The sequence below is a fragment of the Microbispora hainanensis genome, from assembly GCF_036186745.1.
Classification (GTDB): domain Bacteria; phylum Actinomycetota; class Actinomycetes; order Streptosporangiales; family Streptosporangiaceae; genus Microbispora.
The window spans coordinates 5343497-5398431 of record NZ_CP108086.1 but is presented as its reverse complement, the minus strand read 5'-3'; the positions used below and the strand labels follow the sequence as shown (position 1 = coordinate 5398431).

General features: G+C 72.0%; 56 protein-coding genes and 2 pseudogenes (1 of these 58 cut by a window edge). 30 read left to right on the top strand and 28 right to left on the bottom strand.

The annotated features are described in order from the left end of the window. Nucleotides 1-1079 carry the 5' end (the start) of an ATP-binding protein gene (locus tag OHB01_RS25220; RefSeq protein ID WP_328854052.1) on the bottom strand. 1378 nt of this gene lie to the left of the window's left edge, so 1079 of the gene's 2457 nt are visible here — the first part of the coding sequence; it begins with the start codon at nucleotides 1077-1079; its stop codon lies off the left edge, out of view. Nucleotides 1080-1225: 146 nt separating this feature from the next. Then, nucleotides 1226-1402: pseudogene (locus tag OHB01_RS39945) on the bottom strand (AfsR/SARP family transcriptional regulator); the annotation flags it as partial. A gap of 149 nt (nucleotides 1403-1551) precedes the next feature. Between OHB01_RS39945 and OHB01_RS25210 the strand changes: the two are divergent. Both OHB01_RS25210 and OHB01_RS25205 read left to right on the top strand, forming a co-directional pair. Next, the gene (locus OHB01_RS25210) at nucleotides 1552-2004 is read left to right on the top strand and encodes a carboxymuconolactone decarboxylase family protein (RefSeq protein WP_142645184.1); all 453 of its coding nucleotides are present in this window, start codon (nucleotides 1552-1554) and stop codon (nucleotides 2002-2004) included. 30 nt (nucleotides 2005-2034) lie between these two features. Further along, nucleotides 2035-2325 carry a hypothetical protein gene (locus OHB01_RS25205; protein ID WP_142645183.1) on the top strand — a complete coding sequence of 97 codons (291 nt, stop codon included), beginning with the start codon at nucleotides 2035-2037 and terminating at the stop codon, nucleotides 2323-2325. Nucleotides 2326-2419: 94 nt separating this feature from the next. Here OHB01_RS25205 and OHB01_RS25200 read toward each other — a convergent pair whose 3' ends face one another. Continuing rightward, nucleotides 2420-2719, bottom strand: coding sequence for a MarR family transcriptional regulator (locus OHB01_RS25200; RefSeq protein WP_222709374.1), 300 nt, complete (start codon nucleotides 2717-2719; stop codon nucleotides 2420-2422). Between the two features lie 384 nt (nucleotides 2720-3103). Here OHB01_RS25200 and OHB01_RS25195 point away from each other — a divergent pair, with 384 nt between their 5' ends. Then, nucleotides 3104-3583 (top strand): cupin domain-containing protein, encoded by a 480-nt coding sequence (locus OHB01_RS25195; protein WP_147942129.1) that lies wholly within the window; start codon nucleotides 3104-3106, stop codon nucleotides 3581-3583. 796 nt (nucleotides 3584-4379) lie between these two features. Continuing rightward, nucleotides 4380-5627 carry an IS256 family transposase gene (locus tag OHB01_RS25190; protein ID WP_405393456.1) on the top strand — a complete coding sequence of 416 codons (1248 nt, stop codon included), beginning with the start codon at nucleotides 4380-4382 and terminating at the stop codon, nucleotides 5625-5627. Between the two features lie 97 nt (nucleotides 5628-5724). Here OHB01_RS25190 and OHB01_RS25185 read toward each other — a convergent pair whose 3' ends face one another. From OHB01_RS25185 to OHB01_RS25165, 5 genes are all read right to left on the bottom strand, one after another. After that, entirely contained in the window at nucleotides 5725-6117 is a 393-nt protein-coding gene (locus tag OHB01_RS25185) for a hypothetical protein (protein ID WP_142645180.1), read from the bottom strand. Nucleotides 6118-6253: 136 nt separating this feature from the next. Then, entirely contained in the window at nucleotides 6254-7477 is a 1224-nt protein-coding gene (locus OHB01_RS25180; RefSeq protein ID WP_328854050.1) for an RNA polymerase sigma factor, read from the bottom strand. Further along, nucleotides 7477-7875, bottom strand: coding sequence for a YciI family protein (locus OHB01_RS25175; RefSeq protein WP_328854049.1), 399 nt, complete (start codon nucleotides 7873-7875; stop codon nucleotides 7477-7479). Before OHB01_RS25175 ends, OHB01_RS25180 begins: the two co-directional genes overlap by 1 nt. 196 nt (nucleotides 7876-8071) lie before the next feature. Then, on the bottom strand, nucleotides 8072-8326 hold the full coding sequence (locus OHB01_RS25170; RefSeq protein WP_030509549.1) for a Smr/MutS family protein: 255 nt from the start codon (nucleotides 8324-8326) through the stop codon (nucleotides 8072-8074). A 126-nt stretch (nucleotides 8327-8452) separates the two neighbouring features. Next, nucleotides 8453-8881 carry a CBS domain-containing protein gene (locus OHB01_RS25165; protein ID WP_142645177.1) on the bottom strand — a complete coding sequence of 143 codons (429 nt, stop codon included), beginning with the start codon at nucleotides 8879-8881 and terminating at the stop codon, nucleotides 8453-8455. A gap of 166 nt (nucleotides 8882-9047) precedes the next feature. On the opposite strand from OHB01_RS25165, the gene OHB01_RS25160 reads away from it, so the two are divergent. Next, nucleotides 9048-10442 (top strand): aminopeptidase P family protein, encoded by a 1395-nt coding sequence (locus OHB01_RS25160; RefSeq protein ID WP_142645176.1) that lies wholly within the window; start codon nucleotides 9048-9050, stop codon nucleotides 10440-10442. A 720-nt stretch (nucleotides 10443-11162) separates the two neighbouring features. Further along, the gene (locus OHB01_RS25155; protein ID WP_142645175.1) at nucleotides 11163-11810 is read left to right on the top strand and encodes a 4'-phosphopantetheinyl transferase family protein; all 648 of its coding nucleotides are present in this window, start codon (nucleotides 11163-11165) and stop codon (nucleotides 11808-11810) included. Here the strand turns inward: OHB01_RS25155 and OHB01_RS25150 are convergent. Next, nucleotides 11790-12731: a cation diffusion facilitator family transporter gene (locus OHB01_RS25150; protein WP_142645174.1), complete on the bottom strand. Its 942-nt coding sequence runs from the start codon at nucleotides 12729-12731 to the stop codon at nucleotides 11790-11792. The two genes, OHB01_RS25155 and OHB01_RS25150, sit on opposite strands and share 21 nt — an antisense overlap. Before the next feature lie 38 nt (nucleotides 12732-12769). On the opposite strand from OHB01_RS25150, the gene OHB01_RS25145 reads away from it, so the two are divergent. From OHB01_RS25145 to OHB01_RS25135, 3 genes are all read left to right on the top strand, one after another. Further along, nucleotides 12770-13237 (top strand): MarR family winged helix-turn-helix transcriptional regulator, encoded by a 468-nt coding sequence (locus tag OHB01_RS25145; RefSeq protein WP_142645173.1) that lies wholly within the window; start codon nucleotides 12770-12772, stop codon nucleotides 13235-13237. Nucleotides 13238-13352: 115 nt separating this feature from the next. Continuing rightward, complete coding sequence (locus tag OHB01_RS25140; protein ID WP_142645172.1) at nucleotides 13353-14000, top strand: LppX_LprAFG lipoprotein; 648 nt, start codon at nucleotides 13353-13355, stop codon at nucleotides 13998-14000. A gap of 113 nt (nucleotides 14001-14113) precedes the next feature. Beyond that, nucleotides 14114-15634 (top strand): MFS transporter, encoded by a 1521-nt coding sequence (locus OHB01_RS25135; protein WP_260617045.1) that lies wholly within the window; start codon nucleotides 14114-14116, stop codon nucleotides 15632-15634. Between the two features lie 108 nt (nucleotides 15635-15742). Here the strand turns inward: OHB01_RS25135 and OHB01_RS25130 are convergent, their stop codons facing one another. Continuing rightward, a complete protein-coding gene (locus tag OHB01_RS25130; protein ID WP_221889848.1) occupies nucleotides 15743-16210 on the bottom strand; it encodes a MarR family winged helix-turn-helix transcriptional regulator in 468 nt (155 codons plus the stop codon). Nucleotides 16211-16271: 61 nt separating this feature from the next. Here OHB01_RS25130 and OHB01_RS25125 point away from each other — a divergent pair, with 61 nt between their 5' ends. After that, nucleotides 16272-16649 (top strand): cupin domain-containing protein, encoded by a 378-nt coding sequence (locus OHB01_RS25125; RefSeq protein WP_142645169.1) that lies wholly within the window; start codon nucleotides 16272-16274, stop codon nucleotides 16647-16649. A 155-nt stretch (nucleotides 16650-16804) separates the two neighbouring features. After that, a complete protein-coding gene (locus tag OHB01_RS25120; RefSeq protein ID WP_142645168.1) occupies nucleotides 16805-17221 on the top strand; it encodes a cupin domain-containing protein in 417 nt (138 codons plus the stop codon). A gap of 182 nt (nucleotides 17222-17403) precedes the next feature. On the opposite strand, the gene OHB01_RS25115 is transcribed toward OHB01_RS25120, so the two are convergent. The 4 genes from OHB01_RS25115 to OHB01_RS25100 form a co-directional block, all read right to left on the bottom strand. After that, a complete protein-coding gene (locus tag OHB01_RS25115; protein WP_328709714.1) occupies nucleotides 17404-18051 on the bottom strand; it encodes a response regulator transcription factor in 648 nt (215 codons plus the stop codon). Beyond that, the gene (locus OHB01_RS25110) at nucleotides 18042-19289 is read right to left on the bottom strand and encodes a sensor histidine kinase (protein ID WP_142645166.1); all 1248 of its coding nucleotides are present in this window, start codon (nucleotides 19287-19289) and stop codon (nucleotides 18042-18044) included. Before OHB01_RS25110 ends, OHB01_RS25115 begins: the two co-directional genes overlap by 10 nt. 71 nt (nucleotides 19290-19360) lie before the next feature. Further along, on the bottom strand, nucleotides 19361-20038 hold the full coding sequence (locus OHB01_RS25105; RefSeq protein WP_328854048.1) for an alpha/beta fold hydrolase: 678 nt from the start codon (nucleotides 20036-20038) through the stop codon (nucleotides 19361-19363). Nucleotides 20039-20062: 24 nt separating this feature from the next. Beyond that, nucleotides 20063-21319: a YbfB/YjiJ family MFS transporter gene (locus OHB01_RS25100; protein ID WP_328854047.1), complete on the bottom strand. Its 1257-nt coding sequence runs from the start codon at nucleotides 21317-21319 to the stop codon at nucleotides 20063-20065. 79 nt (nucleotides 21320-21398) lie between these two features. Between OHB01_RS25100 and OHB01_RS25095 the strand changes: the two genes are divergently transcribed. Continuing rightward, the gene (locus OHB01_RS25095) at nucleotides 21399-22148 is read left to right on the top strand and encodes a TetR/AcrR family transcriptional regulator (protein ID WP_328709711.1); all 750 of its coding nucleotides are present in this window, start codon (nucleotides 21399-21401) and stop codon (nucleotides 22146-22148) included. 140 nt (nucleotides 22149-22288) lie between these two features. On the opposite strand, the gene der is transcribed toward OHB01_RS25095, so the two are convergent. Further along, the gene (gene der, locus OHB01_RS25090) at nucleotides 22289-23707 is read right to left on the bottom strand and encodes a ribosome biogenesis GTPase Der (protein ID WP_205829761.1); all 1419 of its coding nucleotides are present in this window, start codon (nucleotides 23705-23707) and stop codon (nucleotides 22289-22291) included. Nucleotides 23708-23870: 163 nt separating this feature from the next. Next, nucleotides 23871-24518 carry a (d)CMP kinase gene (gene cmk, locus OHB01_RS25085; protein ID WP_328855867.1) on the bottom strand — a complete coding sequence of 216 codons (648 nt, stop codon included), beginning with the start codon at nucleotides 24516-24518 and terminating at the stop codon, nucleotides 23871-23873. A 209-nt stretch (nucleotides 24519-24727) separates the two neighbouring features. Between cmk and OHB01_RS25080 the strand changes: the two are divergent. The 4 genes and pseudogenes from OHB01_RS25080 to OHB01_RS25065 all read left to right on the top strand — a co-directional run. After that, nucleotides 24728-24952 (top strand): annotated as a pseudogene (locus OHB01_RS25080) (MerR family DNA-binding transcriptional regulator); the annotation flags it as partial. 29 nt (nucleotides 24953-24981) lie between these two features. Further along, entirely contained in the window at nucleotides 24982-25923 is a 942-nt protein-coding gene (locus OHB01_RS25075) for a PP2C family protein-serine/threonine phosphatase (protein WP_205829685.1), read from the top strand. Continuing rightward, entirely contained in the window at nucleotides 25920-27683 is a 1764-nt protein-coding gene (locus OHB01_RS25070; protein ID WP_328854046.1) for an MFS transporter, read from the top strand. Before OHB01_RS25075 ends, OHB01_RS25070 begins: the two co-directional genes overlap by 4 nt. Nucleotides 27684-27793: 110 nt before the next feature. Next, nucleotides 27794-28813 (top strand): TIGR03617 family F420-dependent LLM class oxidoreductase, encoded by a 1020-nt coding sequence (locus OHB01_RS25065; protein ID WP_328709708.1) that lies wholly within the window; start codon nucleotides 27794-27796, stop codon nucleotides 28811-28813. Nucleotides 28814-29061: 248 nt separating this feature from the next. Here the strand turns inward: OHB01_RS25065 and OHB01_RS25060 are convergent, their stop codons facing one another. The 5 genes from OHB01_RS25060 to OHB01_RS25040 are packed head-to-tail and all read right to left on the bottom strand — an operon-like array spanning nucleotide 29062 to nucleotide 33568. Further along, nucleotides 29062-30672, bottom strand: coding sequence for a PQQ-binding-like beta-propeller repeat protein (locus OHB01_RS25060; protein WP_328854045.1), 1611 nt, complete (start codon nucleotides 30670-30672; stop codon nucleotides 29062-29064). After that, nucleotides 30672-31181 carry an ester cyclase gene (locus OHB01_RS25055; protein WP_205829684.1) on the bottom strand — a complete coding sequence of 170 codons (510 nt, stop codon included), beginning with the start codon at nucleotides 31179-31181 and terminating at the stop codon, nucleotides 30672-30674. The genes OHB01_RS25060 and OHB01_RS25055 overlap by 1 nt, the downstream gene beginning before the upstream one ends. 29 nt (nucleotides 31182-31210) lie before the next feature. Then, a complete protein-coding gene (gene fabG / locus OHB01_RS25050; protein WP_142645160.1) occupies nucleotides 31211-31915 on the bottom strand; it encodes a 3-oxoacyl-ACP reductase FabG in 705 nt (234 codons plus the stop codon). After that, the gene (locus tag OHB01_RS25045) at nucleotides 31912-32562 is read right to left on the bottom strand and encodes an HAD family hydrolase (RefSeq protein ID WP_142645159.1); all 651 of its coding nucleotides are present in this window, start codon (nucleotides 32560-32562) and stop codon (nucleotides 31912-31914) included. The genes fabG and OHB01_RS25045 overlap by 4 nt, the downstream gene beginning before the upstream one ends. Continuing rightward, nucleotides 32555-33568 carry an AfsA-related hotdog domain-containing protein gene (locus tag OHB01_RS25040; protein ID WP_328854044.1) on the bottom strand — a complete coding sequence of 338 codons (1014 nt, stop codon included), beginning with the start codon at nucleotides 33566-33568 and terminating at the stop codon, nucleotides 32555-32557. Before OHB01_RS25040 ends, OHB01_RS25045 begins: the two co-directional genes overlap by 8 nt. A gap of 179 nt (nucleotides 33569-33747) precedes the next feature. Between OHB01_RS25040 and OHB01_RS25035 the strand changes: the two genes are divergently transcribed. The 5 genes from OHB01_RS25035 to OHB01_RS25015 are packed head-to-tail and all read left to right on the top strand — an operon-like array spanning nucleotide 33748 to nucleotide 37195. Beyond that, complete coding sequence (locus tag OHB01_RS25035; RefSeq protein WP_142645157.1) at nucleotides 33748-33996, top strand: acyl carrier protein; 249 nt, start codon at nucleotides 33748-33750, stop codon at nucleotides 33994-33996. Further along, on the top strand, nucleotides 33989-35206 hold the full coding sequence (locus OHB01_RS25030; protein ID WP_328854043.1) for a beta-ketoacyl-[acyl-carrier-protein] synthase family protein: 1218 nt from the start codon (nucleotides 33989-33991) through the stop codon (nucleotides 35204-35206). Before OHB01_RS25035 ends, OHB01_RS25030 begins: the two co-directional genes overlap by 8 nt. Continuing rightward, nucleotides 35203-36309 carry a beta-ketoacyl synthase N-terminal-like domain-containing protein gene (locus OHB01_RS25025; RefSeq protein ID WP_168065561.1) on the top strand — a complete coding sequence of 369 codons (1107 nt, stop codon included), beginning with the start codon at nucleotides 35203-35205 and terminating at the stop codon, nucleotides 36307-36309. The genes OHB01_RS25030 and OHB01_RS25025 overlap by 4 nt, the downstream gene beginning before the upstream one ends. Beyond that, complete coding sequence (locus OHB01_RS25020) at nucleotides 36300-36758, top strand: FAS1-like dehydratase domain-containing protein (RefSeq protein ID WP_328854042.1); 459 nt, start codon at nucleotides 36300-36302, stop codon at nucleotides 36756-36758. Before OHB01_RS25025 ends, OHB01_RS25020 begins: the two co-directional genes overlap by 10 nt. Next, nucleotides 36755-37195 carry a MaoC/PaaZ C-terminal domain-containing protein gene (locus OHB01_RS25015; protein WP_328854041.1) on the top strand — a complete coding sequence of 147 codons (441 nt, stop codon included), beginning with the start codon at nucleotides 36755-36757 and terminating at the stop codon, nucleotides 37193-37195. The genes OHB01_RS25020 and OHB01_RS25015 overlap by 4 nt, the downstream gene beginning before the upstream one ends. Nucleotides 37196-37205: 10 nt before the next feature. Here OHB01_RS25015 and OHB01_RS25010 read toward each other — a convergent pair whose 3' ends face one another. Continuing rightward, nucleotides 37206-37964 (bottom strand): AfsR/SARP family transcriptional regulator, encoded by a 759-nt coding sequence (locus tag OHB01_RS25010; RefSeq protein WP_328854040.1) that lies wholly within the window; start codon nucleotides 37962-37964, stop codon nucleotides 37206-37208. 194 nt (nucleotides 37965-38158) lie between these two features. On the opposite strand from OHB01_RS25010, the gene OHB01_RS25005 reads away from it, so the two are divergent. Continuing rightward, complete coding sequence (locus OHB01_RS25005; protein ID WP_142645152.1) at nucleotides 38159-38563, top strand: FAS1-like dehydratase domain-containing protein; 405 nt, start codon at nucleotides 38159-38161, stop codon at nucleotides 38561-38563. After that, a complete protein-coding gene (locus OHB01_RS25000) occupies nucleotides 38556-38978 on the top strand; it encodes a MaoC/PaaZ C-terminal domain-containing protein (protein WP_328709704.1) in 423 nt (140 codons plus the stop codon). The genes OHB01_RS25005 and OHB01_RS25000 overlap by 8 nt, the downstream gene beginning before the upstream one ends. Before the next feature lie 37 nt (nucleotides 38979-39015). Here OHB01_RS25000 and OHB01_RS24995 read toward each other — a convergent pair whose 3' ends face one another. Beyond that, nucleotides 39016-39672 carry a MerR family transcriptional regulator gene (locus OHB01_RS24995; protein ID WP_142645150.1) on the bottom strand — a complete coding sequence of 219 codons (657 nt, stop codon included), beginning with the start codon at nucleotides 39670-39672 and terminating at the stop codon, nucleotides 39016-39018. A 59-nt stretch (nucleotides 39673-39731) separates the two neighbouring features. Then, entirely contained in the window at nucleotides 39732-41150 is a 1419-nt protein-coding gene (locus OHB01_RS24990) for an MFS transporter (RefSeq protein WP_142645149.1), read from the bottom strand. 156 nt (nucleotides 41151-41306) lie between these two features. Here OHB01_RS24990 and OHB01_RS24985 point away from each other — a divergent pair, with 156 nt between their 5' ends. After that, nucleotides 41307-43403 (top strand): MMPL family transporter, encoded by a 2097-nt coding sequence (locus tag OHB01_RS24985; protein WP_222709377.1) that lies wholly within the window; start codon nucleotides 41307-41309, stop codon nucleotides 43401-43403. 107 nt (nucleotides 43404-43510) lie between these two features. Beyond that, complete coding sequence (locus OHB01_RS24980) at nucleotides 43511-44464, top strand: hypothetical protein (protein WP_328854039.1); 954 nt, start codon at nucleotides 43511-43513, stop codon at nucleotides 44462-44464. A 125-nt stretch (nucleotides 44465-44589) separates the two neighbouring features. Here the strand turns inward: OHB01_RS24980 and OHB01_RS24975 are convergent, their stop codons facing one another. The 3 genes from OHB01_RS24975 to OHB01_RS24965 all read right to left on the bottom strand — a co-directional run bounded on the left by OHB01_RS24975 (nucleotide 44590) and on the right by OHB01_RS24965 (nucleotide 48209). Further along, nucleotides 44590-46341, bottom strand: a complete 1752-nt coding sequence (locus tag OHB01_RS24975) for a biotin carboxylase N-terminal domain-containing protein (RefSeq protein ID WP_328854038.1) — start codon at nucleotides 46339-46341, stop codon at nucleotides 44590-44592. 93 nt (nucleotides 46342-46434) lie between these two features. After that, a complete protein-coding gene (locus OHB01_RS24970) occupies nucleotides 46435-46617 on the bottom strand; it encodes an acyl-CoA carboxylase epsilon subunit (protein ID WP_328854037.1) in 183 nt (60 codons plus the stop codon). Beyond that, nucleotides 46614-48209 carry an acyl-CoA carboxylase subunit beta gene (locus tag OHB01_RS24965; RefSeq protein WP_405393292.1) on the bottom strand — a complete coding sequence of 532 codons (1596 nt, stop codon included), beginning with the start codon at nucleotides 48207-48209 and terminating at the stop codon, nucleotides 46614-46616. Before OHB01_RS24965 ends, OHB01_RS24970 begins: the two co-directional genes overlap by 4 nt. A gap of 609 nt (nucleotides 48210-48818) precedes the next feature. On the opposite strand from OHB01_RS24965, the gene OHB01_RS24960 reads away from it, so the two are divergent. From OHB01_RS24960 to OHB01_RS24940, 5 genes are all read left to right on the top strand, one after another. After that, nucleotides 48819-49901 (top strand): lactonase family protein, encoded by a 1083-nt coding sequence (locus tag OHB01_RS24960; RefSeq protein WP_328710869.1) that lies wholly within the window; start codon nucleotides 48819-48821, stop codon nucleotides 49899-49901. Nucleotides 49902-50192: 291 nt separating this feature from the next. After that, nucleotides 50193-51221, top strand: a complete 1029-nt coding sequence (locus tag OHB01_RS24955) for an aldo/keto reductase (protein WP_142645142.1) — start codon at nucleotides 50193-50195, stop codon at nucleotides 51219-51221. 250 nt (nucleotides 51222-51471) lie between these two features. Continuing rightward, the gene (locus OHB01_RS24950) at nucleotides 51472-52467 is read left to right on the top strand and encodes a sensor histidine kinase (protein WP_328854036.1); all 996 of its coding nucleotides are present in this window, start codon (nucleotides 51472-51474) and stop codon (nucleotides 52465-52467) included. Beyond that, nucleotides 52467-53195 (top strand): response regulator, encoded by a 729-nt coding sequence (locus OHB01_RS24945; protein ID WP_142645140.1) that lies wholly within the window; start codon nucleotides 52467-52469, stop codon nucleotides 53193-53195. The genes OHB01_RS24950 and OHB01_RS24945 overlap by 1 nt, the downstream gene beginning before the upstream one ends. A 23-nt stretch (nucleotides 53196-53218) precedes the next feature. Next, the gene (locus OHB01_RS24940; RefSeq protein WP_328709700.1) at nucleotides 53219-53737 is read left to right on the top strand and encodes an ABA4-like family protein; all 519 of its coding nucleotides are present in this window, start codon (nucleotides 53219-53221) and stop codon (nucleotides 53735-53737) included. Between the two features lie 11 nt (nucleotides 53738-53748). On the opposite strand, the gene OHB01_RS24935 is transcribed toward OHB01_RS24940, so the two are convergent. Beyond that, nucleotides 53749-54843, bottom strand: a complete 1095-nt coding sequence (locus OHB01_RS24935; RefSeq protein ID WP_142645138.1) for a prephenate dehydrogenase — start codon at nucleotides 54841-54843, stop codon at nucleotides 53749-53751. Nucleotides 54844-54935: the final 92 nt, after the last annotated feature.

Here is a 54935-nt window from a genome sequence, read left to right as displayed (position 1 = left end):
CGATGGTCCCGCAGCCGCCCGGCCAGATAGGACACGGTCCAGCGCGGGCGATGCTGGAGGCGGGCGGCGGAGATCCGGATGGCGAGCGGGAGGTGCCCGCACAGCCGCAGCACCTCGCGTACGGCCTCCGGCTCCTGGTGAGCGCGTTCGCCCACGATCCGCTCGAACAGCTCGGCGGCGTCCGCCTCGCCCAGCACGTCCACCGACAACGCCTGGGCGCCGTCCAGGTCGACGAGCCGCCGCCTGCTGGTGATCAGGACGAGGGTGCCGGAGCGTCCCGGCAACAGGGGGCGCACGTGCTCGGAGTCGAGAGCGTTGTCCAGTACGGCGAGCACCCGGCGATCGGCCAGCTCGGCGCGCCAGAGGGCGCTCCGCTCGGCCGGGGCGACCGGGATGCGGTCGGCGGGCACCCCGAGCTGGCGGAGGAGTGTCTCCAGCGCCGCGGCGGCGTCGATCGGCTCCCGGCCCGCCGTGTGGGCCTGCAGGTCGATGAAGAGCCGGCCGTCCGGATAGCGGGCGGCCAGCCGGTGGGCCACGTGGACGACGAGAGTGGTCTTGCCGATCCCCGCCATGCCGTCGATCGTGACGACCGCCGGCCCGTTGTCGGTGTGGTGCTCGTCCGCGAGCCGCTGCAGTTCGGCGGTCCGTCCGGAGAAATCGGGAATGTCGTACGGCAGGAAGGTGGAGCGGGACGCCGGTTGGGAAGCCGCCGTCGCCGCGCCGGCCAGGCGCAGGGCCGGGTCGTCCGCCAGGACCGCCCGCTCCATTTCGGTGAAGGCGTGTCCGGGGTCGAGCCCCTGTTCGTCCGCGAGAGCCGTACGGTAGGCGCGCGCGGCGGCCAGGGCGTCGGGCTGCCGCCCCGCCCGGTGCAGGGCCAGGACGAGATGGCCGTTGAGCTTCTCGCGCAGCGGGTTGGCGGCCACCTGGGCGGCGAGCTCGTCGAGCAGATCTCCGTGCCGCCCGGCGGCGAGCTCACCCTCCACCAGGCGCTCGTACGCCGACAGCCGCCGGTCGTTCCAGAGCTCCCGGACGCCGGTGACGTAAGCGCGTGCACGTCCTCCAGCGCCTCGCCGCTCCACAGGTCCAGGGCCCTGCGCAGCTCACCTGCGGCCACCAGCTCGGTGAACTCCTGCGCCTCGACCTGTCCGGGCGCCGGCTGCGCGATGTAGCCGCCGGCGCGCGTCTCCAGGAGCCGTACGGCTCCCGCGCCGCGCAGCACCTTGCGGATCGCGGTGATCGAGGCGTGGATCTGCGACCGGGCGGTGTCGGGCCGGTCGTAACCCCACATCGCGTCGATCAGCCGCTCGATGCCGATCACGCGGCCGGCGTTGAGCAGGAGGTAGGCCAGGACAGCCCGGTGACGTGGGGCGATGCCCGTCAGCGCCGCGCCGTCGACGACCATCTCGACGGGGCCGAGCAGGGTGAAGCGCAGCATCGTCCCCCCATCACGATCGCATCGTGCGCGCATAGCGAATGTATCAATCCGGACGGCCACTCTGATCTCACACGAACCGAGACGAATCTCGCAGAACCGATACGGAGGAACCACCGATGGAAGCCCGGATGAAGAACCCCGCCGCGATCATCCCCGCCGCGATGAAGCCGATCATGGAGCTGATGAAGGCCGCTCAGTCGCAAGGTGTCCCCCAGGAGCTCCTGGAGCTGGTGCACCTGCGGGTCAGCCAGATCAACGGCTGCAGCCCCTGCGTCGACAGCGGCCTGAAGAGCCTGCGCAAGCTCGGCGAGAGCGACGAGCGCATCGGCCTGGTCAGCGCCTGGCGCGAGGCCCCGTACTACACCGACGCCGAACGGGCCGCGCTGGAGCTGGCGGAGGCCTCGACCCGGTTGGCCGACCGCGCCGACGCCGTCTCCGACGTGGTCTGGGACAACGCCGCCGGCCACTTCGACGAGAAGCAGCTGGCCTCGATCCTGTTGATGATCGCCGTCACCAACCTCTTCAACCGCCTGAACGCCCCGGTCCGGCAGATCGCCGGCAGCTGGTAAGCCCCCACCCCTCACACAGGAGACACCGGTATGTCCGCCGTCCGCTCGCACCGCTACTCCGTCCCCGAGGCCGACCTGGAGGAGTTCCTGGCCCGCAGGACCTCGCTGATCGCGACCATCAGGGAGGGGCACCCCGGCCTCATCCGCACCGTGCTGGTCCAGCTCGAGGACGGCACCTACACCGACACCTGGCACTGGGAGAGCGGGGAGCAGATGGGCGCCGCGCTCGCCGCCCTGCCCACCTTCCCGGAGGCGCCGCTGACCATGGCCCTGACCAAGGACGCCACCGCCCTGAACGGCCGGGTCATCGACGAACGCTGACCCGGCCCACGCACGGTGGCCGCACCGGGCGGAACCGCCCGGTGCGGCCGGTGGAGAGAGCGGCGGGCCCGGCGCGCGGAAGGGGCGCGCGGCCTCAACGGCTCCGCGTGCGCCGAGAGCGGGGCACACCGGCGAGCTGGTCGCTCCGGATCTCCTCCAGATACGTCCGCATCAGGTCGCCCGCGCGAGTGAACCAGTCGGACAGCACGGCGATCTCCGCGGGCGTGTAGTCGGCGAACAGCTCGTTCAACCGCCGATAGAAGGGTTCGTAGACGGCCGCGGCGGTGGCGGCCACGGCCGGGCCGGCGACGACGCGCACCCGGCGGCGGTCCTCGGGATCCGGCTGCCGGTGCGCGTACCCGGCCTTCTCCAGCCGGTTCAGCACGCCGGTCACCGCCGAGGAGAACCATGAGCGGCATACACGACGATGTGGACCTCGGGCACACGATCGCGGGCTGGACCGGCTGCGTCGTTGTCGTGTGCGGCTGCGCGACGATCGGCGTGGCGATGTGCGGCGGTTCGGCCTGTTGCTCGACCAACGCGGTGCGACGACCTCCGCCGTGCCTTGGCGGTTCAGCACGCCTCAGCAGGAGCCGGCGGTGTGCGCATCACCTATACCTCGGCGGGCGGTGGGCGTACGGTCGACTTCGGTCGGCGAGTGCCGCTGTGCGCACCCGGCGACACCGGGTAGGAACTCGCGAGTGACGACGATCGGCCTTCAGCGGCGCGTGCCGCGATCCGGAGGCCGAACGGCTCGAACCCGAGGAGAGGACGAGCAGTGACCTATCCCCCACCGGCCTACCACGGTGAGACGGGCGAGCCGACGGCGTCGTACCGGCGCCCGGACGCCACGCCCGAGCTGGTCTACCCGAGCGGAACCACGGTGCACTATCTGGCGACCGGTGCGACCACCAACGGGCAGTTCGGGCTCTACCGCTGGGACATGGGACCGGAGCCCAGCGGCCCGGCGGCGCACTTCCACCGGTCGATCTCCGAGTCGTTCTACATCCTCACCGGCACGGTGCGGATCTACGACGGCCGGCGTTGGATCGACACCGGCCCTGGCGACTTCGTACACGTTCCGGAGGGCGGCACCCACGCGTTCCGGAACGAGTCGGGAGAGCCGGCGTCGATGCTGCTGCACTTCGCGCCCGGCGCACCCCGGGAGGGCTACTTCGAGGGGCTGCTCACACTCGCGGACATGAGCGAAGAGGAGAAGGCGGAGTTCTACCTCCGCCACGACACCTTCTGGCTCTGAAACGGAGCGGACACGGGCGTACGGAGCAGAGGCAACACCGGGGCTTATGACACTCAATAGCGCGGGAGGCACAGGCGCGGCAGGGCCGCCAGGGCCTATCGAGCCGGGTTCAGGGCTGGAGGTCGATCGCCAGTCCGATGTTCCGCGCCGGAGCGCCCCCAGGCGGGTTCTCTGAACGATCCGTCGTTCGCCGGTCGTGCGGGTAGGCCGGTCGCTGCTCCGGGTCGCGGGGCCGCCACCGGCCGCCCGGGTGTGAGCCTGCGTACGGAGGCCGGTGATTCGCGCGGGAAACCGAGGCCTCGGGCACGCAGTCGTACTGCGGGCATGGTGTGGTGAAGCACTGCTTGGGAGAGGGCACGCAGACGCGGCCGGGACCACAGTCGACCGCCGCACACAGCGATCCGGGGCTGCACGCACCCGCCGTCTGCCCGGCCGGCGAGGTTGCTGCGACCGTCCGTGCCTGTGGAACCGCAGGCACGTCGCCTGCCCAGGCGTTGGCGGCCGGCGACGCCGCTACGGCCATGCCCACCAGCACGATCAGTGTTCGAAGCATGCTTCCCCCAAGCCGTGGTGATCGCTTCTGCCTCTCGCGATGCTCGCACCGGCCACACCCGCTGACGGCAAAACGGCTGTCAGCAAGTCGCACGGCTCGCCGGAGGCCGGGTCACGCGGGTTAGCGTCCATGGGAGTGGTGTACGGGTGATCTTTCCCTTGGTGCGACGGGAGAGATCCATGTGACAAGAGACGGCCACTTCGTAATCCTTCGATTCGCACATTCAGACACGAAGGGGATGAAGTGGCCGTCAATGACATTGTGCCCGCTGCCGGGGACTACTTCGACGAGACTCTCGCCGCGGCGAGCCCGGACCTGCTGCGCACGATGATCCGCGAGTTCGCGCAGCGGATGATGGACGCCGAGGTCGAGCAGCTGTGCGGGGCCGGCTACGGCGAGGTCAGCAGCGAGCGGGTCAACTCCCGCAACGGCTACCGCAGCCGGGAGTGGGACACCCGGGCCGGGACCATCGAGCTGGCCATCCCCCGCCTGCGGTCGGGGTCGTACTTCCCGGACTTCCTGCTGGACAAGCGCCGCCGGGCCGAACGGGCGCTGACCAGCGTGGTGGCCACCTCCTACCTGCTGGGTGTGTCCACACGGCGGATGGAAAAACTCGCCGAGTCGATGGGCATCACCAAGCTGTCCAAATCGCAGGTGTCGAAGATGGCCGCCGAGCTGGATGAGCTGGTCGCCTCGTTCCGGTCCCGGCCTTTGGACGGCGGGCCGTACACCTTCGTCTGGATCGACGCGCTCACTCAGAAGGTGCGTGAGGGCGGGCGGACGGTGAACGTGCACTGCCTGATCGCCACCGGTGTCAATGCCGACGGGCAGCGGGAGATCCTCGGCCTGGACGTCGTCTCCTGCGAAGACGGGGCGGGCTGGCTGGCGTTCCTGCGTGGCCTGGTCGCCCGCGGCCTGTCCGGCGTCCTGCTGGTCACCAGCGACTGCCACGCCGGGCTACGTGACGCGATCGCCGCCACGCTGCCCGGCGCCTCCTGGCAGCGCTGCCGCACCCACTTCGCGAGAAACCTGGGCACCTGTGTCCCGAAGACGGCGCAGCCGTGGGTGCACACGATGCTGCGCACCATCTTCGAACAGCCCGACACCGAGTCCGTGCACGCCCAGCACCGGCACGTGGTCGAGGTGCTGGAGGCCAAGTACCCCAAGGCCGCCGACCGGCTGGACGAGGCCCGTGATGACATCCTGGCCTTCACCGCCTTCCCCACGGCCGTCTGGCGGCAGATCTGGTCCAACAACCCCCAAGAGCGGCTGAACAAGGAGATCCGCCGCCGCACCGACGTGGTCGGCATCTTCCCCGACCGGGAGGCCATCGTCCGCCTGGTCGGCGCGGTGCTGGCCGAGCAGAACGACGAGTGGACCGAGCAGCGCCGCTACATGGGCCTGGAGATCCTGGCCGAATGCCGTAAGCACACCCACTCTCAAAATGAGACAAATGATGCTAAAGTGAATATCGAGGCGATTACGGCTTAGAAGTTCGCCGGATTACGAGTGGTCTTCTCATACACCACGATCATGGACGCGGCCTCACGCGGGGGTGATCGGGACGTGTGTCCACGGCGCGCGCCGGTCAGTCGCCGTAGCAGTGCAACAGCAGATCGGGCTCTGCCCGCCAGCACGTCAGCAGCTTCCGCATGGCCGCCACCAGCTCGCGTTGCGCGGCGGTGCCGACGGCGGCCTCCAGTCGGTCGACGTCGGCCTCAAGCTGCGGAAGGTCGCGCCGATCGAGAACCGTGTCCGACCACGGGTCGAGCCCTCCCAGAACGAGCAGGCCGCTGCTTCCGGCGCTGTCCACCAGCGACAGGAGCTCGTCTACCTCCACGTCCAGCACCCAGCCCCGCCGTTCTGCCGTCATCCACTCTTCGGCCTCCGCACGGCGACGCTCACGCCGCTGTGCCCGGGTGGCGCGACGCAGGCTCTTCGGACGCGGCTGCGGAGGACGCAATGCCAACAGCAGTCCCATGCCGCCGACCGTAGCGATCGCCACAGCCTGCCGGTAGCGCGCCCAGCCGGCGGAACGGGCATCCGGGCCGCGTTCGGATCCCGGCCGGTCGGGCCGGAGAAGTCAGCCCAGCGCAGAAGTCAGCCCAGTCCAGAATTCAGCCCAGCGCGGCCGCCTTGCGCAACAGCACCGAGCGTTCGCGCTGGTTGGCGCACAGCCGGGCCGCCAGCTCCAGCTCGGCGCGCGCCTCCGGTTTCCGGCCGAGGCGGGCCAGCAGCTCCCCGCGTACGGTCGGAACCAGATGCGACCCGGAGAGCCGGCCCGAGGCGATCAGCTCGTCCACGATGGCCAGGGCCTGGGCCGGACCCGAGGCCATGGCGACGGCGACGGCCCGGTTGAGCTCGACCACCGGCGAGGGCGCGACCCGGCCGAGCGCCTCGTAGAGCACCACGATCCGCTCCCAGTCGGTCTCCTCGACCGAGGGCGCCGACGCGTGGGTGGCGGCGATCGCGGCTTGCAGGCCGTAGGGGCCGAGGCCGCGGGCGGACGCCTTGGCCAGCGCGGCAAGCCCGCGGCGGATCGCCGAACAGTCCCACCGCCGCCGGTCCTGGTCCTCCAGCAGGATCGGCGAGCCGTCCGGGCCGGTGCGGGCCGGGAAGCGCGCGGCCGTCAGCTCGCACAGCGCCAGCAGGCCGTGCACCTCCGGCTCGTACGGCTGTAGCGCGGCCAGGGTGCGGGCCAGCCGGATCGCCTCGTACGCGAGGTCGGGGCGCATCAGCCGGTCGCCCGATGTGGCGGTCGAACCCTCGGTGAAGATCACGTAGAGGACGCTGAGCACGCCGCCCAGCCGCTCCCGGCGCTCGTCGGCCGGCGGCAGCTCGAACGGCACTCCGGCCGCCGCGATCGTCTTCTTGCCCCGGGTGATGCGGGCCTGCACGGTGGGGACGGGGACGAGGAACGCACGGGCGATCTCCTCGCTGGACAGGCCGGCGACCACGCGCAGCGTCAGCGCCACGCGGGCCTCGGGCGAGAGCATCGGATGACAGCTGACGAACATCAGCGCCAGGATGTCGTCGTCGATCCTGTCGGGGTCGGCCTCCTCATCGACCGGCGGATCGTCCGGGTCGGCCGCCAGCAGGGCGTACCGGTCCTGGAGCGCGGTCCTGCGGCGGATCGCGTCGATGGCCCGCCGCCGCGCCGTGGCCATGAGCCAGCCGGCCGGATTGGCCGGAGGTTCGAGCGGCCACGACACCAGCGCCTCGGCCACCGCCTCCTGGGCCGCGTCCTCGGCCAACCCGAAATCGCCGGTGAACCGGGTCAGAGCGGCGACGATCCGCGCCGACTCGATCCGCCAGACGGCTTCGACGTCGGCCGCACCCATCAGACCCGGGCCCGTCCCTCGACGGATCGCGCGGTGTTCTGCGGCATCTCGTCTTCGCCGGCCACCCGCCGGACCTCGATCTTGGAACCCGTGACGGCCGGGACCCGCTTGGCCCACTCGACCGCCTCCTGCTTCGAGGCGACGTCGAGCAGGAAGTAGCCCCCGAACAGTTCCTTCGTCTCTCCGTACGGCCCGTCCGTGACCACCGGGACCTCGCCATTGAAGTCGACCACGGCACCCTGGCGCGGATCGTCCAGCCCTTCCGCCGCGAGGAGAACGCCGGCCTTGACCATCTCATCGATGAACTGACGGGTCCTGGCCATCATCTCCTCGATGTCGGCCATCATGGCCGCGTTCGACTCGTCGGTGCCCCGCATGATCAGCATGTAGCTCGGCATCCTGTTCTCCTTCTCCGGCGGGGCCGCGTCTCGTCCCTCGCACCCCTACGTCGAACGAGCGGCTCAGGGATCGACACGGCCCGGAAAAATCTTCCGCCGAGTCACCGGCCGATCCCTCCTGCCCGCGTTCCGTACGGACGCCGCGGGTGTGGCCTCGGGCCGGATCAGCAGGTTCTTGACAGGACGTGAGACGCCGCTACTTCCACTGGAAATAGACGAACAGGCGGCCGTGGTTCTTGGAATCCTTGTCGATCCGGTGGTAGAGCGCCTTGATCTCCTTCTGCTCCAGGAAGCGCAACACCTTCTTCTTGAGCTGGCCGGACCCCTTGCCCGGGATGATCTCCACCTGGGTCGCCTTCTTGCGTACGGCCTCCTGGATGATGCCGTGCAGCGCCTTGTCGATCTCGCTGCCCTTGTTGTAGATGTCGTGGAGGTCGAGCTTCAGCTTCACGCAAGCGAGTCTAAGTCGCCGCTCGCCGCGCAATACGAGATACGTGACGCGGAACAGGGATGCGGAACGCGCGACAGGGACACGGGGCGAGGCGGGGACCGCACCCCACGCAGACAGGGCCCGGGGTCAGCCGTTGATGTAGCCGACGAGGGCCTCCTTCTCGCTCTCCAGCTCCTGGATCGAGGTCTTGACGACGTCGCCGATGCTGACGATGCCGGCCAGCCGGCCCTCGCGGACGACGGGCACGTGCCTGATCCGGTGATTGGTCATGGTGCGGCGCAACTCGTCGACGTTGGTGTCCGGGCCGCAGGTGCGCACCTCGGCCGTCATGATCGATGAAACGGGCATGGTGAGCAGCGCGGCGCCGTGCTCGTTGAGCCGCCGTACGACGTCGCGTTCCGACACGATGCCCGCGATGGTCAGACCGTCCTCGGAGACCACGACCGCGCCGATGTTGAGCTCGGCGAGCCGGGCGAGAAGCTCGGACACCGTGGCGTGCGGCGGAACGGTCGCCACACCTGTTCCCTTGCTCTGCAAGATCGTCCCGATGAGCATCGACACCACCTCTCAGGGGCACCCGGGGGATCTGTCCCCGCTTCCGCTCCCGCCGGCCGGCCGGAGCGGCGAAATCCTGTTTCCCCAGGCAACAGCGGTCGTCGTACATCGTCAAGGGCCCCCACCCCTACGATGGCGAAATATCACCGCACCCTGGGGGCAGAGGATGGCCGAGAAACTCAACACCGGGAGTCACGATCTCCCGGTCACGGAAGCGCTCGCGGAGTTCATGCGCGGAGGCTGGGCCGACGTGCACGAGGACGTGGCGCCGCTGCCGGTCGCCGCGTACGCGGCCAAGCGGCGGGCCCGGCTCATCGAACGGCTGCCCGGCGAGCGCCTCGTCATCCCCTCGGGCACGCTGCAGGCCCGCAGCAACGACGACGACCACCGGTTCCGCACGCACAGCGCGTTCGCCTACCTGACCGGCGACCAGCAGCCGGACGACGTCCTGGTGATCGAGCCGTCGGGTGAGGCGCGGCTGTTCCTGCATCCCCGCCCGTCCCGTGCCGAGTCGCAGGAGTTCTACCGCGACCGGCGGTACGGCGAGTTCTGGGTGGGCCGCCGTTTCGACCTCGCGGAGGCAGAGGCGGCGTACCAGATCGAGTGCGCGCACATCGGCACGCTGCCGGCCGCGCTGAGCGGGCCCGCGCGCGTGCTGCGCGGGGTGGACGCCTCGGTGGACGCGCTCGTCTCCCCCTCCGGCGACGACCGGGACGCCGAGCTGGCCGCGGTCCTGTCGGAGCTGCGGCTGGTCAAGGACGAGTGGGAGATCGCGGAGCTCCAGCAGGCGGTGGACGCGACGGCGCGCGGGTTCGAGGACGTGGTGCGCGCGCTGCCCGCGGCCCTCGCGCACCCGCGCGGCGAGCGGTACGTCGAGGGCGTCTTCGGCCTGCGCTCGCGGCTGGAGGGCAACGCGGTGGGCTACCAGTCGATCGTGGCGTCCGGCGCGCACGCGTGCGTGCTGCACTGGATCCGCAACGACGGACGGCTCGACCCCGCCGAGCTGCTGCTGCTGGACGCCGGGGTCGAGGGCGACAACCTCTACACGGCCGACGTCACCCGCACACTGCCGCTGTCGGGCCGGTTCAGCCCGGTGCAGCGGCAGGTGTACGACCTGGTCTATGAGGCGCAGACGGCCGCCATCGCGGTGCTGCGCCCTGGTGTGCGCTTCCGCGAGTTCCACGAGACCGCGATGCGGGTGATCTCCGACGGGCTGCGCGAGTGGGGCCTGCTGACGAAATCGCAGGCCGACGCGGGCCTGCACCGGCGCTACACCCTGTGCAGCAGCGGCCACATGCTGGGCCTCGACGTGCACGACTGCGCCCGGGCGCGGGCGGAGACCTACCTGGACGGCGTGCTGGAGGAGGGGCAGGTGCTGACCGTGGAGCCGGGGCTCTACCTCCAGCCCGACGACCTGACGCTGCCGCCGGAGCTGCGCGGGATCGGCGTCCGCATCGAGGACGACCTCGTGATCACGGCCGACGGCGCCCGCCTGATGTCGGCCGCGCTGCCCCGCCGCTCCGACGAGATCGAGGCGTGGATGGCCGCTCTGGCCGGGTGAGCGACCCCCGATCCGGGCTTCCGGTCCGGGCCCGCCGCCGGGCCGGAAGCCATACGAGCGCGTCCGTCGCGGACCCGCGCGCACCTCACAGACAGGATGCCGTGCAGCACCTCACAGACGGGGTGCCGTGCAGCACCTCACAGACGGGGTGCCGTGCAGCACCTCACAGACAGGATGCCGTGCAGCACCTCACAGACGGGGTGCCGTGCAGCACCTCACAGACGGGGTGCCGGCACGACCGGCAGACCGGCCGTCCGTTGAAGGCGGCCTGCGCACCGACCGTCGTGAACTGCGCCTGCGTGGAGACCTGTGCCTCGGCGTCGCCCCCCATCAGGCCTCGGCGTCGCCCGCCATCAGAACGGCTGCGGTAGCGAGAGCGGCACACGGCACACCGGCCGTCGGCAGCGCTGTGGCGTAGCGCGCTGATCGTCACGCATGCCGTCATCCGGATGCCGTTGTCCGGGCCGGACGGCGCCCGCCCCGTGTCCGCGCTGCGCCGGCCCCGCGGACGGGCGGGTCGCACCCCGCGCGAGCCGTAAGAGCCGTACGGAGCCGTCCGCGGAGCCGTCCGCAGAGCCGTCCGCAGAGCCGTCCGCGGAGCCGTCCGCGGAGCCGTCCGCGGAGCCGTCCGTGCCGCTACCCGTCTCGGCCAGGTCAGCGCACCCGCGATGGAGAGGCCCAGTTCACGTGATCGTCACATCGCTCCCCTACAGTGGCCTCGTGCGCCCCCCACTGGCCGTGGCCGGCCACACCGCCGACGTGCTGGACATGGTCGCCGGCACGCTCACCGAGGCAGAGCGCGAACGCGCCGAGCGCTTCACCCGCAAGCGGGACCGCCTCGACTTCGTCGCCGCCCACCTGCTCGTACGGCACTGCGCCGCCGAGCTGCTCGGCACCCGCGCCTGCATGCTGACCGTGGTGCAGCGCTGTGAGACCTGCGGGCAGGCCCACGGACGGCCCTGGCTTGCCGAGGCCCCCGAGGTGTCGATCAGCCTGGCGCACACCTCGGGCTACGTCTGCGCGGTCGCCGGGCTCGGGCGGGTGGGCGTGGACGCCGAGCACGCCACGTACGGCCCGGCCGACGAGAGGCTGGTGGAGCTCGCGCTGACCCCCGCCGAGGCGAAGCTGGTCGGCGACGACAACCGCGGGCTGATCCGCCAGTGGGTGCGCAAGGAGGCGCTGGTCAAGCGGGGAGAGCTGACGCTCGACCGGCTGCGCGAGGCGGACCTGTCGGCCCTGCCGCTTGAGGAGGGGCTGTCGGGCCCGCTGGAATGGCAGGGCCGTCACTTCGTCGAGTGGACGGCCGGCACGGTGATCGCGTCCGCGGTCACCGACGAGCCCGCCAAGCTACGCCTCCTTGGCGGCTGACCGTCCCGGGGTGGGGTCGAGGAAGACCTGCCGGATCTCCGGGAACCGCTCGGTGAGCCGCCGCTCCACCTGGTCGGAGGCGAGCTCCAGCCGCTGCCCGGACGTCTCGTCGCGGAAGTCGACCTTCGCCGCGACCATGACCTGGCCGGGCCCCATCATGACGGTGACGAGCTCGACGACGGCCTCGACCTCCGGCTGGGCGGCCAGCTCGCCGCGGATCTCCTCCTGCAGCCCGTACGGCGCCGCCTGGCCGATGAGCAGCGAAGCGTTGGTCCTGATCAGGGTCAGCGCCACGCCGAGCAGCAGCAGACCGATGACGATCGAGGCGGCGCCGTCCCACACTGCCGAGCCGGTGAGCCGCGACAGCAGCAGGCCGACGCCGGCCGTGGCGATGCCGAGCAGCGCGGCGGAGTCCTCCAGCACGACGGCCTTGAGCACGGTGTCGGAGGTGCGCCGCAGCAGCCGCCCGGGGCTCACCCGCCAGCGGCGGGCCTCGCCGCGGAGCTGCCGCAGCGCCTTCCCGAGGGAGACCGACTCGATCGCGAAGGACACCCCGAGCACGACGTACGACACGCCGACGTCGCCCAGGCTCTCTCCTTCGGTGATCGTGTGCCAGCCGTGCGTCAGCGAGAACCCTGCCCCCACGACCAGTGTGAAGCAGGCCGCCACGATCGCCCACAGGTAGGCGGCCCTGCCGTGGCCGAGCGGATGGCGGGAGTCGGCGGGGCGCTCGCCGTGCCGGATCGCGGCGAACAGCACGACCTCGGTGGCCGTGTCGGCCGCGGAGTGCGCCGCCTCGGACAGCATCGCCGAGGAGGAGCTCATCAAGCCCGCGACCAGCTTGGCCAGCGCGATGGCGAGGTTGGCCGCGCCCGCGACCACGACTGTGCCGAGGCTCTCACCGTTCTCGCTGTCGGCCATTCCGCTCCATTCGCTCAAGTGATCTTATGCTGGTCGTCATGGAAGCCCCTCATTGGCTCACCCCGCACGAGCAGCGCGCCTGGCGGGCCCATCTGGCCGCCCACCGCCTGCTCTTCCACCAGCTCGACCGGGAGCTGCAGGGCACCGGGCTGTCGCTGAACGACTACGAGATCCTCGTGAACCTCTCCGAGAGTCCCGGCCGCCGCATGCGCATGAGCGAGCTGGCCGACGCGACGATCCAGTCCCGCAGCAGGCTGTCCCACCAGATCTCCCGGATGGAGGCCGCCGGCCTGGTGACCCGCCAGGACTGCGAGGACGACCGGCGCGGCACGTTCGCCGTGCTGACCGACCACGGCTGGGAGACGATCCAGCGGGTCGCGCCGGACCACGTGGCGAGCGTCCGCCGGCACTTCATCGATCTCATGACGCCCGAGCAGGTGTCCGCCCTCGACGAGATCTACACGCCGATCGTCGATCATCTGCAGGCGGTACGCGGCACCCGGTGAGGAGGCCGTGGGGCGGCGCGGGGTGAGCACCGGCTCCGGCTTCCCGCGACAGGCGGGGCCAAACCGTTTCCCGCGGGAGCGCGTGCCGGCCGCGCTCGATCGCTACGATCCGGCTGTGCGAACAATCCTCGGGCTCGTCGTGGCCGGCCTGCTGCTCGTGACCGCCTGCAGCGCGAAGAGCGAGACTGCCCTGCCGGACGGTCCCGCGCTGCTGAAGCGCTCGGCCGATTCCATGCGCACGGTCAAGACGGTCGCCTTCACGATCGAGACCAAGGACAAGCCCGCCATCCCGGTCCGGCATGCCGAGGGCAGCCTCACCCGGGAGGGCGACGCCAAGGGCACCCTGCAGATCGAGATCGCGGGACTGCAGGAGATCGAGTTCGTGCTCGTCGGTGACAAGGTCTACTTCAAGGGACCGACCGGCGGCTTCCAGACGATGACCCGGCAGCAGCTCATCGCCCTGTACGACCCCTCCGCCGTGCTGACCGGCGTACCCGACCTGCTGTCCACCGCGCAGGATGTCCGGACGCAGGCGGAGGAGAAGATCGGCGACGCCGCCGCCTACCGGGTGACGGCCGCGCTGTCGCAGCAGGTGCTGGCCAAGCTGGTCCCCGGCGTGCAGCAGGGGGTCAACGGCACGCTCTGGCTCGACAAGGCCACCAGCCGCCTGCTCAAGCTCGACCTGCCGCTCACCGGCGGCTCCGTGGCCGTGACCATGGGGGACTACGACGCCCCCGTGACCATCGCCCCGCCCGCGTCGTGACCGGCGCCACCGACGCCACCGGCACCGGCAGCGCGAACGCGACCGGGGCGGCCGGGCCGGCCGGGTCCGTCGCGCGGCGGCGCCGGCTCGCGCTCGGCGTCGGCGGGGCCGCCGTGCTGCTCGCCGCGCTCGACGCGTACGTCGTCGTCACCGTGCTCGTGGACGTCGCCGCCGATGTGGGCGTGCCGCTGAACCACCTGGAGCGGGCGACTCCGGTCGTGACCGGGTTCCTGCTCGGGTATGTCGCGGCGATGCCGCTGCTCGGCCGCCTGTCCGACCGGTACGGCAGGCGCGCGCTGATCCACGCCTGCCTGGCCGGGTTCGCCGCCGGTTCCCTCGTCACCGCTCTGGCGGCGGGCGTCCCCGCACTGGTCGCGGGCCGTACGCTCCAGGGCGTCGCGGGCGGCGCGCTGCTGCCGATCACGATGGCCCTCATCGGCGACCTGTGGGACGAACGCACCCGTGCGGTGGCGCTCGGCGCGGTCGGTGCGGCGCAGGAGCTCGGCAGCGTGCTCGGCCCGCTGTACGGCGCGGGCCTGGCCGCCCTCGCCGGATGGCGCGGCATCTTCTGGGTCAACCTCCCGCTCGCGCTGCTGGCCGCCGTGGCCGTTCAGGTGGCCGTCCCCGGCGGGCGCGGGCCGTACGGCCGGCCCTCCCGCGAGGCGGGCACGGGCAACGCAGGCACGGGGACGGTGGGCGCGGGGACGGCGAGCACAGACGAGGCAGGCGCGAGCACGGGCAAGGCGGGCGTGGGGAAGGTGGATGCGGGCGGCGGTGTCCTGCTCGCGCTGGCACTAGGCCTGCTGGTCGCCGGGCTCTACAACCCCTCCCCCGACACGGCCGTGCTGCCGCCGTGGGGGCTGCCGTGTGTGGCCGCCGGAGTGGTCGCGGCCGTGCTGTTCGTGCTGTGGGAGATCCGCTCGCCGGTCCGCCTGCTCGACCTGACGGGCGTCCCCAGGACGCCGCTGCTCGCCACGCTGGCGGTGAGCCTGCTGGCCGGGGCGGCGCTGCTGGTCACGCTGGTCGACGTGCAACTCGCCGCACAGACGCTGCTCGGGAAGGACGCGGTGGGCGGAGCCCTGGTGCTCACCCGGTTCCTCGCCGCGCTGGCGGTCGCGGCGTTCCTCGGCGGGCTCCTGGTGCGGCGCTTCGGCGAGCGCCCGGTGGCCGTGGCGGGGCTGGCGGTGGCCGCCGTGGGCTACTGGATGATCTCCCGGTGGCCGCTCGACCTGGCCTCCACCGGCGTGCGGATGGACGTCGACCTCGTGGTGGCCGGCCTCGGCCTCGGCGTGGTGATCGCCCCGGTCTCGTCGGCGGTGCTGCGCCTGGTGCCCGCGGCTCAGCACGGGGTGGCGTCGGCGGCGGTCGTGGTGGCCAGGATGATGGGCATGCTGCTGGGCGTGGCCGCGCTGTCGGCCTGGGGCTTCCACCGGTTCCAGTCGCTCACCGCGCACCTGGACACGCCGCTGCCGTTCGGGGTGGAGGCGGCCGAGTACGCCCGCAGGCTCGCGGACTACACGGCGAAGGTGCAGGCGGCGCTGCACGCGGAGTACACCGAGATCTTCCTGATCACGTGCGGGCTGTGCGTGCTCGGCGCGGCCGCCGCCCTGGCCCTGCCGCGCCGCCGCGCCTGACCCCGAGCCTCATCTCCCCCGCCTCGTCTCGCACCTGCTCGCGGGATTCCTCGTTCCACGACCCATCCCGCGTCTGTTCCCGGGCCCTTTTCCGGCGCGGGGACCGGGTCAGGTGCCGAACCAGCCGGGGAGGTCGAGGCGGAAGATGTCATGCGGCGTCACCTTGCGCAGGTCGGCCTCCAGTTCCCTGAGCCGTTCCTCGCCGATGACGGCGGCCCAGCGTGCTCGCAGCTCGTCGAAGACGCGGGCCGAGCGCACCAGCATGTCCACCCCGGACTCCGTCAGCCGTACGATCTTGCGGCGCGTGTCGCGGGGGTCGCGGGCGCGCTCCACGTAGCCGATGCGCTCCAGCGTCTCGATCGTCTTGCCCGCCGCCTGTTTGCTGACGCCCAGCGTGCGGCCCAGCTCCACCGCGGTCGTGCCCTCCGGGCCGATCGCCTGCATGGCGAAGCCGTGCATGGGCCGGGCGTGCGGGTGCCCCTGCCGGGCCAGCTCGGCGTGCAGCTCGTCGATGAGTACGCGAAACCCCAGGAAGAGCCGCAGGGGCAGCTCGAAGCCGGGCGGGTCGATTGACACAGATAGACAACCTGGTTCACTATTACCGACAACGACGTTGTCTATCTTAGGAGACGCCCGGATGTCTGTCATCCGCCATGCCCAAAGCCGCAGATCCGAGACCCCGGCCGGGGTCATGACCACCTTCGCCTCGCCCACCCTGGGCGGCGCCACCCGGGCCCTGTGGCGTGTCGAGGCGACCCCCGCGACCAGCGGGCCGCTGCACGACTTCGACGCCGAGCAGGTGTGGACCTTCCTCGGCGGCACCGCCACCATCGAACTCGGCGACGAGACGTTCACGGTCGCGCCCGGCGACACCGTGGTCATGCCGCCCTCGACCCCGCGGCGCGTCACGGCGGGCGCCGACAAGGGGTTCACCGCCGTCGTCACCGCCCCCGCCGGAGCCAGGGCCATCCTGCCCGACGGCACCGTGCACGGCGTGCCGCCCTGGATCGCCTGACCTCCGGTCTTCCCTCCTGTCTCGCCCTTCTCCCCCGCGGACCGTGCGGCAACCCGTCCGGCACCCCTGCCCGGACGGCACCCGGCCCGGCGACCCATCCGATGCTCGCCCCGGCAACGTCCGGCACCCGGCCCGCTCTCACCAAGGAGTCACGCATGCCCCTCATCCGTTCCGCCGACAGCCGCAGGAGCACCACTCCCAACGGCGTCATGACCACCCTCGCCTCGCCCACACAGGGAGGCGCCACCCAGGCCGTCTGGAGGGTGGACATGCCGGCCGGAAACTCCGGTCCGCACCACGCCAGCGACGGCGAGCAGGTGTGGACCTTCCTCACCGGCGGCGCGACCATCGCACTCGACGGCGCGACCATCGCCGTCGAGGCGGGAGACACCGTCGTCATGCCCGCCGACGTGAGCCGCCGGGTGCACGCGGACGCGGAGTCCGGCTTCAGCGCGATCGTGGCCGCACCGGCCGGCTTCGAGGTCTACAACCCCGGCGGGACGACCGCCGTGGACGCATGCGACCTCGCTCCGAAGGGGACCGACCGGATCGTGCCGCCCTGGATCCTCTGACCGCCCGTACGCCGCAGGTGTGCTCTTGCTCCTCTGACCGGCCCGTACGCCGCGGGCGCCCTGGGCCCTCTGACCGGCCGTACGCCGCGCGGGGTCGTCCGGCGAGCCCACGGACCGCCCCGGCGGCAACCCGAACGACTCAGGACGAGATCGGCTGCGGCCACCCGGCCCGGCGCTTGTGGTCAGGAGCGGAGGTAGGCCAGCACCGCGAGGACGCGGCGGTGCTGGTCGCCGTCCTCGGCGTGCAGGCCGAGCTTGGCGAAGATGCCGCGGATGTGCTTTTCCACCGCGCCTTCGGTGACGACGAGGCGGCGGGCGATCGCGGGGTTCGACCTGCCTTCGGCCATCAGCGACAGGACCTCGCGCTCGCGCGGCGTCAGCGAGGCCAGCGGGTCGTCGCGGCGCCGCCGCACCATCAGCTGGGCGACGACCTGGGGATCGAAGACCGTCCCCCCGGCGGCGACCCGGCGCAGGCCGTCCATGAACTCCTCGACGTCGACCACGCGGTCCTTCAGCAGGTAGCCGACCGCGCCCCGGGCGTCGGCCAGCAGGTCGTCGGCGTACGACACCTCGACGTACTGCGAAAGGATCAGCACGGGCGCGCCGGGCACCTTCTCCCGCACCTCGACGGCGGCGCGCAGGCCCTCGTCGGTGAACGTCGGCGGCATCCGCACGTCGACCACCGACACGTCGGGCCGATGGGCCGCGACGGCCTCGATCAGGGCCTCTCCCGTGCCCGCGGTCGCGACGACCTCGCAGCCGAACTCCTCCAGCAGGCGGACGAGCCCCTCCCGGATGAGGACGGCGTCGTCGGCCACCACTACGCGCACGGAACCTCCGCCGTGATCAGTGTCGGTCCGCCCACGGGCGACCGCACCGACAGCTCGCCGTCGACGGCCCGCAGGCGGTCGGACAGGCCGGACAGGCCGTGTCCCTTTGCGACGTGTGCGCCGCCGACCCCATCATCCCCGATCGTGAGGATGAGCGCGTCGCCGATCCTCGTCAGCCCGACCGTGCAGGACGTCGCCCTGCTGTGCTTGGCCACGTTGGTGAGCGCCTCGGCGGTCACGAAATAGACGGTGTTCTCGATGAGCGCCGGATAGCGCTCGGCCGTCTGTACGTCCAGCTCCACGGGCACCGTGCAACGGCCGGCCAGGGCGGCGAGCGCCGGGGCGAGGCCGCGGTCGGCCAGGATCGGCGGGGCGATGCCGCGCGACAGCGCCCGCAGCTCGTCCAGGGTCTCCCTGGTCGCGCTGATGGCCTTGCCGATCGTCTCGTGCGCGGCCGTCGCGTCCCTTTTCAGCTCCCGCTGGGCCCGCGACAGCTCCATGGCCAGGTGGACCAGGCGCTGCTGGGGGCCGTCGTGGATGTCGCGCTCCAGGCGGCGCAGCGCATCCGCCTCCGCGTGGGCGGCGGCGTGACGGCCCTCGGTGAGGTCGTCGATGCGCTCCTGCAGCTCGGCGACGCCGGTCAGCAGCGCCCGCGCCAGCGACGCCTTGATCAACGCGCAGGAGCGGACGACCGGATAGAGCGTGAGGGCGAAGACCCCGCCCACGACCAGATAGAAGACGCTGTCCACCAGGTAGCCCCGGCCGAACCCGAGCAGCTCCGGCAGCTGGTGGTTGTCCGGGATGTTCGACAGGATCCATCCGTACAGCGGGTAGGTCAGCCCGCTGATCGTCACGCACCACCAGACGACGGTCACGCAGAACGCCACAAGCGCGACCGGGAAGTTCAGCAGCGCGTGCAGCACGTCGAGCCAGGGCTGGCCTCCGGCGAGCGGGGTGACGGTCTTCCGGAGCACGCCCGCCCCGGGCGGTGATCTCGGATAGCGCGGCCGGGGCAGATCCCTGCCCAGCACCGCGCGGATGCGGAGCCGTTCGACGTCGCCCATTCCCCGGGCGATGAGGAGGGTCAGGGCGAGGACGGGCACGCCCAGCCAGACCACCAGCAGGCCGGCGCCCGCCGACAGGCCGGTGACCGTGAGGCAGAACGTGATGGTCGCGAGGGGGAACCCGACGAGGATATAGACCGTGTCCCCGCCGAGGCGGGAAAGAAGTCGGCGCATGTCCTCCACGCTATTGACTCGCCCGCCGCTGATCGATCCGGCGGACGGCAGTCTCGGGGGTAGGGCTTTCCCTACCCTCGGGCCCCGGCCGCCTCGGCAAGAATCTCCAGCAGGTCCTCCGGGGCGTCGCGCATGAGGTTGTGCCCGCCGTCCAGCGCGTACGTCGCCCACGCGGGGTCCGCGCGCAACCGCTCGTACGTCGGCGTGAAGGGGGACGGGCCCTCCCAGCCCGCCGCGTACACGTAGACCCGGCGGCCGGCGCTCGCCGGATCGCCGGTCAGCCGGAGCGGCTGGAGCAGCGAGGCGATCGGGTGAGGGGTGGCCCGGGGGTCGAAGAACGGCAGCGGCCGCGTCGCGAAGCCGGTGTCCACCACGTCCGCGTACCACCGCCGCTCCCGGTCCGAGACCAGGCTCCAGCAGGAGTCGCCGTCCGCCGGCACGACCGCATCCAGATAGACCAGACCGGCGACGCGGCCGGGCAGGCGGTCGGCGACCCCGGTGATCACCATGCCTCCGTAGCTGTGACCGACCAGCACGGCGTCGCGGACGTCCTCGGCCTCGAGCACCCCGGTGACGTCCCGGATGTGCGTGTCGAGGTTGACCTCGCCGTCCAGCAGGTGGGAGCGTTCGGCGAGCCCGGTCAACGTCAGCGGCACGGCCCGGTGCCCGAGGCGGCGCAGCCCCTCGGACAGCTCGTGGAAGCACCAGCCTCCGTGGCACATGCCGGGGATCAGGACGAACGTGGTCATGGTGGGCCTCACTGCCTCACTGCCTCACTGTCTCGTGGACGATTCGACGTCGCGGGTCTTCTCGGCGGGAGCCGCTCCGGCGCGGCGGGTAGGAGCCGCGAACGCCGCGACCACGGCCGCGGCGGCGCACAGGATCGCGGTCCACGCCAGGGTGGCGGTGGTCGAGGTGTGGTCGGCGACCAGCCCGGCGAGCCACGGCCCCGCGGTCTGCCCGGCCGCGAAGATCGTGGTGAACGCCGCCAGGATGGCCGTCCAGTCGGCGGGCGGGGTGTTCGCCTTGATGAGCGCGGTGACGGCGGCGGGCACGCCCATGAACGTCGCCCCGTAGACGATCGCGGAGGCGAGGACGACCGGCGGCGCGGGCGCCGCCATCGCCAGTGCCGCGCCGCTGCTCAGAAGGCCGAGGAGCACGGCCAGGGCCCGGGTGCCGGGCCACGCGGCGGTCGGACGGCTCCACAGCGCGGGCGACACCATCACGGCCAGGCCGAGCGCCGTCCAGGTGAGCACCACCTGGCCGAGCGGCGCGTGCCGGTCGGCCAGGTAGGCGGATAGGAAGGTGATGTAGGTTATGTAACCGGCGGCGAACAGCAGGTAGGCAAGTGCGATCCCCCACAACGGCCGCACGTGGACCCGCACGTGGACCCGCCCGGCGGCCCGCGTCTCCCTGCCTGCCTGCGCCTTCCGGTCCGTCTCCGGGTCCTCCCCCGCACGGGCGGGGCCCCAGCTCAGCAGCGCCGCCAGTCCGGCGGCCACGCCCAGACCGGCCCAGGCCAGATGAAGACGGTCGCCCAGCGGCGGGATGCCGACACCGCCGAGCACGATGCCCAGCCCGGTGCCGGCGAAATACACGGTGATGGGCGTGCCGGAGGCCGCACGGGCGGCGAGGCGCGACGCGATGACGCCACCGGTGATGAACACCGCCGCGCCCGCCGCCCCGGCCCCGGCTCGCGCCGCCACCAGCACCGGATAGGCGTCGCTCGTCGCGGTGACCGCCAGCGACAGCGCGGTGAGGACCATGCCCCACCGGAAGGTGGCCGCCGTGCCCAGGCGGCGTACGACGACCGCGGTCACCAGCGCGCCGAGCAGATAGCCGAGCCCGTTGGCGGTGCTCATCGCCCCGGCTTCGGCCAGGGACCAGTGCAGCTCGTCCCGCATCGCCGGAAGGAACAGCCCGTACGCGAAGCGCGCCAGCCCGAGGGCCGACGCCGTGCCGAGAGCCAGCAGCACCGCCTGCCGCGTCTGACGGCGCGCCGGCGGGCCCATGACGAGGGCGTCGGACATGATGGCTCCCATAGATCGAACCGATCGGTACGATCTCGGAGCGTAGCAGTGGATCGAACCGGTCGGTACCATCTGGGGTATGCCGGTTCCCAAGGGCTCGACGATCGACCCGGAGCGCACCCGCGCCGCCATCCTGAAGGCGGCCACCCCCGTGCTGTACGAACGCGGGCTCGACGGCATCGGCGTCGCCGAGCTGTGCGCCCTCATCGGGGTGTCGAAGGAGACGCTCTATCGGCACTTCGGCACGAAGGACGGGCTCGTGGAGGCCATGCTCCGGGCCCGCAGCGAACGGGTGGGCCGATGGCTGGCCGAGGCCGTCGCCGCGGCCGGGGACGACCCTCGCGACCAGCTCGCCGCGGTGTTCGACACGCTGGGCGAGTGGTTCGAGGACCCGGTCTTCCGCGGCTGCGCGATGGTGAACGCGGCGGCCCAGCATCACGACGAGACCGTGCGCGCCGTCACCACGCGCCACCTCGGCCGCTACATCGACCTGCTGACCGGCATCGCCGAGCGCGCCGGGGCCGCCGACCCGCCCCTCCTGGGGCGTCAGTTGCTCATGCTGGTCGAGGGCGCCACCGTCGTCGCCGCGCACCACGGCGCGGCCGGCACGAGCGGGCAGGCCCGCGAGGCGGCGCTCACCCTGCTGTCGGCCGCCACACAGAGCGCCGGCGGAGACGCCCCAGGCGGCAACGGCGGCAACTCGGGTGCCAGAGCGGGCAACCCAGGCGGCAACGGCGACAGCTCAGGCGCCGGCGGAAAAACCCCAGGCGACAGCGGCCACGGCTCAGGAGCCGGCAGGGACAACCCGGGCGGCAGCGGCCACAGCTGAGGCGGCGGCGACTGAAGCGTCCACCCGGGAGGCGCCCCCGGCGGCGCCCGAGGCGGCCGGCTCAGGCGGTGGGCTCAAGCGGCGGCGGCCGAGGCCCCGCACCGGCCGGGGGTTGCCTAGGCCCCCGGCCGGCCCGAAGGTTACTTCTTCTTGCGCTTCTCGCGGATCTTCATCGTCACCTCGATCGGAGAGCCCGCGAAGCCGAACTCCTCGCGGATGCGCCGCTCCAGGAACCGGCGGTAGGTCTCCTCCAGGAACGCCGAGGTGAACAGCACGAACTTCGGCGGTTCCGTGGACGCCTGGGTGGCGAACAGGATCTTCGGCTGCCGGCCGCCGCGCACCGGCGGCGGGGTGGCCTGCAGCAGCTCGGTGAGGAACTGGTTGAGCCGGGCCGTCGGCACCCGCGTGCCCCACGACTCCAGGGCCCGCTCGATGGCCGGGGCCAGCTTCTCGACATGGCGGCCCGTCTTCGCCGAGATGTTCACCCGCAGCGCCCAGGGCGTGCGGACGAGCTGCCGGTCGATCTCCTTCTCCAGGTAGTAGCGCCGGTCCTCGTCGACCAGGTCCCACTTGTTGAACGCGACCACCATCGCCCGGCCCGACTCGATGACCAGGCCGATGATCCGCAGGTCCTGCTCGGTCAGCACCTCGGAGGCGTCGATCAGCACGACCGCGACCTCCGCCCGCTCCAGCGCGGCCCGCGTGCGCATCGCCGCGTAGAAGTCGGCGCCCTTCAGCTCGCGGTCGCGCCGCCGGATGCCGGCCGTGTCGATGAACCGGTACGTCGTGCCGCCCAGCTCGACCAGCTCGTCGACGGGGTCGCGGGTGGTGCCGGCCATCGGGTCGACGAGCACCCGCTCCTCACCGGCGAGCTTGTTGAGCAGCGACGACTTGCCCACATTGGGCTTGCCCAGCAGCGCGATCCGGCGCGGGCCGCGCCGTTCGCCGAACGTCTGCGGCGGCGTCTCGGGCAGCGCGTCGAGCACCACGTCGAGCAGGTCGCCGCTGGCGCGGCCGTGCAGGGCCGAGACGGGGTGCGGCTCGCCCAGGCCGAGCGACCACAGCCCGCTCGCCTCCAGCTCCATCTGCTGGTTGTCGACCTTGTTGGCGGCCAGCACCACCGGCTTGCCGGAACGGCGCAGGACCGCGCCGACGGCCTCGTCGGAGTCGGTGACGCCGACGCTCGCGTCCACCACGAACAGGATCACGTCGGCCAGCTCGGCCGCGATCTGCGCCTGCTCGGCGATGCGCAGCGCCATACCGGTCGCGTCGGGGTCCCAGCCACCGGTGTCGACCAGCGTGAACCGGCGGCCCCGCCAGGTCGCCTCGTAGGTGACCCGGTCGCGGGTCACGCCCGGCACGTCCTCCACGACCGCCTCACGGCGGCCGATGATGCGGTTGACCAGCGTCGACTTGCCGACGTTGGGGCGCCCCACCACGGCGACGACCGGCAGCGGGCCCGCGTCGGGCTCCCGCTCGGTCTCCTCACCGGAAAGCTCGGCGAGCTCGGCCTCGATCCAGCCGCCCTCGTCCTCGTCGTACTCCCCCGTCACGTCCATACCCTGCCTCATCGGCTGCTCTTCCCGTTTCTCCCCGGCCTCCCGTGAGGCCTCCCGGCGGACCGCTTCCGGGGCCGGGCTCCGTTCGTACGCCGCACCGCGTGGCCCATCCCCGGCGCGGCGGACGCGGCGCGGGAGGGGGGTCAGGCGGGGCGGGCGGGCGTCAGACCCGCTCCTTGACGAGCCGGAGCACCTCGGCGATCACCTCGTCCAGGTCCAGCGGCGTCGTGTCCAGTTCCACCGCGTCCGCGGCCTTCGCCAGCGGATCGGCCTTGCGCGTCGAGTCGAGCGCGTCGCGCCGGGCCATCGCGGCCTTCTGCGCCTCCACCGTCGTGCCGTCCAGCTCCGCCGAACGGCGCAGGGCGCGGGCCTCGGGGTCCGCGGTGAGGTAGATCTTGACGGGCGCGTCCGGCGCTACCACGGTGCCGATGTCGCGGCCCTCGACCACGATCCCGCCACCGGGCAGGGAATCGGCGATGATCTGCCGCTGCAGGGCCACCAGCCGGCGGCGCACCTCCGGGACCGCGCTGACGGCCGACACCGCGCCGGTCACCTCGGGGCCGCGGATCGGCCCGTTGACGTCGACGCCGTCCACGGTGACACCCGGCGCGTCGGGGTCGGTGCTCATCACCAGTGTGGGCTCGCCGGCCCTCGCGGCGATCTCGGCGGCGTCCTCCAGGTTCACGCCCCGCTGGAGCATCCACCAGGTGACCGCGCGATACATGGCGCCCGTGTCGAGGTATCGCAGGCCCAGCGCCCGCGCGACGCCCCGCGAGGCGCTCGACTTGCCCGATCCCGAGGGACCGTCCATGGCGACGACCAGACCGGACACCGGTTCTCCTTCTCCCCATCGAGTTGTCGCCCACGAGGCTACCGGGATACCGCCGGAAAGCGTGCATCGGCGGCGGACCTGCCGCCCTGGACCGGACGGCGCCGGACGGCCACGCCGAGACCGGGCCCTCCCGCGCCCGTTCCAGATGTCCCTGTGTAGCTTCCTGCGCGGATTGACCTTGCCCCTGGGTGAAGCCGCAGCATCGTCGGCACCGGCCACGGCGGCCGGGACGAGGAGGACCGGGACGAGGAGGAGTGGTGCGGGAGCTGCTGACCATCGGGACGTTCGCGCGGGCCGCCCGGCTGTCGCCCAAGGCGTTGCGGCTCTACGACGAGGCCGGGCTGCTGCGGCCCGCCGCGGTGGACGGCGAGTCGGGTTACCGCTACTACGACCCGGTGCAGCTGGAGCGGGCCCGCCTGATCGCCGGTTGCGGCGGCTCGGCATGCCGCTGGCGCGCATCCGGCGGGTGTGCGACCTGCCCGCGCAGGACGCGGCCGAGGAGGTGGCCGCCTATTGGCGGCAGGTCACGGCCGAGACCCGGTCCCGGGACCGGCTCGCCGCCTTCCTCGTCGACCACCTGTCGGGAAGGGGCAGTGCCGTGCAGGACGCCACGACCACGCTGGAGATCCGTTATGCCGCCCGGTCGGAGCCGGGCCCGGTGCGGACGAGCAACGAGGACATCGCGTACGCCGACGAGCGACTGCTGGCGGTGGCCGACGGCATGCGCGGCCAGGGCGGCGACCGCGCGAGCGCGGCGGCCGTCGACGCGCTCAATCGCCTGCTGACCCTGCCGGTGCCCGCCGAGGACCTGCTCGGCGCGATCGCCGACGCCGTCGGCGACGCCGAGCGCGCGATCCGGGAGATCGCCGCCTCCGTGCCCTCGGGAGAGGCGGTCACCACGCTGACCGCGCTCGTGTGGTCCGGGTCGCGGCCCGCGCTGGTGCACATCGGCGACAGCCGGGCCTACCTGTTCCGCGGCGGAGGGCTGTTCCAGATCACCCACGACCACTCGTACGTGCAGTCGTTGATCGACGAGGGCCGCCTCACCCCGGAGGAGGCCGCCTCCCACCCGAGGCGCTCGCTCCTCGTCCGCGCGCTGACCGGCGCCGGGTCCTCCCTGCCCGACCTGTCGATGCGCGAGGCCGCACCCGGCGACCGTTATCTGCTCTGTACGGACGGGCTGCCGGGTGTCGTGCCCGCCCGCGTGCTGCGCGAGACGCTCGGCGGCCCCGGCGGTCCGCAGCAGGTCGTCGACGAGCTGATCGACCGCGCGTACGCCGCCGGAGCCCCCGACAACGTGGCCTGCGTGGTGGCGGACGTGACAGCCCGCCCGGCGGCGGAGGAGGATTCCACGGCCGCCGGCGAAGCCGGGGCCGCGCGATGAGCCCCACGACGGCGCGGCAGCCCCGCTCTGCCACCCGATCCTCCAGGCGGGCCTCCGTTCGGGCCTCCGTCCGGGCCTTCGGCGTCGACTGGCGGCCGCTGGCCGTCCCGGCGTTCCGCCGGATGTGGGCCGCCTCGGTGATCTGTGCCGTGGGCGGATCCTTCAGCGTGGTCGCGGTGCCGACGCAGCTGTTCACGGTCACCGGCTCGTCGTCGGCCGTGGGAACCGCCGCGGGGTTGTCGTTCGCCACGCTGGTCGTGGCAGCGGTGTGGAGCGGCGCCCGCGCCGACGTGAAGGACCGCCGGACGATACTGCTGGCCGCCCACCTCGGCCTGGCGCTGACGTACACGGCGCTGTGGCTCCAGGCGGTCCTGGGCGGCCGCTCCGTCCCCGTCCTGCTGGTGGCGGTGGCCTTCCAGGGGCTGACGTACGGGACGGTGCTGACGACGACGGGGGCCACCGTGCCCCGTCTCGTCCCGGCCGAGCTGCTGCCCGCGGCCAACAGCCTCAGCTCGCTGGTCCGCTACGGCGGGTCGGTCCTGGGGCCGATGCTCGCCGGTGTGCTGGTCCCGGTCGTGGGGCTCGGCACGCTGTACCTGTTCGACGCCGTCGCGCTGCTCGCCGTGGTGTGGGCCGTCGCCATGCTGCCGCCACTGCCGCCGCCTCCCGCGACGGGCACGCAGGACACAGCGAACGCGGCGGGCACCGGGGGCAATGGGGGCAACGGGGGCAACGGGGGCAGGCCGAGCGAGGGGAGCGTGGCGGGCAAGGGGGCCCCGGCGGGCGCGGAGCACGCGGCGAACGCGGCGAACGCGGCGGGGCGGATGCTTGCCGGGTTCCGCTACCTGGCGGCCGACCGGCTGCTCGTGGCGGTGCTGGCCGTGGACCTCGCGGCCATGGTCTTCGGCATGCCGTCTGCGCTGTTCCCCGAACTGGCCCGTGACGTCTTCGGCGGGGCGGCCGGGGGCGGCCCGGAGACGGGACTGCTCTACGCCGCCTATCCCGCCGGGGTCGTCGTGGCCGGGCTGCTGTCGGGCACGTTCACCCGTGCCCGACGCCACGGCGCGCTCGTGGCGGGTGCCGCCGTCGTGTGGGGGCTCGCCGTCGTGCTCGTCGGCCTGGCCGCCGAGCTGTGGATCGCGGTGTCGGCACTCGCGCTCGGCGGCGCGGTCAACTGCGTGCTGAGCGCCTTCCGCACCACGATCACGCAGGCGCGCACCGACGACGCCGTACGCGGGCGCGTGCAGGGCGCGCTCACCATCGTGCTGAACGGAGGGCCGCAGATCGCGAACCTGCTGCACGGTTTCGCCAGCGCACGCGTGCACGACCTTGCCGGCGGGCACTTGCACGATCCCACCAGCGCGCACCTGGACGACCTCACCACCACGCACCTGCACGATCCCACCAGCGCGCACCTGCACGACCTCACCAGCGTGCACCTGCACGACCTCACCAGCGTGCACCTGCACGACGCCGCCGCCGGTGTGCTGGACGGCCCACGCCTCGTGATCTGCGCGGGCGGGCTGCTCACCGTGATCACCGCGGCGGCGATCGCCTGGGCGGTCCCCGAGCTGCGCCGCTACAGCGCTTCCGCTCCCGCCACGGCCCCCGCTCCCGCCCCAGAGCCGGAACCAGGCGGGCCGGCTCGCCGGGCGACGCCCGAAAAGTCGCCGGAGAGAGGCGTGGGACACCCGGAAAGGCGCACGGACGCCTCGCCCGCCGCCGGCGCTGGGCCAGGAATATCCACACGACCTAAGTGACAGGCCCTTCTCCACCTAAAGAAACATGTTCCCCGGCGCCTTCTGGCCCCCTATATCGCTGCGATGTTTTCATCGCTGCCGTGAGTTGACGTGCGAGGAGGAGATCGTTCGTGCGAATCGATTTTCACGGCATAACTGCCGGGCCCGAGATATTCGGGGACTGGGCGGCGCGGGCGGAGGAGCTGGGTTACGACTCGATCTGGCTGTCGGAGACCCAGCACGATCCGTTCGTCGGCCTGACCGCCGCGGCCCTGCGCACCACCCGGCCCTCCATCCGGACGGGCCTGGCCGTGGTTTTCGCCAGGAACCCGATGACGACCGCGATGCTGGCCAACGACCTCCAGCTGGTCTCCCGGGGGCGTTTCGCGCTCGGCATCGGATCACAGCTGCAGACGCACATCACCAAGCGTTTCAGCATGCCCTGGTCCAGCCCGGCGCCGCGGATGCGCGAGTACATCCTGGCGCTGCGTGCCATCTGGGAGTGCTTCGCGACGGACGGGCGGCTGCGCTTCCGCGGCGAGTTCTACCGCCACACGGTCATGAGCCCGTTCTTCAATCCCGGGCCCAATCCGTACGGCCCGCCGCCGATCCTGCTGGCCGGGGTGGGGCCGATGATGACGCGCCTGGCCGGCGAGCTGGCGGACGGGTTCCTCGCGCACATCATGACCACCCGCAAGGCCCTGGAGGAGGTCACCCTGCCCACGCTGCGCCAGGCGCGTGAGGCGGCGGGCAAGTCGATGGACGGCTTCCAGGTCCATGTGACGCCGATCGTCGCGGTCAGCGACGACGAGCGGGAGCTCCAGGCGGCGATCCGCCGGGCCAAGGAGTCGATCGCCTACTACGCCTCCATCCCGAGCTACGCGCCGGTGCTGGAACTGCACGGCATGGGCGCACTGAAGGAAGAGCTCTACCGGCTGGCCGGGGCCGGCCGGGCCGCCGAGATGCCGGACGCCGTCGACGACTCGGTGCTGGAGACGTTCGCGATCGTCGGCGGGTTCAAGGAGGCCGCGGTCAAGATCCACGAGCGGTTCGGCGACCTGGCCACCAGCCTCGCCTTCTTCCAGTCGATCGAGCGCTCGCCCGACGAGATCCAGCCGTTGCACGAGGCCCTGCGCGGCCAGTTGTCCTGACAGGACCGGTCGTCCTGACAGAAGACGCGAGACGAGCGGTGGCCGGGAGCCGGCCACCGCTCGTTTCGGTCTCGCCCCGCGTGCCGCTCAGTTCTCCGACCCGACCGCCGCCGGTGGGAGGAACTCCGGCAGGTCGACGGCCTCGCCGAGCCGGCGAAGCCGCCCACGACCACGATCACCGCGAGCGCCCTCCCGGAGGGGCAGAAGTGCCGTGGCCGGGAGGGCCGCCGCGACGACGGGTGCGAGCATCATCGCCCGTTGACGGAGAACGCGTAGAACGTCTTGCTGCCCTTGCCGTGGATGAAGCGGTTGTCGTATCCGTTGCCCCAGAACACGGTGCCGTCGACGATGGCCGGCCCGGCGTTCGAGGATCCCTCACCCAGGTAGTCCCAGAGGATCTTGCCGGTGGCGCCGTCCAGGGCGTACATGTGACCGCTCATGGAACCGGCGAACATGACCCCGTTGGCCGTGGTCACCGCGGCCATCGTCTCCTCGTTGGACGGATCGGCGCGCTGCCACAGGATCCTGCCGGTGACCGCGTCGAGCGCGAAGAAGATGCCGTTCGTGGTCACCGTCCCGTCGGGAAGCGTGTACGCCACGTGGCTGGTGTTGGCGTTGCTCAGATAGATCCGGCGCCCGTCGGTGGCGCTGCCCCACTCGATGCCGCCGTGCGTGCCGCCGGGGCCCACCTGCCTCTTCCAGATGGTCTTGCCGGTCCGGGCGTCGAACAGCCAGTACACACCGCTCTTCTGGCCCGCGCCGACCACCAGGCGCGGCAGCCCGCCGGGGCCGGGAACGGTGTAGAGATGGCCGCCCTCGGCGAAGTCGTAGTCGCCGCCGTTGTGCGGCGGGCAGTGCTCCGGAGGGCCGATCTGGCAGGCCACGGTCCAGGCGTCGAACACCTTGTCCCCGGCCGCCCACTTGATCGCGCCGGTGGTCAGGTCCAGCGCGAGCAACTGGTCGATGTGGTTGTCGTCGGGCAGGCACTCCTCGGGCGTGCCGCCGTTCTCCTGGCACTGCAGGACGTCGTCGGGCAGGCTCACGTTCTGACCCGTCCCGATGATCACCTGGTGGTGCACGGGGTCGATCACCGGGTTGGTGGGCCACACCCCGCCGCCGGCGAACCCGCCCGGCCTGCCGCCGTTGTCGGGCACGGTGTACGTCTTCCAGAGGTTCCTGCCCGTCGCGGCGTCCACCGCGTTCATGCTGCCGCGGAAGCTGCAGCAGGGGTAGCCGGGCAGGCCCGCCAGCGCGGCCTCCTTCGAGGAGACGCCCTGGTAGACGACCCCGTTGTAGACGACGGGCGAGCCGGTGAGCACGGCCGCGAACTGGTCGTCCAGGGTGGTCTTCCAGATCAGGTCGCCGGTCCGGGCGTCCACGGCCATGAGGTGCGCGCCCTGGCCGCCGTTCGGGCCGTTCTGGTCGCCGAAGTACAGCCGGCCGTTGACGTAGGCCGGGCTCGACCGGACGATGCTGCCCTCGATGCCGTTCCAGTCCGACACCTTGCGCTGCCAGATCACCTTGCCCGTGGCGGCGTTCAGCTTGTAGAAGTAGCCGCCCCAGTCGGGCACGTAGACCGCGCCGTCGACCACGGCGGGGATGGCCGAGGTGTCGCCGGTCGTGGTGAAGGTCCACTTGACGGCGAGCCGGCGGGCGTTCGCCGGGCTGATGCGCCGTTCGAAGGGGTTGGACTTGCTGTTGAAGGTGTCGTGGCCGCCCATGGCCCAGTCCGCCGGGGACGGCAGACCCCATGTCCGGGCCGGCACCGGGACCGACGCCTGGGCCGGGGCCGTGCTCGCCCCCACCACCAGGGCCATGACCGCGGCGGCCACCAGCCGCATGCGCACTCGCCTCGTCATCACAGCCCCTCCGCCGCGGCGGCGTCGGCGGGCGTGCGGTGCTCGGGGGTGAACACCCCGATCTGCCGCAGCAGGGTCAGCTCGTCCCGGGCGCCCCAGTGCTCGACCGCCTTCCCGTCCGCGATCCGGTAGAAGTGCAGATGCTGCACCCGCACCTGCCTGCCGGTCGGCGCCACGCCCAGGAAGTCGCCCGTGTGCCTGCCGCTGAAGGTCACCCGGCAGGCGAACTTGTCGCCTTCGGCGATGAACTCGTCCACCTGCCACCTGGCCTCGGAGAAGGCGCGGCGCATGTAGCGGGCCGTCGCGAGGTATCCCTCCGGGCCGCCGCCCACGCCCGGCGACGCCTCGTGATCCACGAAATCCGGCGCCACGTACTTCCTGGCCGCCTCGTCGTCCAGCTCGCCGAACACCTTGGCGATGCCGATCGCCACCTCGACCAGTTCGGGCGTCGCGCCGGGTGGCGGGGCCTGCACCGAGGAGAGCATCTCCCCTACCTCGTCGATCATCATCGTTTCCTTTCTGCCGGTGCCTCGGTGGTTCAGTGGCCCAGACCGGATCCGCCGCTGATCGGGATCGCGGCGCCGGTGATGAACGAGGCCTCGTCGGAGGCCAGGAAACGCACGGCCGGCGCCACCTCCTCGGGGCGTCCCGACCTGCGCAACGCGGTGATGCTGTGCAGATAGGCGCGGTGCTCCGCGCTGAGGCCCGCCACCATGTCGGTCTCGATGAGGCCCGGCATGACCACGTTGACGGTGACCTTGCGGGGACCGAGCTCCCAGGCGAGGGAGCGGGCGAAGCCGACGAGGGCGGCCTTGGACGCGGCGTAGTTGGTCACGCCCGGCGAGCCCCAGAAGGCGGTGGTGGAGCCGATGAAGATGATCCGCCCCCACCGGGCCTTGACCATGTCCGTGACGGTCGCCTTGGCCACCCGCATGGCGCCGAGGAGGTTGGTGTCGACGACGGTGGCGAAGTCCTGCTCCTTCATCGCCATGAACAGGTTGTCCCTGGTGGTGCCGGCGTTGGCGACCAGGACCTGGACCGGGCCGTGCTGCACCCGCACCTCGTCCACGGCCGCCTCCACCGAGGCGCTGTCGGTCACGTCGCACCGCACGCCGAACAGGCCCTCGGGCGGCTCGCCCGAGCGATAGGTGACGGCGACCTTGTCACCCGCGTCGGCGAACGCGCGGGCGATGGCCAGGCCGATGCCGCGGTTGCCCCCGGTGACCAGGACGGAACGGCTCACGGTGTCCTCACTTTCAGGTGCTCGCCCAGCGCGGTGATCGCCTGGGCCGTGTCGGTGAACCGGACGGCGCGCCATCCGGCGGCCTCCGCGCCCTCGCAGTTCCTGGCCAGGTCGTCGACGAAGATCGAGCGGGAGGCAGGCACGCCGGACCGCCGTACGGCGAGCTCGAAGATCTCCCTGCCGGGCTTGCGGCAGCCCACCTCGAAGGACAGCACCACCTCGTCGAAGTGGGCGGCGGGGTCGATCATGCGGCGCCAGTGGTCGTCCCACGCGGGCACCATGTTGGACAGCAGACCGACGAAGAAGCCCTGGCCGCGCAGCGCGCGCAGGTGCCCGGCCCACTCGTGGTTGGCCTCGCGGCCGTCGAACCACGCGTCGGCCAGGCTCGTCAGGCGGGGCTCGATCCCGTGGTCGGCGCGCAGCACCTCGCCGATCTGGGCCAGCCACTCGCTCTCGGTCACGAGGGGCGTGTCGATCGGCAGCATGATGTCGTCGGTGCCGTACGTCGCGGTGACCTTGAGCACGGCGTCGATCAGCGGCTCCATGGGGATGTTCTGCTTGGTGCAGAAAGTGGCCAGCGTGTGGCTGATGGGCGGAGTCAGGACGCCGCCGAAGTCGGTCCAGATCGCCTCGACGGGTTCAGCCATGGCGCACCATCGCCAGCGTCACCTCGGCGATCACCGTGCCGTCCTGCGTGAAGGAGACGTCCACCCGGTCGCGTGCCGGCCTGCCCGCGCCGGAGCCGCGCGCCCGATCACCGCTCGCGCCGGACGGCACGCGGACCGCGGCGGCGTGCACGGGCAGGTCGAGCTCGGCGAAACGGCGGAACCCGCCTGTCACCGAGACCGGCCAGACCACCGCGTCGCCGCAGGCCACCACCGCGAGCTGGCGCGCCGCCTCGGTCAGCACCATCGCGGGCAGGTGGTCGTAGTCGTGGTCGAACAGGGACCGGTTGCCGAACCGGGGCCGCACGAGCGCCCGCGCCCCCGCCTCCCCGCGCTCGACCTGGGCGAGGACGACGTTGAGAGGGTTGTTCCGCCCGACCACGGCGGGCGGAGCCGCGAGCGGGCCGGCGTCGTCGGGCATCTCTCCGGTGGAAGGAGCGGGAGTGCCCCGGACCACGGTGCGCAGCGCCGCCAGCTCGTCGTGCGAGACGACCTGGACCTGCATCTCGTGCGTGCCGGCGTGCCGGTCGCCGAGCCGCAGGTCCTGGCGGACCACTCCCTGGCGTACGCGCCCCCGGCGCAGCCGGGTGACCTCGAAACGGCTGTCGATGAGCAGCTCGCCGGGCAGGCGCCCGATCCGCAGGGCGTCGGCGTCGGGCAGATCCAGCTCGAACCTGTCGACCATCATGATCGTGTCAGGCGGGAAGCCCAGCATGTGCCCGCCGGCTATCCCGGCCTGACGGCCCGCCTCGAGGATCAGCAGCGGGTCGAACAGACCGGGCCCGCACGGATGGTCGCTGTAGTACCCGTGGCTGAGCGGCAACTGGGCGGCCACCAGCAGCCGCTGGGGCCCGGCCAGGGCCATGTCGGTCACGAACACCTCGGCGACCGAGGTCCGGTGGACGAGTGTGCGCTCCATGGTGCGGTTGAAACGTAATTCGGCGGCGCTCACCGGGTCGTCGGCGACTTCCAGGTCGACCGTCATCATCACCTCCCACTGAATGGAAATGGAGCAGAGGCGACTGTGACACAGGCCGATGAAACGGAGGTAGAAGGACGATAAAAGCAGACGGGCGCATACCACTTTCGGCTCACTCGCCTTGCCGGTCGCACGACGGCCTGTTTAACGTTCCGGCACGGAAAAGGCAGTCGCCGAAGGGATCAGCAATGGATATTCACGAGAAGGTGCGCGACATCATTTCGCAGGAGCTCGAACTGGAGCCCGGCGAGCTCACCGAGACGGGTCATTTCATCGACGAATACGACGCCGACTCCCTTTCCCTCATCACGATCCTGGCCCGCATCGAGAAGGAGCTGGGGATCGCCGTCCCGCAGGACGAGCTGCCCAACATGCCGAACCTGCAGGGCGTGTACCAGGTCATGGACAAGCTCGCCGGAGAGACCAGCGGTGTCTGAGCCCCGCCGCGTGGTCATCACCGGGCTGGGCGCGGTCAGCTGCATCGGCATCGGGGTCGAGGCGTTCGTCGAAGGGCTGCGGGCGGGCCGCACGGGCTTTTCCCCCATCCGCAGCTTCGACGCCTCGGAGTTCCCGTCGGTCGTCGCCGCCGAGGTGCACGACTTCGATCCCGCCGCCCTCGTCGAGCGGCTGGACCCCGGGCAGTGGGGGCGCAGCGGGCAGTTCGCCGCGGCCGCCGCGCGGCTCGCCGTACGGGACGCCGGAATCGACCCGGACCTGCTGTCGGCGCGCCGGACGGGTTCGATCATGGGCACCACGGCCGGCGAGTCGCAGGTGCTCCAGGCCGCGGTGGAGCAGTGGGTCGGCAACGGGCTGAAGAACGTCGACCCCCGCCTGCCCGGGATGACGCCCGTCAGCCAGATCGCCAACGCGGTCAGCTACGAGCTGCGGCTGTCCGGCGACTCCCAGACGATCCCCACGGCCTGCTCGGCGAGCAACATGGCCCTGGGGTACGCCTTCGACCTGGTGCGCACCGGACAGGCGGACTTCATGCTCGCCGGGGGCGCCGACGCGGTGAACCGGGCCTGCCACGCGGGCTTCTACCGTCTCGGCGCGCTGGCGGAGCAGGTCTGCCGGCCGTTCGACGTGAACAGGTCGGGCATCATCACCGGCGAGGGCGGCGCGGTGCTGCTGCTGGAGCCGCTGGACCACGCGCTGGCCCGCGGCGCGCGGATCTACGCCGAGGTCCTGGGCTACGGCGTCAACTGCGACGCCAGGCACATGGTCAACCCGGACGCCGACAGCATCGCCGAGTGCATCAGGATCGCCCACCGCTACGCGGGGGTGCGCGCCGAGCAGATCGACTACATCTGCGCGCACGGCACCGGCACACCGACCAACGACCTCACCGAGGTGAAGGCGGTGCGCGAGGTGTTCGGCGACCGGCTGCCGCCCGTCAGCTCGATCAAGTCGATGATCGGCCACACCATGGGCGCGGCCAGCGCGTTCGGCGCGATCGCCTGCAGCAAGGCCATCGAGGAGGGCTTCCTGCCCCCGACGGCGACCGTGCAGGAGCTGGACCCCGCGCTCGGCGAGGGGCTGGACGTGGTTCCCGGCGCGGCGCGGCCGGCCTCCGTCCAGGTGGCGCAGAACCAGGGGCTCGCCTTCGGCGGCAACAACGTCGTGACGATATTCGGGAGGTTGCGTTGAGCCTCGTCCTCACCGAGACACCGCTGGCGATCACCTCGTGCGGCGTCGTCTCCCCCGCGGGACTCGGGCTGGAGCCCCTGGAGCACGCGTTGCGGCACGGCCTGGAGAGCCGGGCCGAACCGGAGGAGTCGCCCGAGGACTATCCGCCCCGCCCGTTGTGGGCGATTCCCGACCTCGAGGTGGCCGAGCTGCTGGGCCGCAAGGGGCTGCGGCACGTCGACCGCTTCACGAAGCTGGGGCTGGTGGCGTGCCGGCTCGCCCTGGACGGGATCGGCGGGCTCGACGCGGACGCCGGGGCCGACACCGGTGTGGTGCTCGCCACCAACACCGGGAGCCTGACCAGCATGGTCGAGGTCGGCATCGACACGCTCGTGCAGGAGAAGCCCTACCTGGTCAACCCCGGCAACTTCCCCAACGTGGTGACGAACGCCTGCACCGGGCAGGTGGCCATCCGCAACTCCCTGCGTGCCGTCAACTCCGTCGTGTCCAGCGGCCAGGCCGCGAGCCTGGCCGCCATCCGGTTCGCCCGTACGGCCATCGAGCAGCGCCGGGCGGGCAGGGTCCTGGTCGGCGGCGTGGAGGAGCTGTCGCCCGCCGCCGCCTGGGGCTGGCACCTGTCCGGGGCGCTGGTGGACGACGCGCCGGTCGGCGAGGGCTGCGCCCTGTTCCTCGTCGAGGACGCGGAGGCGGTCAGGGCGTCCGGCCGGACCGCGCCGGCCGAGATGCTGGCCTGCGAGGTCGCCTACCGGGGCCACGGCACCGCGCAGGAGCAGGCCGAGGCGCTGACGGAGTGCGTGGAGCGGGCGCTGGAGCGCAGCGGGGTGAGCCCCGGAGCGGTCGACACGGCCAGTCTGGGCGCGACCAACCACTGGGTGCGCGACGACCTGGAGAGATGGGCTCTCGGAGAGGCGCTCGGCCGTCCCGTCCCGCACGTCAGGGTGGGCGAGGTCCTGGGCGAGCTCTACAGCGCCAGCGGCGCCATGCAGCTGGCCGCGCTGCTCGCGCTGTGGCGTGAGCCGGCCAGGGAGCCCCGCATCGGGCTGGTCACGTCCATCGGCGAGGACGGCAACGTGGGTTGTCTGGTGGTGCGCGAGTGGCGGTGAACCTCTCCTGCGTGGGCAAGGTCTACCCGCCGAGCGAGCCGTACGAGGTCAGCAGGGAGAAGATCAAGGAGTTCGCCCTGGCCCTGCGCGACGGGCACGACGCCTACGTGGATCCGCGGGCGGCGCGTGCGCTGGGCTACCCCGACGTGATCGCGCCGCCGAGCTTTCCCATGGTGGTCACGCTCGACGCGGAGTATCGGGCGGTGCTCGACTCCGAGCTCGGCGCCCAGGGCCAGGACCGCTTCGTCCACCGGGAGCAGCGCTTCGCCTACGAACGCCCGATCCACGCGGGCGACGTCATCACCGTGACCGTGCGCCTGGCCGCGGTGGAGACGCTCGCCCGGGGCGACGTGGTCAGCTACGAGAGCCGGATCACCGACCTGGGCGGACGGCACGTCTGCACGGGCCGGTCGATCTTCGTCGTCTTCGGGGAGGAGGTGCCTCGGTGACCGTCCAGAGCGTGACCCGGCCACGCTACGACCTGCTGGAGCCGGGCTTCCGGCTGCCCTCGCGCGCCTTCCGGGTGCGGCGCAAGGATCTGGTCAGGTACGGCGGGGCCGCCCGCGACTACAACCCCATCCACTGGGACGACCGTACGGCCACCGGGTTCGGCCTGCCCGGGCCCATCGCGCAGGGCATGCTGACGATGGGCCTGGCGCTGGGCTACCTCGTCGAGTGGGCTGGCGATCCCGGCGCCGTGGTCGACTTCGGCGGGCGCTTCCCCCGGCTGGTTCCGGTGCCCGACGACGACGCCGGCGTCGAGCTGACCGTGGAGGCGTCGGTGGCGGAGAAGCTGGATCCGCCGAAGGTGCGGGTGAACCTCGCCGTACGGCTCGACGGGGCGAAGGTCCTGCTCATGCCCAAGGTGATCGTCGCGCTGCGGTGAGCGGAGGCCGCTACCCGGCCTCGGCCAGCACGGCCAGCTGGAGCCGCCGCACCTCGGCGGAGGGTTCCATGCCCAGCTCGTCGTGCAGCATCCGGCGCAGGCTCTGCACCGCGTTCAGCGCGTCGCCGCGGCGTCCCGAGCGGTGCAGGGCCTCGATCAGCCGGGCGTGGAACCATTCGTTCAGCGTGTGCACCGCGACCAGCTCGCGCAGGTCGGCGATGAGCTCCCGATGCCGGCCCAGGCTCATGCCCGCCTCGACCCACAGCTCCAGCCCCCGGATGCGCACCTCCTCCAGGTGGGCGACGTGCTGGGCGAGGACCGGGCCGAGCGGCACGTTGGTGAGGGGCGAGCCCCGCCACAGGTCCAGGGCCCGGCGCAGCACCCCGGCCGCGGCCTCCGCGTCGCCCTTCTCCAGGTGCAGCCGCCCCTCGCCGACCATCCGGCGGAACCTGTCCACGTCACCCTGCCCGGGCGGCACCCGCAGCAGGTAGCCGGTCGGCTCGGTCACCAGCAGCCCGGCCGCGCCCGGCAGCCCCGCCTCCCGCTCCAGCCCCGTCCGCAGGTTGTAGACGTGGGTGCGGATGGTCTGCACCGCCGTACGCGGCGGGCTGCCGTCCCACAGCTCCTCGACGAGCGTGTCGAGGGTGACCGTCTGCGATGGCCGCACCAGCAGCAGCGACAGAAGCTGCCGCACCTTCGGCCCGCGTGGAGTCCACTTCTTGTCCCCCTGATTCAGCTCGACAGCTCCCAGCAGGGAAAAAGACAACATCTCCGCCTCCCGGTCCGGTTGCCGATCACTCCCTAGACTGCCCGTACGCCAGGGGAGGCCCCCAGTGCACATAGGGGGTAGGGCGTACCGCTCCCGAGGCATCGCCTCTACCCCCAAAGAGGAATGCCGCCCGACCGGACCGCGCGCATAGATTCACCGCTGACCGGCACGTCTCCGCGTACGGAAGGGTCGCGATGCCGCTGAATGCCGCTCTGGTGGGCCGGGTCTACCCCGCCACCGATCCCTATCTCGTCAGCCGGGAGAAGATCCGGGAGTTCGCCCGGGCCATCGGCGACTCCGGTGATCCGGCGTGCGCCCCGCCCACCTTCGCGGTCGTGGTCACGATGCCTGCCGAGCTGCGCGTCGTCTTCGATCCCGAGGTCGGGTTCGACACGACGAGGCTGCTCCACCGGGAGCAGCGCTTCGAGCACCGGCGGCCCATCGAGCCGGGCGACGAGCTGACCGTGACGGTCACCGTCGCCGAGGCCGGCCACGTGGGCGGCACGGACGTGCTCACCCTCTCCAGCGTCGTGCGCACGACCGAGGACGAGCTGGTCTGCACCGGCACGTCGACGCTGATCGCGAGGTCCGATGGCTGAGCCCCGCTACGAGGAGGTCGGCGTCGGCACCCGCCTGCCCGGGCTCACCCACACCCTGCGACGCGGCGACCTCGTCGTCTACGCGGGCGCGTCGGGCGACTTCAACCCCATCCACTGGAGCGAGCGCGCGGCGGCCGGGGCGGGCCTGCCGGCCGTCGTCGCGCACGGCATGCTCACCCTGGGCGTGGCCCTGCGGGTGCTCACCGAGTGGGCGGGCCGCGACGCGGTGCTGGAGTGCGCCACCAGGTTCGCGGCGCCGGTGCTGGTGCCCGACACCGACGAGGGCGTCGAGATCACGGCCGGCGCGGTGGTGAGCGAGAAGCTCGGCGACGGCCGGGTGCGGGTGGACCTCACCGTCCGGTGCGGCGGGGAGAAGGTCCTCGCGCGCCCGCGCGCCGTGGTCAGGCTGCGCTGACCCCACCCCGGCCTTGCCCACGGGTCCTGCTGCCTTTTCAGTCCTGCTGCTCGCCCTCGGCCGTGAAGACGGTCTCGCCGAACCGGCGTACGGTCTCGGCCTCCTGCGAGAGCCGGCGCAACGCGGTGAGCATCGAGTCGCCGATGGCGGTCCAGATGACGATCGCCTCGGCCATCCCGTCCAGGTTCCTGCGCGCCAGGACCCCGTCCACCTCCATCGTCGTCATCTCGCCGACGATCTCGGCGTAGCGGTCGAGCATGGCGAGGTAGTCGTCCTGGCCGAGGCGGCGCAGCGTGGCCAGCGCCTCGGCGAGCTGGAGCCGTGCGGGGTTGTTGCGCGAGACCTTCCAGCCGTGCTTGGCGAGCAGACCGTCCACCTGCTCGCCGGCCCACTCCCATGCCTCGTCCGGCTCGTGCTCCCTGCGGGGGGTCAGCGCGTACTGGGCCTTGCCCAGGCGGGCGAGGTCGCTCGTCTGCGCGTCCATCAGGCTCAGCACGTCGCGGGTGGCGGCGATGGACAGCCCGCCGACCTCGACCAGCGCCCTGACCAGTTTGAGCCGGCGCAGGTGCGTCTCGTCATACTGCGCCTGGTTGAACTTGGTGCGCTCGCCCGCGGGCAGCAGCCCCTCGCGGACGTAGTACTTGATCGTGGGGATGGACACGCCGCTCTCCCGGCTGAGCTCACCTATGCGCACGTCGCCGCCCTCCCCATCCTTACGCCGATCGTTTCCAGAATAGATAGCGGAAGTTGTGCTTATCCACTTTCGATCGTGCTCAAAGTGGTCTCCTCACGTTCGCCCGGGGTGGCGGAGACGGGACGCGGCACCAGCATCGCGACGACGGCGCCCAGCAGCACGATCGCGGTCCCGGCCCACAGCGCCGGATGCAGACCGGCGACGAACCGCGCCGGCGCCGCGTAGCCTCCCGCCGTCGCGAACACCGCCGACAGCACGGCCACGCCCAGCACCACCCCGATCTGACGCATCGCGTTGTTGACGCCCGAGGCCAGTCCTTCCTCGTCGGTGGAGACGTAGTCCATGGCCACGCGGGCGGCCAGGGCGAAGAACAGGCCCATGCCGACGCCCGCGACCACCATTCCCGGGAGAAGCACGACGTACGCGACGTCCGTGGTGGAGACCACCGCGAACCAGGCGAGGGCGGCGGCCTGCAGCAGTGCCCCCGCGGTGAGCAGCCGCCGCGGCCCGATCCGGTCGCCGAACACGCCGGCGGCCGGCGCGACCAGCAGCGGCATCATGGTCCACGGCAGGGTCATCGCGCCGGCGCGCAGCGGGGTGTGCCCCAGGGCGTTCTGCAGGAACTGCGTCAGCAGGAAGACCGCGCCGAACATGCCGCCCTGGACGAGCAGCGCGACCGCGTTCGACAACGTGAAGCCGCGGCTGCGGAACAGGCGCGGCGGGATGATGGGATACGCGGCGCGCCGCTCCCACCGGACGAACACGGCCAGGATCGCGAGCCCGGCCAGGACGGACAGCACGACCTGCGGGTGCAGCCAGCCGAGCCGTACGCTGCGGATCAGGCCGTAGACGATCCCGAACAGGCCGGCCGTGACGAGCACGGTGCCGCGGACGTCGAGACGGTCGTGCGGGCCCCTGCCGGCGCCCAGCAGCCGTGCGGCGAGCGGCGCGAGCACCAGCCCGATCGGCACGTTGATCCAGAACACCCACTGCCAGTCGCCGTACTCGACGATGAGCCCGCCGATCCAGGGGCCCAGCGCGATGCCGAGGCCGCTCATGCCGCCGAAGCCCGCGATGGCCAGGCCGCGCCTGGCGGGCGGCGCCGCCGTCACCACCAGGGTGAGGGCGAGCGGGAAGACGAGTGCGGCGCCGATGCCCTGGACGGCGCGGGACGCGACCAGCACGCCGACGGATCCGGCGGAGGCCGCGGTGGCCGAGGCGGCGGTGAACACCAGCAGCCCCGTCACGAAGACCCGCCGCCGCCCGAAGCGGTCCCCGAGGACGGCCGCGGTGAGCAGGCAGACCGCGTAGGTGAGCGTGTAGGAGTTCACCGTCCACTCCAGCCCCTCGAGAGAGGCCCGGAACTGCCGCTGGATCGTCGGCAGCGCGGTGGTGACGACGAGGTTGTCCAGGGCGGTCATGAAGGCCGCCAGACCGGCGATCAGGAACGTGACCAGACCGCCCCTGCGTGAGCTCATGGAGGCCTCCTGAGGCCCGTTGCGCAATGAACATGGATAGTGGATAGTGAAGCTGACGGTAATTATAGATAGCCCAACTTTCCACCTCTTGACAGATGAGGGCAGTTCATGTTCAGCGCTCTAGGCACTTTCGTGGTCCGACGGCGTCTATGGATAGTGATAGGCGCCCTGATCTTCGCCATCGGCGCGGGCGGCTGGGGCACCGGTGTCCTGGGCGCGCTCGGTGGCGGAGCCGGCTTCGACGATCCGGGCAGCGAGTCCGTCCACGCCGACAAGGTGCTGGCCGGGCCGCTCGGCAGGTACGCCAACGACGTGGTCGTCCTCTACGAGAGCGACACCCTGACAGTGGACGACCCGAGGTTCGCCGAGCCCGTCCAGCGGGCGATCGCGTCGGTGCCGCGCGACGACGTCGTGCGGCTCGAGTCCTTCTGGTCCACCCACTCGCAGAGCTTCGTCTCCAAGGACCGGCACGCGACCTACGTCACCGTGCAGCTCGGCTCCAGCGTCGACCAGGAGCGTGTGCAGATGCTCCGGGCGATCCAGGACAAGTTCAAGGCCGACGGCCTCACCGTCCGCTTCGGCGGCATCACCTCGATGACCGACCAGGTCAACCGCCAGACCATGCGGGACCTGCTGTTCGCCGAGGCACTGTCCATCCCGATCCTGCTGATCCTGCTGGTGGTCATCTTCCGCAGCCTGCCGGCCGCCTCGCTTCCGCTGCTCGTCGGCATCGTCGCGGCGCTGGGCTCACTCGCCGTGCTGCGGCTGGTGACCTTCTTCACCGACATCTCGACCTTCGCCATCCAGGTGGTCACCATCCTGGGGCTGGGCCTGGCCATCGACTACGCGCTGCTCATGGTCACCCGGTTCAGGGAGGAGATGAGCCAGGGCAGGCCCCTGGACGAGGCGATCCGCCGGACCACCGCCGCGGCCGGCCGCACGATCATGTTCTCCGGCCTGGTCGTGGCGATCTCACTGGCCGGGCTGACCCTCTTCCCGTCCAGGTTCCTGCTGTCGATGGGCTTCGCCGGCGCCGGAGTGACGCTGCTGGCCGTGCTGGCGTCGCTGACCGTGCTCCCCGCCCTGCTGCGTCTCGGGGGCCGGCGGCTGGTGCCGCGCCGGGGCCGCGCGCTGTCCGCCCCGCCCGAGCAGGGGCGCTGGTATCGCGTCGCCCACGCGGTGATGCGGCGCCCGCTGGTGACCACGATCGGCATCGTGGTCCTGCTCGTTGGGCTCGGCCTGCCGTTCGCCGGGGTCAACTGGGCCCGGCCCGGCGACTGGGTGCTGCCCGCCTCCGCCGACGCCCGCGTGGTCACCGGGGAGATGGCGGCCAGGTTCGACGGCGATCCCGGCAAGCTCATGACGATGGTCGTCGAGTCCGCGCCCGACCGCGCGGCACTCGACGCCTACGCGACGCGGCTCGGCGCGGTGCCGGGCGTCGCGGACGCCCGCGTCACCGGGACCCAGGGGACCGAGGGACGGGTGACGCTCGCCTACTCGGGCGACCCGATGTCGCGTGAGTCGCGCCGCATGGTGGAGGACCTGCGCGCCGTCACCCCGCCCCCGGGCGCGAAGACCTCGCTCACCGGAATGCCCGCCTCCCGGGTCGACATCGTCGACATGGTCACCTCGCGGATGGTGTGGATGGCGCTGTTCGTCGCGGTCGTCTCCTTCGTGGTGCTCTTCATGGCCTTCGGTTCGGTCCTGCTGCCGCTGAAGTCCGTGCTCTTCAACCTCCTGTCTCTGTCGGCGTCCTTCGGCGCCATCAAGCTGATCTTCCAGGACGGCTGGCTCTCCGGAGCGCTGGGCTTCGTCCCGATCGGCGCGGTCGACGTGAACTTCCCCGTGCTGATCGTGGCCATCGCCTTCGGCCTGGCCATGGACTACGAGGTGTTCCTGCTGTCGCGCATCCGCGAGCAGTGGATGCTGACGGGCGATCCCGTCGAGTCGGTGGCGGTCGGCCTCCAGCGCACCGCGAAGATCATCACGAGTGCCGCGCTCCTGGTCGTGGTCGTCGTCGGCGGCTTCGCCGTCTCCGGCATCGCGTTCATGAAGATGGCCGGAATCGGCCTGGTCATCGCGGTCGTCGTGGACGCCACCATCGTCCGCAGCCTCCTCGTGCCCGCGACCATGCGGCTGCTGGGCCGCTACGCCTGGTGGGCGCCGCGGCCCCTGGCCCGGCTGTGGGACCGGTTCGGCGTACGGGAGGGCGAGTCCGTCGTGGAAGCCGGGCAGGTCGACGCGAAGGTCTGAGCCCGGGGGCCGGGTCCCCCGGCCGCCGGCGGCTTCGTTTCCGGCAGATCCCCCGGTGCGGCCCGAGGCGGGCCGCACCGGGGGCGACAACTTCGACAGGAGGTCCCATGCGAGCGCTCCTCCGCAGTGTGCTCGGCCTGCACCGCACGCTCATCGTCTTCTGCGGCGCGATGGCCGTGCTCGCAGTGGTGTCCCTGGTGGGGCTCGTCGTCGACGACCGCACCCTCCTCGGCGTGCCCGTGTGGATGAAGCCGTTCAAGTTCGCCGTCTCGTTCGGCGTCTACAGCCTGACCCTGGCCTGGCTGCTGACGCTGCTGAAGCGCGCCCCGGTCGTGGCCAGACGGCTCGGCGACCTGATCGCGGGCATGAGCACGGTGGGCGTCGGCCTCATCACGCTCCAGGCGGCGCGGGGACGGCAGAGCCATTTCAACGTGAGCACCCCGCAGGACGCGGCGATCTTCGGCCTCATGGGGACGCTGGTGACCGCCCTCTGGGTGGTGACCATCGCCGTCACCGGGCTGGTGCTGCTGCACCGGGTCGGCGACCGGCCCACGGCCTCGGCGCTGCGCCTCGGGCTCGCGCTGTGCGTCGCCGGCATGGCCGAGGCCTACCTGATGGTGGGCTCCACGTCCAACGCCGGCGGCGTCTCCGGGGCGCACAGCGTCGGCGTGCCCGACGGCGGGCCGGGGCTGCCCATCCTCGGCTGGAGCACCACCGGGGGCGATCTCCGGGTGGCGCACTTCGCCGGGCTGCACGCCCTGCAGGCCCTGCCCCTGCTGCTGGCGGCCCTCCGGGCGCTGGGCACGCGGGTGCCCGTCCTCGCCGACGACGGTGTGCGCCTGGGCCTGGTCAGGGTGGCGGCCACCGGATTCGGCGGGCTGCTCGTGCTGCTCACCTGGCAGGCGCTCAGGGGCGAGCCGCTGATCTACCCCGGCCCTTCCACCGTGACCGCGTTAGCCGTACTGGTGGCGGCCGTGACGTCGGCCGCCGCGGCGGTGGTCGTCGCGGGCGCGCGGCGCGTCCGGACCGGCCCCCGCCCGCCCGTCCCCGCCCGGGCCTGAACCCCCTCGTCCACCGGACCGCTCCCGCTCCTCCCTGCCGCCGGTGCGGGAGCGCCGATCGCCCCGGCCGGGCGACGCGACGGCGTCACCGGGCCGGGGCGATCGTCCGCCCGCTCCCCGCGAGGTCAGGTGCCGAGCACGCAGAGGACCTCGCCACCGGCGACGGCCTGGCCCACCGTGACGGCGAGACCGGCGACGCGGCCGGCCCGCTGCGCGAACAGCGGCTGCTCCATCTTCATCGCCTCCAGCACGAAGAGCAGCTCGCCCTCCTCCACCGTCTCGCCGTCCGCCTTGTTGATCTTCACGATGGTGCCCTGCATGGGACTGACCACCGCGCCCTCGGCGGCCGGCGCACCGCCGCCCGCCCCGGCCCGGCGCGCACCCCTGCGCCGCGGCCCCGCGGCGACCCGCTCCGCGGCCGGCGTGGTCAGGCCAGCCGGCATCACGACCTCGACCCGCCGGCCGTCCACCTCCACCACCAGCGTCTCGGTCCCCGCGCCGGGCTCCGGCTCCACGACGAGGCCGCCGTACGGCTCGACGCCGCCGGCGAACTCCGTCTCGATCCACTGCGTGTGCACCGTGAGGCCGGGGGCGAACGCCGGGTCGTCGACGACGGCCCGATGGAACGGCAGCGTGGTCGCCAGCCCCTCGACCTCGAACTCGGCGAGCGCCCGCCGGGCCCGGGCCAGGGCCTGCTCCCGGTCCCGCCCGGTGACGACCAGCTTGGCCAGCAACGAGTCGAACGCCTGGCCGACCTGCGTGCCCTCCACGACGCCGGAGTCCAGGCGGACCCCCGGCCCGCCCGGCGGCCGCCAGCGGATCACCGTGCCGGGGGACGGCAGGAAGTTCCGGCCCGGATCCTCCCCGTTGATCCGGAACTCGATGGAGTGGCCGTGTATCTCCGGGTCGCCGTAGCCGAGCGGTTCCCCCGCCGCGACGCGGAACATCTCGCGGACCAGGTCGAGGCCCGTGACCTCCTCGCTGACCGGGTGCTCCACCTGGAGGCGGGTGTTGACCTCCAGGAACGACACCAGGCCGTCGCGGGCCACGAGGAACTCGCAGGTGCCCGCCCCGACATAGCCGGCCTCGCGCAGGATGGCCTTGGAGCTCTCGTACAGCAGCCGCGACTGCTCGGGGGTGAGGAACGGCGCAGGGGCCTCCTCGACCAGCTTCTGGTGGCGGCGCTGCAGCGAGCAGTCGCGGGTCGAGACCACCACCACGTTCCCGTGCGCGTCGGCCAGGCACTGGGTCTCGACGTGCCGGGGCCGGTCGAGGTAGCGCTCGGCGAAGCACTCGCCCCGGCCGAAGGCGGTCACCGCCTCCCGCACCGCGCTGTCGTACAGCTCGGGGATCTCCTCCATGGTCCAGGCGACCTTGAGGCCCCGGCCGCCGCCGCCGTACGCCGCCTTGATCGCCACGGGCAGGCCGTGCTCCTCGGCGAAGGCCACGACCTCGGCCGCGCCGGAGACCGGGCCGGGGGTGCCGGGGGCGAGCGGGGCCCCCACCCGTGCCGCGATCCGCCGGGCCGACACCTTGTCGCCGAGCTCCCTGATCACGCCGGGCGGGGGCCCGATCCAGGTCAGCCCGGCGTCGATCACGGCCTGGGCGAAGCCGGCGTTCTCCGACAGGAATCCCCAGCCCGGATGGACGGCGTCGGCGCCCGACTTCAGCGCCGCGTCGAGCACCTTGCCCACGTCCAGGTAACTGGCGGCGGGAGTGTCTCCCCCCAGGGCGAACGCCTCGCCGGCCAGCCGCACGTGCGGCGCGCCGGCGTCGGGCGCCGCGTAGACCGCGACGCTGTCCAGCCCCGCGTCCCGGCAGCCCCGGATGATCCGGACCGCGACCTCTCCCCTGTTGGCGACCAGGACCTTACGCACCGTTCCTCCTCCGCGCGGCCGGGGCGTCTCCCGCGGCCGCCACGCCTGCTCCCACGACTTCGTACGGCCCCCGCGCGGGGCGGCCCCCGCGCATCACGCCGGCCGCCATACGGACTCCACCGACCACCGGGGGCGGGGGACCAGGGGCGGGGGCGTCCCGGTCCCCCGGGCTCCGGACGCCGCCGACAGCACGGCCAGCACGGCCGCGAGCTGCTCGTCGGTCGGCGCCCCACGCACGACGGCCACCGGCGTCCGCGCCGGTTCCCGGGCCGTCATGCCGGGGGGTTGGCGTGCTTGCGATGCGGCAGCACGGCCTGTTTGCCGCGGAGCGTGGCCAGCGCGCCCGCGAGGACCTTCCTGGTGTCCCTCGGGTCGATCACGTCGTCGACCAGACCGCGCTCGACCGCGTAGTAGGGGTGCATGAGCTCCGCGCGGTATTCCCCGACGAGCTTCGCGCGGGTGGTCTCGGGGTCTGCGGAGGCGGCGATCTCCTTGCGGAAGATGACGTTCGCGGCGGCGTCCGCGCCCATGACGGCGATCTCGTTGGTCGGCCAGGCGAACGACAGGTCGGCGCCGATGGAACGGGAGTCCATGACGATGTAGGCGCCGCCGTACGCCTTCCTGACGATCACCTGGACGCGGGGCACCGTGGCGGCGCAGTAGGCGTGCAGGAGCTTCGCGCCGTGCCGGATCACCCCGCCGTGTTCCTGGTCGGTGCCCGGCAGGAAGCCCGGCACGTCGACGAACGTGACCAACGGGATGTTGAACGCGTCGCACATCTGCACGAAGCGCGCCGCCTTCTCCGAGGCGTGGATGTCGAGCACGCCCGCCATGGACAGCGGCTGGTTGGCGATGACGCCCACCACGTGGCCGTCCAGCCGGGCCAGCGCGCAGATCACGTTGGCGGCCCACCGCTCGGAGAACTCGAGGAACTCGCCGTCGTCGACGACCTCGGCGATGACCTCCCGCATGTCGTAGGGCCGTCCGGGGTCGGCGGGCACGATGTCGATCAGCGCCTCACAGCGCCGGTCGGCCGAATCGGCGGTGAACTCCACCGGCGGGGTCTCCAGGTTGCTGGCGGGCAGCAGCGAGACCAGGTATCGCACGTCTTCGAGACAGCTCGCCTCGTCCTCGTGCACGAAGGTCGCCACGCCCGACCTCGTGGCGTGCACGTCGGCGCCCCCGAGGCCCTCCTGGCTGATCCGCTCGCCGGTCACGGCCTCCACGACGTCGGGACCGGTGATGAACATCTGCGAGGTGTCCCGCACCATGAACACCACATCGGTGAGCGCGGGGGCGTACGACGCGCCGCCCGCGCAGGGGCCGAGCATCACGCTGATCTGCGGAATCACGCCCGACGCCCGGACGGTCCGCTGGAAGATGCCGCCGTAGCCCGCGAGGCCGGTCACGCCCTCCTGGATGCGGGCGCCGGCGCCGTCGTTGAGGCTGATCAGGGGCGCCCGGGCGGCGTAGGCCAGGTCCATCACCTTGTGGATCTTCTGGGCGTGCGCCTCGCCGAGCGAGCCGCCGAAGACCCGGAAGTCGTGGGCGTAGACGAAGACCCGGCGGCCGTCGATCGTGCCCCAGCCGGTCACCACGCCGTCGCCGTGCGGCCGGCGCCGCTCCATGCCGAAGCCCGTCGCGCGGTGGCGGCGAAAGCCCTCGATCTCCGTGAACGAGCCGGGGTCGAGCAGGATATCCAGGCGCTCGCGTACGGTGAGCTTGCCACGGGCGTGCTGCGCCTCCGTCGCGCCCGCGCCCGGCCCCTCGGCCAGCCGCCTGCGCATCCGGTCGAGCTCTGCGAGCCTGCCCTCCATGGAGTCCGGCGGCGCCTCGGTCACGGCGTTTCTGTCGTCAAGCAATGTCATGCGCGAAGGCCTTTCATCAGTCACTCCGCATTTGCCCGAATGATTCCAACAAGGGCCGCCGGGGCAAAGGAGAGTCACCCCTAGGAGGCACCGGCCGTATGTCTTAGGTGACATGGTCCGCGGCCGTTCCGAATGATGAGATCGCGATCGGCGGCGGGCCGGCTTTCCCACGCGCCGCCGGCGCCGCGCGCGCCGGATGAGCCAGGTGAGCAGGGTGAGCCGGCCACGCCGGGTGGCGTGTTCCCCGGCCCCGCCGCGACAGGACTCCCGGGGGGACGGCCGTCCACCTCGGGACTTGAGGGGAAAACAGAGGGGCTCCGGCGATCCCGGAGTCCCTCGCTCCTCCCATCCTGGATCGGCGGTGACCCGGAGCCGGCTCCGGGGGGCCTACTCCTTTCGAAACATCCATTACCCCCCAAGTGACATCTCGTCATCTGCGCAGATAAGGCTAATTCCGATAAAGTCGGGAAACGGCTCGGCTCCTCCCCCAAAGGAGCCGCATGCCGCGCCGCCGGCGGTCGCGATCCTGCCCGGTGGCCGTCCGGCGGATCGGCGGGCCCCGCCCAGAGCGGCGACTGCGACCGATGCGACGAGGAAGGCGCGGCTGTGATGCAACTGTTCGTCGGCGGCTACTCCTGGACCGAGACCCTCGCCAGGGGCGTGCGCGCCGTGATGTCCGATCCCACGACAGGTGAGCTGGTGCTCACCGGCACGTTCACCGACATCCCCAACCCCTTCCACCTGCTGCCGTCCCCCTCCGGGCGGACGCTCTACGTGGCCTCCAACGTGCCGGAGGGCCGCGTGCACGTCCTGCGCGTCGGGCGGGGCGGCTCCCTGGAGCACCTGGCCGAGCGGCCTGCCCTGGGCGCCGGCACCGTCCACCTGTCCCTGCACCCGTCGGGACGGCACCTGTTCGCCGCCAACCACGACTCGGGCGAGGTCGTCGTGTTCCCCGTCGAGTCCGGCGAGCTCATCGGGCCGCCCGCCGACGTCGTACGCCACACCGGGAAGGGCCCGGATCCGGTCAACCAGGCGGGTCCGCACCCGCACATGACGGCGACCGATCAGACGGGAACGTTCGTACTGGTGCCCGACAAGGGCGACGACCACGTCCACGTCTACCGATACTCCGCGCCGGACGGACATCTCACCGCCGCGGGACGGACCCACGTCGGCGAGGGTGTCGGGCCCCGCCACCTCGTCTTCCACCCCTCGGGCCGGTACGTGTACGTGGTCGGCGAGCTCCGGCCGGTCGTCGTGGTGTGCGAGTTCGACGCCTCGGGGACCCTGCGCCCTCTCGGCTCGGTGCGTACGGTGCCCGACGAGGCGGACGGATGGATCGCCCCCTCCGCCGTCGTGACGACGGCCGACGGCCGGTATGTCTACGTGGCCAACCGGGGCCATGAGAGCGTGGCGGTCTTCGAGACCGGCGCCGCGGGCGCCCTGCTGAAGCGGGTCGGAGAGCACCGGTTCGGCGACCCGTTCACCACGCTGCCGTGGGACCTGCTGATCGACCCCTCGGGCTCGGTCGTGTACGTCGCCAGCCAGATGGCGGGGACGCTGACCGCCCTGTCCGCCGACGCCGGCACCGGCCTGCTCGGCGCCCTGGGCGCACCGCTGGCCGTCCCCGACGCGGCCTGCGTGGTCGCCGTACCGGCGCCGGCCACCCGACCCCGGCCGCCGGTCTCATAGGGGATGTGACACGGCTCACTCTTGTCCGTCAAATGGATAGTGGATAGCATAGCTATCGGCTATTCACGGCACATCGCCACTTTCGGCGGAGGCGACGCGTTCGCCCGGCCGGCCGCACCCGCCATGCGGAGCCGCCGTTCGGAGCCGCCGTTCGGAGCCGCCGTTCGGGGCCGCCCGCGACGTGCGCCCGGGTCCCGCCGTCCGCCGTGTCCGCCGCGACAGGAGTACGCGCGCCCCCGGCCGCCTCCCCGGCGCCCGCGGCCTTCCGACCCCCGACACGAGGGAGAACGCATGCAGTACGAGGTGCTCGGCCGGACCGGTGTCTCGGTGAGCCGGTTGTGCCTGGGCGCGATGATGTTCGGGTCGTGGGGCAACCCCGACCACGACGACTCGATAAAGATCATTCACCGCGCGATCGAGAGCGGCGTCAACTTCATCGACACCTCCGACAACTACTCGGCCGGAGAGTCGGAGGAGATCGTCGGCAAGGCCCTCGCGCAGGGCGGGGTGCGCGACCGGGTGGTCCTCGCGACCAAGTGCCACTTCCCGATGGGCGCCGACCCCAACATGCGGGGCAACTCCCGCCGGTGGATCATGCAGGAGGTCGACAACAGCCTGCGCCGGCTCGGCACCGACTGGATCGACCTCTACCAGATACACCGTCCCGATCCGTCCACGGATATCGACGACACATTGGGCGCCCTGACAGATTTGGTCAGAGCTGGCAAGATCCGATATTTCGGCACATCCACGTTCCCGGCGTACATGATCGTCGAGGCGCAGTACGTGGCCGCCCGCGGGTGCCGGGAACGCTTCTCCGCCGAGCAGGCGCCCTACTCGATCCTTGCCCGGGGGATCGAACGTGACGTTCTGCCGGTCTGCCGGCAGCACCGGCTGGGCGTGCTGACCTGGAGCCCGCTCGCCGGCGGCTGGCTCACCGGCCGGTATCGCAAGAACCAGGAGCTTCCGTTCAGCATGCGCAGCTTCGTGGTGCCCGGCAGGTACGACATGGAGCTGCCGGCCAACCAGCGCAAGCTCGACGCGGTCGAGGAGCTGGCCCTGCTGGCCGAGCGCGCCGGGCTCAGCCTCGTCGGCCTCGCCCTCGCCTTCGCGCTCCGGCATCCAGCGGTCACGTCGGTCATCATCGGCCCGCGTACTGTGGAGCACCTTGACACCCAGCTCGGCGCGGTGTCGATCGACCTGGACGACGAGGTGCTCGACGAGATCGACAGGATCGTCCCGCCGGGCGTCACGCTCAACCCGCACGACGAGGGCTGGCAGCACCCTGAGCCGGCCGACGCCGCGCTGCGGCGGAGATAGTTGAGAATTACAGAATAGCCCGTTCCACTAACACCACTCGAATCGCGTTCGAAAACATAACAGCTTTCTCTACTATCTGTCATACCCGCAGAAAGTAATCCCCTGGGCGTTGCCTTGAAAGGCGAAATATCCGGATAATTGGGGAGATCAAGGCTGGTGGTTTTCGCCGGCTGGCACCATGTGGTCGTAACGCGGACCCCCTTCTGGTCCGTGGACAAGGCGGGGGTGAACAAGGTGCGGGGGATCGAGTATGACGGAATACGTGTCGCCGGAGCTGCTCATACGGAGTCCGGCGTTACTTCACTCGTACGAAAGCCGCCTGCGGGCGCTGGCCAGTCCCGTCGTCCAGGATCCCCTGGTCTGGCAGGAGTGGCGCAGGCAGACGCGGGCCCTCCTGAAGATCTGCGCGGCATCCGTCGGCGGTGACGCGACACCGGCCACGCCGGAACCGCCGGGGCCGGCCGTCCGGGAGGTCGGTCTCGCGGCGGCGACCCTCGCGTGGGCGGAGCTGTTCCAGACGGTGGCCGACCATCTCGCCGAGGCCGCGGGGGCGGCCCCGGACCGGGAACGGCTGGCCCGCCGCGTCCTGCCCACCCTCAACCGGGCGATCCTCGCCCGGGTGGGCAGCTTCGCCGACGAGGTGGAGACCCCGGAGCGGATCCGCAAGGCCATCGCCCGGGACGTGCACGACTGGGTGGGCAGCAGCGTCAGTCTCGCGCTGCGCCGCCTGGACCTCTACGAACTGCGCCGTGACACTCCGGAGGGACGCGACGACCTGCGCGGGTTGCGCCAGGCTCTGAACGACGCCTGGGAGACGGTCCGGCGCGTGATGCGGGGCCTTCGGTCGTGCCCGCACGACGTCGGCCTCGAAAGCTCGCTGCGGGCGTTCGGGGAGGCCGTCAAACCACCGGGGGTGAACCTCCAGGTGTCCGTACGCGGGGAGGAGTCCCGCCTTCCCGACGAGGTGCGCGCGGAACTGCTGGCGATCATCAGGGAAGCCCTGCGTAACGCGCTCACCCATGCCGGGGCGGAGGGAGTGAGCGCACACGCCGAGATCCTGCCGGAGAAGGTGGTGGCCGTCGTCCAGGACGACGGGACAGGACTGGACCCCGGCCGGTCCTGGCGGAGCGGCGGCTTCGCCTCCATGCGCGAGCGCACCGAGTTGCTCGAAGGCGAGTTCCGCATGAGCAGCCATCCGTCCGCGGGAACGCGAATCCACATCTCCGTGCCGCTCGGAGGGCGCTGATGAGTATCGAGCATCCCATCCGGATCGTCGTCGCCGACGATCACACGCTCCTGCGCGAGGCGCTGTGCGAACTGCTGCGCGCGCAACACGACTTCCGCGTCGTCGGGCAGGCCGGAGACGCCCGGACCGTCGTGTCCGCGGCCGCCGCGACCCGTCCCGACATCGTCCTGCTGGACATCGAGATGCCGGGCCACCCGCCCACGTACACGCTCAAGCAGATCGCCCACGTGTCGCCGCACAGCACCGTGGTGGTGCTGACGGTGCACGACGACCCGCATCTCGTGCACGAGATGCTCTCCGCGGGCGCCCGGGGCTACCTGCACAAGGGCGTGAGCTGGCAGGACCTGACGTCGGCCCTGCGCGGCGTGCACCGCAACTCCTACCGGGTGATCGTGTCGTCGCGCCCGCCGAGGGCCGTCGGGGAGCCGCCGCGCACCGCTCTGCTCACCGAACGGGAGGAGGAGGTGCTCGCCCTGGTCGCCCGCGCGCTCAGCAACCGGCAGATCGCGGTCCAGCTGTCGATCACCGAAGGCACGGTCAAGCGGCACCTGCGCAACATCTTTGGCAAGCTCGGCGCCGTGTCGCGGCTCGACGCCGTCAACCGGGCCAAGGTCGCCGCACCGGCCTTCGAGCCCGCCGTGCCGGCCCCCGTGCCCGTACCGCTGAAGCGGGTCCCGCCCTTCCCCTCCGAACCCGTCCGGCAGAACGGGTCCCTGACCTACCGGTAGCCCTCCTCAGGCAGAAGGAGCCGATGACCGAGACCCTCTTCGAGCTGGCGTTCCCGCTCGCCACGCCGTTCTGGATATTGATGATCCTCGTTCCGGCGTGGTCGTGGACACACCGGATCGTGTCCTCACCACTGATCGTCGTACCACCGCTGCTGGTCTACCTGGTGCTGGTGATACCGCGCTTCGGCGCCCTGTGGGCCGCCGTGAGCCGCCCGGATCTGCGCGTTCTCACCGACTTCTTCGGCAGCCCGGACGGCGCCGCCGTCCTGTGGGCCCATGTCATCGGGTTCGACCTGTTCGTCGGGCGGTGGATCTACCTCGACTCCCGGGAACGGGGCATCTCCCCGCTGGTGACCAGCCCCATCCTGCTGCTGACGGTCCTGCTGTCGCCCATCGGGACGATGCTCTATCTCGCCGCCCGCCTGATCCTGCCGTCCCGCGCCGCGAGGGCGCGCGGGACGGTCCCCGGCGCGCATGATCCGTCGCCGGGGCCGGTACCCGCCGCGCGTGACCCGTCTCCGGGGCCGCTCCCCGACGACTGACGACCGGGCGCCTAGCTCGGCAGCTGCCAGCCGCGCTCGCGCAGGCCGTCGGTGAGCGTCTGCACCGCCTCCGGCTGGACGTACAGCTCGGCCGCGCCGAGCTCCAGCCCGGTGGCGTGCTCCAGGCGGATGTCCTCGATGTTGACGCCCGTCTCCCCCGCGGCCTGGACCAGGCGGGCCAGCTCGCCGGGACGGTCGCCGATGAGCACCTGGACCACCGCGTACGTGCGCGCCGGACCACCGTGCTTGCCGGGGATCCTCCCGGTCCCCCGCACACCCCGCGACAGGAGATCGGTCACCTGCCCCATGGCCGCGCCGTCGCCCGCCAGCGCGCGAAGCGAACGGGCGGCGGCGCTCAGATCGGCCACGAGCGCCTCCAGCACCTCGGCGACGGGCAGCGCGTTGCCCGCGAGGATGCCGGTCCACAGCGCGGGGTCACTGGCGGCGATGCGGGTCACGTCGCGCACACCCTGCCCCGACAGCCCGAGGGCCGTCTCCGACGCCTCCGCCAGCCGGGCCGCCACCGCGGCCGCCGTCACGTGCGGAGCGTGCGAGACGACCGCGACGGCACGGTCGTGCTCCTCCGCCTCCACCCGCACGGCGTTGCCGCCGCACAGTGAGATCAGCCGCTCCACCGCGGCCACCGCCCGCGGCGACGCCTCGTCCGTCGGGCAGTACGCCCACGGACGGCCGAGGAACAGGTCGGCGCGGGCCGCCGCCGGGCCCGACCGCTCGCGGCCCGCCAGCGGATGCCCCGCGACGTACGTCGTCAGGTCGCAGCCGAGCTGGGCGGCCTGAGCCAGCGGGAGCGCCTTCACGCTCGCCACGTCGGTGTAGAACCGGGCGCTGTCACGCTTTTGCAGATCCAGCAGTTGCTGCGCGACGAACTGGGGCGGCACGGCGACGACCGCCAGATCCACCCGCTGCTCGCCGGTCCAGTCCTCCCCCGCCCCCAGCTCACGCGCCAGCCGTACGGCTCCCGCGTCCCGATCGGCCAGGAAGACCCGCACGTCCCGCTGCCGCAGCGCCAGCGCGATCGACGTGCCGATGAGGCCCGTCCCGACAACGACCACACTGCCGATCTCGGCATCCTCGATGGGAGTCATCGCGTTCTTCCTGCCATCGCCGTCCCGGGCGCGCTGTCCCGCGACGCATCTCTTGTGGGTGGATTGTGGTGATTCACCGGCCCCGCCGTCCC

Excerpts from the sequence above, each read along its gene's own strand:
- OHB01_RS25210 (WP_142645184.1), top strand. The coding sequence starts at position 1,552 with ATGGAAGCCCGGATGAAGAACCCCGCCGCGATCATCCCCGCCGCGATG.
- OHB01_RS25205 (WP_142645183.1), top strand. The coding sequence starts at position 2,035 with ATGTCCGCCGTCCGCTCGCACCGCTACTCCGTCCCCGAGGCCGACCTG.
- OHB01_RS25185 (WP_142645180.1), bottom strand. The coding sequence starts at position 6,117 with ATGGGACTGCTGTTGGCATTGCGTCCTCCGCAGCCGCGTCCGAAGAGC.
- OHB01_RS25180 (WP_328854050.1), bottom strand. The coding sequence starts at position 7,477 with ATGGGTGCGGCCGACGTCGAAGCCGTCTGGCGGATCGAGTCGGCGCGG.
- OHB01_RS25175 (WP_328854049.1), bottom strand. The coding sequence starts at position 7,875 with ATGCCGAGCTACATGCTGATCATGCGGGGCACCGACGAGTCGAACGCG.
- OHB01_RS25165 (WP_142645177.1), bottom strand. The coding sequence starts at position 8,881 with ATGCTCATCGGGACGATCTTGCAGAGCAAGGGAACAGGTGTGGCGACC.
- OHB01_RS25160 (WP_142645176.1), top strand. The coding sequence starts at position 9,048 with ATGGCCGAGAAACTCAACACCGGGAGTCACGATCTCCCGGTCACGGAA.
- OHB01_RS25150 (WP_142645174.1), bottom strand. The coding sequence starts at position 12,731 with ATGGCCGACAGCGAGAACGGTGAGAGCCTCGGCACAGTCGTGGTCGCG.
- OHB01_RS25145 (WP_142645173.1), top strand. The coding sequence starts at position 12,770 with ATGGAAGCCCCTCATTGGCTCACCCCGCACGAGCAGCGCGCCTGGCGG.
- OHB01_RS25125 (WP_142645169.1), top strand. The coding sequence starts at position 16,272 with ATGTCTGTCATCCGCCATGCCCAAAGCCGCAGATCCGAGACCCCGGCC.
- OHB01_RS25120 (WP_142645168.1), top strand. The coding sequence starts at position 16,805 with ATGCCCCTCATCCGTTCCGCCGACAGCCGCAGGAGCACCACTCCCAAC.
- OHB01_RS25110 (WP_142645166.1), bottom strand. The coding sequence starts at position 19,289 with ATGCGCCGACTTCTTTCCCGCCTCGGCGGGGACACGGTCTATATCCTC.
- OHB01_RS25105 (WP_328854048.1), bottom strand. The coding sequence starts at position 20,038 with ATGACCACGTTCGTCCTGATCCCCGGCATGTGCCACGGAGGCTGGTGC.
- OHB01_RS25100 (WP_328854047.1), bottom strand. The coding sequence starts at position 21,319 with ATGTCCGACGCCCTCGTCATGGGCCCGCCGGCGCGCCGTCAGACGCGG.
- OHB01_RS25095 (WP_328709711.1), top strand. The coding sequence starts at position 21,399 with ATGCCGGTTCCCAAGGGCTCGACGATCGACCCGGAGCGCACCCGCGCC.
- der (WP_205829761.1), bottom strand. The coding sequence starts at position 23,707 with ATGGACGTGACGGGGGAGTACGACGAGGACGAGGGCGGCTGGATCGAG.
- cmk (WP_328855867.1), bottom strand. The coding sequence starts at position 24,518 with ATGGACGGTCCCTCGGGATCGGGCAAGTCGAGCGCCTCGCGGGGCGTC.
- OHB01_RS25075 (WP_205829685.1), top strand. The coding sequence starts at position 24,982 with ATGCCGCTGGCGCGCATCCGGCGGGTGTGCGACCTGCCCGCGCAGGAC.
- OHB01_RS25070 (WP_328854046.1), top strand. The coding sequence starts at position 25,920 with ATGAGCCCCACGACGGCGCGGCAGCCCCGCTCTGCCACCCGATCCTCC.
- OHB01_RS25060 (WP_328854045.1), bottom strand. The coding sequence starts at position 30,672 with ATGACGAGGCGAGTGCGCATGCGGCTGGTGGCCGCCGCGGTCATGGCC.
- OHB01_RS25055 (WP_205829684.1), bottom strand. The coding sequence starts at position 31,181 with ATGATGATCGACGAGGTAGGGGAGATGCTCTCCTCGGTGCAGGCCCCG.
- OHB01_RS25045 (WP_142645159.1), bottom strand. The coding sequence starts at position 32,562 with ATGGCTGAACCCGTCGAGGCGATCTGGACCGACTTCGGCGGCGTCCTG.
- OHB01_RS25040 (WP_328854044.1), bottom strand. The coding sequence starts at position 33,568 with ATGATGACGGTCGACCTGGAAGTCGCCGACGACCCGGTGAGCGCCGCC.
- OHB01_RS25035 (WP_142645157.1), top strand. The coding sequence starts at position 33,748 with ATGGATATTCACGAGAAGGTGCGCGACATCATTTCGCAGGAGCTCGAA.
- OHB01_RS25010 (WP_328854040.1), bottom strand. The coding sequence starts at position 37,964 with ATGTTGTCTTTTTCCCTGCTGGGAGCTGTCGAGCTGAATCAGGGGGAC.
- OHB01_RS25005 (WP_142645152.1), top strand. The coding sequence starts at position 38,159 with ATGCCGCTGAATGCCGCTCTGGTGGGCCGGGTCTACCCCGCCACCGAT.
- OHB01_RS25000 (WP_328709704.1), top strand. The coding sequence starts at position 38,556 with ATGGCTGAGCCCCGCTACGAGGAGGTCGGCGTCGGCACCCGCCTGCCC.
- OHB01_RS24990 (WP_142645149.1), bottom strand. The coding sequence starts at position 41,150 with ATGAGCTCACGCAGGGGCGGTCTGGTCACGTTCCTGATCGCCGGTCTG.
- OHB01_RS24980 (WP_328854039.1), top strand. The coding sequence starts at position 43,511 with ATGCGAGCGCTCCTCCGCAGTGTGCTCGGCCTGCACCGCACGCTCATC.
- OHB01_RS24970 (WP_328854037.1), bottom strand. The coding sequence starts at position 46,617 with ATGACGGCCCGGGAACCGGCGCGGACGCCGGTGGCCGTCGTGCGTGGG.
- OHB01_RS24965 (WP_405393292.1), bottom strand. The coding sequence starts at position 48,209 with ATGACATTGCTTGACGACAGAAACGCCGTGACCGAGGCGCCGCCGGAC.
- OHB01_RS24960 (WP_328710869.1), top strand. The coding sequence starts at position 48,819 with ATGCAACTGTTCGTCGGCGGCTACTCCTGGACCGAGACCCTCGCCAGG.
- OHB01_RS24955 (WP_142645142.1), top strand. The coding sequence starts at position 50,193 with ATGCAGTACGAGGTGCTCGGCCGGACCGGTGTCTCGGTGAGCCGGTTG.
- OHB01_RS24950 (WP_328854036.1), top strand. The coding sequence starts at position 51,472 with ATGACGGAATACGTGTCGCCGGAGCTGCTCATACGGAGTCCGGCGTTA.
- OHB01_RS24945 (WP_142645140.1), top strand. The coding sequence starts at position 52,467 with ATGAGTATCGAGCATCCCATCCGGATCGTCGTCGCCGACGATCACACG.
- OHB01_RS24940 (WP_328709700.1), top strand. The coding sequence starts at position 53,219 with ATGACCGAGACCCTCTTCGAGCTGGCGTTCCCGCTCGCCACGCCGTTC.
- OHB01_RS24935 (WP_142645138.1), bottom strand. The coding sequence starts at position 54,843 with ATGACTCCCATCGAGGATGCCGAGATCGGCAGTGTGGTCGTTGTCGGG.